This window comes from Paenibacillus sp. J31R109, assembly GCF_059692055.1.
This window is the reverse complement of the sequence record NZ_JCAUAR010000003.1, coordinates 461372-519042: the sequence shown is the minus strand read 5'-3', so window position 1 is coordinate 519042 and position 57671 is coordinate 461372. Positions and strand designations below refer to the sequence as shown.

Genomic DNA, 57671 nt, shown 5'->3' with positions numbered 1-57671 from the left:
TTCCTATATCCAACGGAAGTGTCTGATGATGATAATTATCAGGTGCGCAATGCGGTAAGAGCTATTGGATCTGGTGGCCTGGAAGGTGAAGGCTTCCTAAAGGGAACTTCAGTGCATAGTAACTTTATTCCCTTCGCCTATTCGGATTCGATTTTCGTCGTTGTTGGAGAAGAGTTCGGTTTCCGCGGTTCAGCGGTACTGTTGCTTATTTATTTCTTGCTTATCTACCGCATGATCTTGATTTCGATTCAAAGCTCTCAACTTGCTGGCGCCTATATTGTTGTTGGGGTCGTGTCCATGTTCGTCTTTCAAATATTTGAAAACGTCGGTATGATGATTGGAATCATGCCATTGACCGGTATTACACTTCCATTCGTGAGTTATGGCGGTACCTCATTATTGATCAACATGCTCTCACTAGGCCTTGTTATGAGTGTGAAGCTGCATCAAGAACGTGCGCCAGAATTGTTTTAATGGTTGAAATGACCCTTTGCTTGAGAAGTCCGTGACCCTGTGGGGGCTGCGGGCTTTTTTGTTTATGGCGCAAGACAAACGAAGTGCTGTACGGATCACATAATCTTGTCCCTCTGCTCATAGGCTGTACTAATGTATGTTTATAAGGAGGGGATTCTATGGTTATAAAAGATAAAGTCAAGCAGCGCCGATTAGAACGACTTCGCCATTTGCGAGAATCGTCGTCAGAAGTATCAAGTGGAAATGGCAGTTCGCTGAGATCCTCTCCGTCGGCTGATTTCCTGTTGCCTCCACAACCCCCACATCCCTCACATCAGAGGGGCGATGTACCGCTTTATGTGGATTCAGAATGGAAACGGAGGATGGAGGACCCCGAATACGCATGGAGACAGAAGCTAATGATGGATACGGCAAATGATGACGCTGAACGAAATTTGTTCACACCGCCATCAGCTCGGAGGATCGCAATGAAGCTGCTTATCAGCGGCGTGATATTTGTTTCAGTCTATGGTTTATTTCAGATAGACAAGCCTTGGGCGAATCAAGGAAAGCTATTTATAACGGCAGCTCTGACACAGTCCTATGACTTTACGGCATTTTCTGCTTGGTATTCGGATAAGTTCGGAGGAGCACCTTCCTTTATTCCGAGCTTTAACCGAGCAGGCAATGAAGCTGTTATCGTAAGTACATCGAATCGCACCTTATTTGCACCAGCCAAAGGTACGGTCATGATTAGATTCGACGGGACACTTCATAAAGGCGTGCATATAAATACCGCGGAGTTTGCGCCAGTCTATGCGATGGATACAGGACAGGTCATTTTCGCAGGGAATGCGGCGGATACAGGACTGACGATCATGATTCGTCATCCGGGAGGACTGGAGTCCTTATATGGGGGACTAAGTCAGACTTCAGTAACTGTAGGGGATTGGATGAAGGTCGGGGAACCGATAGGCAAGGCTTCTGCCAAAGATCCAGCTAAGGGAACCCTATATTTTTCTGTCATGAAAGAGGGCGTGACGATTAATCCGGCGGAAGTGATTACCTTTGATTAAATGGGCAGGGACGAAATATCGCTTTCATCCATTATTCACGTTAATTATGATTGGCTGTGCGCTTACAGGGTATTTTCTAGAAGCGATCACCTTATTCGGTATCGTACTCATTCATGAGCTCGGCCATTTAACCGCGGCAAAAGGTTTCGGATGGAGGGTTCAAGAAGTCCAGCTTCTTCCCTTCGGTGGTGTTTTGATCGTGGATGAGCTAGGAAGTACGTCTACACGCGAGGAATTAATCGTCGCTATTGCTGGACCTCTACAGCATGTGTGGATGATTTTAATCGCAATCGTGATGAAATCATTTGACATTGGAAGTAGTCATTGGTGGGACTACTTCATTGAAGCCAATCTCATGATCGGTCTATTCAATCTGATACCCGTGATGCCACTCGATGGCGGGAAAGTGATGCAAGGTTTGTTAGGCTATATCATGTCGTACCATAACACGATTGTCTATTCGGTGTGGATCAGTATGACGATTAGTTGCTCGATCATTGTTATAGCTATTGTTCAGCTCATACAGGGCCAGCTGCCGATTAACATCCTTGTCATTGGTTTATTCCTTCTCGTGTCCAATTGGTACGCTTATCGGCAAATACCGTATCATTTTGTGCGCTTTCTCATGGGGCGCGGATTGCGTGTAGGGCAGTTGCTTAGTCGAGGTACGAGAGCGCAGCCTATCGTGATAACGAAGCAGCTTACGATGGCAGAGACGTTGAAGCTTTTTATGCGAGAACGGTATCACTTAATTTATGTAATGAACGAAGCAGGACGCATTCAAGCCGTGTTACCCGAGCAGCAGATCGTCGGCGGTTATTTAGATGGAAAAAAACCGGGGAGTGCAGTTTCCGATCTTTTCATGTAAAATAACTGTTGAGGTGAACGTGTATGAAGCAACTGATAATTCACTGCGCACCCGAGCTTACACAAGCGGCATTGCTAGAAGATGGACGACTTGTGGAGTATGATACGCAGTATCCGCTTGAAACTCAACGGGCAGGCAGCATCTACATGGGCCGCATCGTGAACGTACTTCCTGGTATGCAAGCGGCATTCGTCGATATTGGACTTGCGAAGAATGCCTTTCTTTATATAGACGATCTCCTCCCCGTTCATTTGGACAAGCAGCCTAAGATTAAGCCATCCATAACGGATATTGCTGAAGTTGGGCAAATGTTGATGGTTCAAGTGAGCAAGGATCCACAAGGAACTAAAGGGGCAAGAGTGACTACACACGTTTCCATTCCGGGTCGTTGGATTGTTTATATGCCAGATGCTGATTATATTGCAATATCACGTAAAATTGACATTGAAGCCGAGCGGCAGCGTCTGAAGCAGCTTGCTGAAGGCAATCTCATGCCTGGTGAAGGTGTTATTATTCGTACAGGGGCAATTGGTCAAAGTGAAGAAGCCATTCGCGATGATCTACAAAACTTGCGCGATGTGTGGAGTACCATTCTAGCGAAGCGGGATGAGACAAATGTCCCTGCTCAGCTGTATCAAGATTTAGATCTCTTACCCAAACTTGCGCGAGATGTGATCTCTGATGAGGTTCAAGAAGTATGGATGAGCAACAACAAAGTCTTTGAAGAGATGAGAAACTTACTGCGTAAGCAGCAACCGAGCTGGCGAGGCCGCGTTGCTTTCTACGATCGCAGAACACCGATGTTCGATCATTTCGGTGTTACAGAAGAGTTAAATCAGAGCTTTCGTCGTAAAATTTGGCTGCCTAGCGGCGGGTATTTAATTATCGATCAAACTGAGGCGCTTACGGTCATTGATGTCAATACGGGACGATATACGGGATCTATTGATTTAGAACAAACCGTAACGGATATTAATCGGGAAGCAGCTGTTGAAATTCCTAGACTGTTACGTCTTCGTAATCTAAGAGGTATCATTATTGTTGATTTTATTGATATGCACGCAGAAGATAACCGGGCTAAGGTCATGTCCAACATGGCGGAAGCGGTGCGCAAGGACCGTTCTAAGACGACAATTGTCGGTTGGACGAAGTTAGGATTGCTCGAAATGACTCGCAAACGCAAATAAAAGGTTTGCATATGAAATTATATCTGTGATATAATACTCGGAGTGTGTTGTTTAGGCATGCTGTAACCGCACGAAACAGGTCGAAGTACGAGACAAGATCTATTCTTTTCCGTCACCTGCACAAGGCGAGTCTGAGACATGAGGAGGTAAGTGAAAATGTACGCAATTATTGAAACAGGTGGTAAACAGTACAAAGTTCAAGAGGGCGATGTTCTTTACATCGAAAAATTGAACGCTGCTGAAGGTGAGGTTGTTTCTTTTGATCGTGTGTTCTTGGTTTCCAAAGAGGATGGCCTAGTAGTAGGTGCTCCATTGGTTGCAGGTGCTTCAGTTTCCGCGAAAGTGGAAAAACACGGCAAAGGCGCAAAAGTCATCGTTTATAAGTACAAACCGAAAAAGAACTATCACAAAAAGCAAGGTCATCGTCAACCGTACACAAGAGTAGTAGTTGAGAAAATCCAAGCGTAAGAGACAAGCCTATGATCTACGTGACCATAGAACGTCTTGCACCGGATTCACCTCACATTCTTTCTTTTGTAGTTGAAGGACATGCTGAATATGACGTGCCTGGCAAAGACTTGGTCTGCGCCGCGGTATCGGCGGTTTCCGTTGGTACTATTAATTCGATCGTATCGCTAACCGGTGTGATTCCCATTCACGAAATGGAACGAGGACTTGTGGATGTAACCATCCCAGAAAGTGCGCGTGACATGCCTGAAACGTGGAATCAAGTGCAGTTAATTATAGAATCGATGGTCGTTATGTTACAAACGATTGAACAAACTTACGGTGATTATATAACGATTGAAACAATCTATCACAAAGGAGGATAACACCATGTTTTTGAAATTGGATCTCCAATTATTCGCTTCCAAAAAAGGGGTAGGTTCCACAAAGAACGGTCGTGACTCACACTCTAAGCGTCTTGGCGCTAAACGTGCTGACGGTCAAACTGTTACTGCTGGAAGTATTCTTTACCGTCAACGCGGTACGAAAATTCACCCAGGAACGAACGTAGGCATCGGTTCGGATGATACACTTTTCGCTTTGGTACAAGGCGTAGTGAAATTCGAGCGTTTGGGCCGCGATCGCAAAAAAGTGAGCGTATACCCAGTTGATGTAGCTCCAGTAGCTGCAGCTCTAGAAGCGTAATTAGAATCCCTGGTGAGCGAGAGTTCATCCAGGGATTTTTTCTCAGGCATACAAGGAAAAACCTCTAACCGTGATCACTCATTTCGGATGGTCGAGGGCGGAGGTTTTCTCGTTTGTTTGGTGAAGTTTTCCAGCCATCATGATATACTGGATGAACGGTTACAAAGCGGGGAGAACGGGGCGGGCGGATAATGAAGCAATTGGGCAGCACACAAGTCTATTTATTAGCACTTGTGTTCATAGGCTTGACTGGCATGTTGGTTACAGAACCCTGGATTATCAGAGTGTCGTTTCTACTGATCATTCTCGTGAGTGGTTATACCGCTTGGAGACTAGAGGCGAGTAGAATGGAAGAAAAGTGGCGCTTGGCGCAGAGGCAGCAAGAGCATGACAACGATCTAAAGTTGATTGCCGTAGTCAATCGATTGCGTCATGATTGGATGAATGACACCCAGATTTTATTTGGCTATATTCAAATGAAGAAGTTTGATAATTTAAGGCCTTATATGGAAAAAATAAAAATGACTATGCAGCAGGAAAGCAATCTCTCCAAGCTGGGGATCCCATCTTTCATTGCTTACTTGCTCCAATTCCGCGTGCAGTCGAAGACACTAGAGCTGCAAGTGGAAGTCGAACAAGAAATAAATCTTGGACAACTCCAGATTCAGCACGGACTGATCGAGCGTTTGGTTCGGCAAATGGTGACGTGCATCCAAGAACATACAGCATTTGAAGACGGGGAAAGTGGCACACTCAGCTTGGAGTTTGATGTTCAAGACGATTGCCTACTGCTTGATTTTGTATATCAAGGCCCCTATAGACGGGAGCAACTTGAGCAATCTGTTTTACAACGTTTTTCATCGAGGGGTTCCCAGTATTCGCTTGAGAATGAGGATTGGCATGAAGAAGAAGCAGGTGTCACACTACGATTGCCGTTTCATATATAAAGTTGAGGTGTAGAAATGTTTGTTGATAAGGCGAAGATTTTTGTAAAAGGTGGCGACGGTGGTGACGGTTTAGTTGCTTTTCGTCGTGAGAAGTACGTACCCGATGGCGGCCCTGCCGGTGGTGACGGAGGCAATGGCGGAGATGTTGTTTTTCGAGTAGATGAAGGTTTGCGGACGTTAATGGATTTCCGTTATCAAAAGCACTTTAAAGCAGATCGCGGCGAGAAAGGCCGCAACAAAACGATGCATGGTGCTAATTCGGAACATATGATCGTTCGTATCCCTCCGGGGACGACAATCATTGATGATGATACGCAAGAAGTGATTGCTGACTTGACACGTCATGGGCAAGAGGTTGTCGTTGCCAAAGGTGGTCGAGGCGGAAGAGGAAATGCACGCTTTGCAACGGCGCGCCTAACAGCTCCTGAGATTGCCGAGAATGGTGAAGAAGGCGTCGAGCGTTGGGTCATCTTAGAAATGAAGGTTATGGCGGACGTAGGACTTGTCGGATTCCCGAGCGTGGGCAAATCCACGTTATTGTCGGTCGTTTCAGCCGCGAAGCCTAAGATTGCTGCTTATCATTTCACAACGTTAACACCGAATTTAGGTGTCGTGGATGTTGGGGATGGCAGAAGCTTCGTTATGGCGGATTTGCCAGGATTGATCGAAGGGGCTCATGAAGGCGTAGGCCTTGGCCACGAGTTCTTGCGTCACGTAGAACGTACGCGTGTTATTGTACATGTCGTGGACATGTCGGCTGCGGACGGACGAGATCCTTATGAAGATTTCGTCAAAATCAATGAAGAAATCAAACTGTATAATGCAAAGTTGGAGCAACGTCCTCAAATTGTTGTTGCCAACAAAATGGACATGCCAGAATCGGAAGATAACTTGGTCTTGTTCAAAGAGCAACTGGCTGCTGATGGTAAAGATTACACGGTTTATCCAATTTCAGCGTTAACACGCGATGGCGTTCAAGATCTTCTGTACAAGATTTCTGACATCGTGGAAAGCATTCCGAACGCTCCTGAGGTTGAGGGAGTAGCTGGGACGGAAGAGCGTAAAGTATACCGCTTTGAGAAACGCGAAGAGAACGACTTCACGATTCGCCGTGATAATGATGTCTTTGTTATCGAGAGTCCGTCCATTGAGAAATTAATTAAGCGGACGAATTTCACGACCCAAGATGGGATCGCGCGCTTTGCACGTATTTTGCGTAACATGGGCATTGATGATGAGTTGCGTAGACGCGGTGCTGTCCATGGACAGACGATTCAAATTGGTGATTTTGACTTCGAGTTTGACGAAAATAATTTATAATACAAGAGCACTTATCCCTTCGGGATAGGTGCTTTTTTCATTTTGATATGACAAATGTCATAATACTTGACATGCACTATTAAAAGCATTACCATTTTAGATATATAAACAAATTAATGTAAGTAAATATAACATATGAGATGGGAGGAGGAGCGTGATGAAGCGATGGATTCAAGCAATGGGTTCCGATCAAACACGGATGCGGGATTTAACCTATGATGAGGCGTTGGATGCTGCCAGTGAAATGGCGAAGGGAGATTCAACAGACGCGCAATGTGCAGCATTCTTAATGGCGTTATGTATGAAAGGGGAAGCAGATGATGAGTTGATGGCCTTTATTGATGTCTTTCGCAGCTACGCTTTGAATTACCACGCTCAGCCGAACTCGCTTACTGCCATTGGTCCTACAGAGGGGAGAAAGCGATTCCCTATCACGCTGCCTGTTAGCCTTCTTCTTGCTTCAGTGGGCTTCACACAGGTGATACAAGGCGGTGATGCACTTCCTTCGCGGCAAGGGACAGCACTGAAGGAAATTGTTGAGAGCTTTGGTGTAGCTGTTCAACTTTCTGTGAAGGCGTGGCAATCTATGCTATTTCATTTGCACATTGGATTCCTGCCTACCGAACAGCTGTGTCCGCCAATAGGGCGACTGAAGCAGGTGAGAGAACAATTAGGCATACGAACGGTCATTGATACCATTGAGCGAGTATTGAATCCTGTGCTGTCTACAAATTTAATTATTGGTGTGCAGCAGCGTAAAGCCATGGAGTCCCTAATTCCTATTTCGATGCGATCGGGCTTTCAACAAGCGTATATTATTAGTGGGATTGATGGTTCTGAGGATTTACCCCTCTATGAGAACAGCACGATGCGCATTGTGACTCCTTGGGGAGATGAGTCCCGCAGTGTTGAGCCGTCGAAGTTTGGCTTCACGAGTACAGCCTTACCCTTACTTGCTAAGGAAGATCAGATATCCATGGTGAAGCGAATTATTTCAGGTGAGGATGGCGTGGAAGTCAAACGGGAACGGGATCATGTCATTTTTAATACGGGGCTGCGATTGAAATGGTTTGATAGAGTGGATAGTTATGAGGAGGGCTTTCAGCTTGCGGAAGCCTTACTACAGCGGAAAGAAGCACAAAAAACCATGCAGCGCTGGATTGATCAGAGTCAGTATTTGAAGCTGCAGGATGTATCAGATAACGACGATTCCTCATCGAGAATAGGTTGAAGACCTTACCAAGAAGCTGGTTCTTAGACAGCGAATGGGGGGTCTTTTTTTGTGGGGGTAGCAAAATTGGTAGATGTTACAGCTAAACCTTAATCAATGGATATGTTACCATTTACTAGTGTCATTGTCATTCGTAAGTACAAATCGCTAGGAGGCCTACAACATGAAGAAACAATTACTTGCATTTGCCCTTATTCCATCTCTTATATTTGGGGCTATTACCGTCCCATTACCTAAAGCAGCGTCTGCTGCAACCACTGGTGAAGTTGTTAGCAGTGTGAGCTTTCGACAAAGTCCAGATGAAAATTCACCTCGAATCCGCTATTTAAAAGCTGGTGAGCCTGTCTCCATTATTGAAAAAGTAAATGCTTACTGGTATCGCGTTCAAGTTACGGATGGTACACTCGGATATGTCTCAACGAGTTCGAAGTACATAAAAGCAAACGGTCAAACGACAACACCAGCAACTGGAACTGGACGCATCGTCGCAAGCGTGAGTTTCCGTACAGCTGCCGATCAGAATGCAACTCGCATACGGTATCTGAAGGTGGGAGAAACGGTGCAGATCCTGCAAAAAGTAAATGCCTATTGGTATAAAGTTAAAGCTTCAGATGGTCGTGAAGGATACATAAGCACAAGCCCTACATACGTTACAACTTCTGGTGGTGCAACATCCCCTGGGAACGGCAGTGGAGGATCAACGAGTGAAAAGATTCAAAAGGTGATTGCTGCCGGAAAGAAATACTTAGGAAGACCTTATGAATATGGTTCTAGTCGCGATAATACAGCGACGTTTGATTGTTCAGATTTTGTACGTCAGGCTTACTTAGATGGCATTGGATTGAAATTACCGTCAGACTCTAGAGGTCAAGGCGCGTTTGTAAAGTCACTTGGACACAATGTTACGGATTGGCATAACCTCAAGGTTGGCGACCTGATGTTCTTCATGTCCTACAAAGGCACAGCAAAGTCCAATTATGCAGGCATAAATAAGTCGAACCAGACGATTACGCATGTTGCTATCTACCTAGGCAATGGCCAGATTTTATCCACGTATTCCAAAGAAAGCGGCGGTGTGCGAATCGATTCCATCGCCAATCGCCACTGGGAGTATCGCTTCTTATTCGGAGGCAGTGCGCTATAGGCACTACAAACAAAGAGCAGATAACGAGAAATCGTTGTCTGCTCTTTGTGCAATCTCTTTGTGTAATCCTAGATTTGCATCGGATCCAGTAAAGGATTCCAATGAATAGTTGGAGCGTCGGTCTCCGAATGAATCCCCGCTGAGCCAATCCAGGGATGAGATGTTGGGCCTACGCTGAAATAATGTTCGAGCAAACAGCGAAAAATATATGGCATCGGACGGTCTAAAACAGATGCTTTGGGAATCCAATGCAGGTCACCTTCAGACGTAATGATACGTGGATCTACATCGGTATTGCCAATGTAGAAGAACTGTTGGCGTATTTCTTGGCCATTGAGCCGAAGTAGGACATATTGAAGGCGTAAGTCATGAATTTCGTCCTGCTCAATGCCTGTTTCTTCCCATATTTCACGAAAGCAAGCTGTTCTTGGTTGGTTGATTTCATGCGGTTCGAGGTGACCGCCAATCGCTGCCCATAAGCCAGGGGAGAGCGTGCGCGTGAGTGCGCGCTTCATCATAAGGAGCTCGTTATTTTTGTTCCATAAAAGTGCAGTAGACATCATGCGTAATGTAATCATCGAGAGTTCCCCTCACGTTGTTGGTTCCATTTCAGCTTATCATAGAAAGGGAAGGGGCTGCAAAGGCGAATGCTTGGATGCATTTTGCCTATTGCTTCACGGGGCATGTTTCGATATAATGTCCTCTATAGGGAAACATTAGTCTTTTTGGAGAGGACGGTAGTTAGGTGCCGGAGAGCAAAGAGTTCCTTCCAACCATGAAGCACATCGGACCTGAGCGGTACTACTTAGTCCGCGAGGATATTCTTCCAGAAGGTGTTCTTAAGACAGCACAGGCCAAAGAGTTACTTGCTAGGGGAGAAGTGAAGACAATTCACGACGCCGTTGAGCAAGTTGGGCTGAGCAGAAGCGCCTTCTATAAGTATAAAGATGGTATTCATCCGCTCAGTAAGCTAGAACGCGAGCGAATTATTACGATTTCAATGGATTTAGAGCATAGGTCCGGGATATTATCCCGTGTACTCGCACTTATCGCTAATCTGGATGGCAATGTATTAACCATTCACCAAACGATTCCATTACAAGGCATGGCGAACGTCGTTATATCACTTGAAATTTCATCCATGGGTGAAGAGATCCGAGAAATTGTGGATCGCCTAGGAGCACAAGATGGAGTTAAGCGTGCCATGGTCATCGGTCAAGGCAGTTAAAGATAGCATACAATTCAGGAGGTAATGAAATGAAGCCCATCAAGGTTGGTTTACTAGGTTTAGGTACTGTAGGAACAGGTGTAGTACGTATTGTTGAAGGACATCAAGAGGATTTGCAACGTCAAACAGGTTCAGTGATTGAAATTGCCAAAATCCTTGTACAAGATAAATCCAAGCATCGGAACATCTCTGTGGATGCAGATAAGCTAACAGAGAATGTATGGGATGTAATTGGCGATAGTGACATTGATATCGTTGTTGAAGTCATGGGTGGCGTTGAAGCAACGAAAGCACACATTCTAACAGCACTTGGAAATGGTAAGCACATCATTACAGCCAATAAGGATCTTATGGCGATGCATGGTGCTGAGATTTTGGCGAAAGCGGCTGAGAATAATTGCGACGTGTTTTATGAAGCGAGCGTAGCAGGCGGTATTCCAATTATTCGTGCGCTTGTAGAAGGCTTTTCTTCTGATCGTATCACGAAAATTATGGGTATTGTGAACGGCACAACGAACTATATTTTGACGAAAATGAGTCAAGAAGGCGCGGCGTATGCGGATGTGCTGAAGGAAGCACAGGAATTGGGCTACGCGGAAGCGGACCCGACATCCGATGTTGAAGGCTTGGATGCTGCTCGTAAAATGACGATCCTATCGACACTTGGTTTTCACGCGAACGTTGCATTGAGTGATGTTGAAGCGAAGGGGATTTCCAAGGTAACGAAGGAAGATATCCTATACGGGAAGAAATTAGGCTACGAAGTGAAGCTGTTGGGTATCGCTGAGAATCATGATGGCCATATTTCGGTTAGCGTTCAACCGACAATGGTTAAAAATTCACATCCACTAGCATCCGTAAATGGTGTCTTCAATGCCGTATACGTAACTGGTGAAGCCGTTGGTGAAACGATGTTCTATGGCGCAGGTGCTGGCGAACTTCCAACTGCAACATCCGTAGTAGCGGATCTAGTAGCCGTTGTACGTAATTTGAAATTAGGTATTAATGGTCGTACGGTACAAGCACCTTACAAAGAGAAGAAGCTCAAAACAGACGAACAAATCGCGTCCAAAAACTTCATCTTGCTTCATGTTGAGGATAAAGCAGGGGTACTTGCGCAAATTACACAAATTTTTGCTGAGCATGAAGTTAGTTTGGAGTCCGTCTTCCAACATCCGAATACATCCAATCCAAAGGCTGAAATCATCATTATTACTCATGATGCGAACCAAGCTAGCATGAAGAATGTATTGAATCAATTCAAATCGATGGATGTCATTCATGCGATTAAGAGTGTGTATCGAGTAGAAGGATAAGCTGTTGGACGGCGTATCCGTATATTTTGAGTGAAAAGAGGCGCAATTTCGAAATGAGCTACAAGACAGAACAAAAGGTACGGGTGAAAGTACCGGCAAGCACGGCGAATCTGGGTCCCGGCTTTGACTCTCTGGGGATGGCCTTGAACTTATATGCTTGGATTGATATGGCGATCTCTGATCAGACGAGAATACAATTAATTGGCGATCAGATGAGTGGCATTCCTACGGATAAATCGAATTTAATCTATAAGGTTGCTCAAATGGTTTTTGATAAAGCAGGCGTTTCACATCCTGAGCTTGAGATTACCATGTATAGTGAGATTCCACTTACGCGTGGGTTAGGAAGCAGTGCTTCGGCAATTGTAGGCGCACTTGCAGGAGCGAATGCGCTTATAGGGAATAAGTTCTCAACCTATGAGCTCTTTCAAATCGCATCGCGTCTGGAGAAGCACCCTGATAACGTGGGCGCAAGCATTTACGGCGGGATCGTCGTTGCGTTCTGGGACGAAGTAAAGGCAGAATCGATCCGCATTGAGCCCGATCACAATCTGGAGGTGCTGGTAGCGATACCAGCCTTCCAGCTATCGACTGAAAAGGCGAGAGGTGTGATGCCGCAGCATGTATCGATGAAGGATGCGGTGTTCAACCTTAGCCACTCCTCGTTGCTGGTTGCTGCGCTCAGCACAGGCAACCTCGGCATGATCCGTCATGCGATGAAAGATCGCTTGCATCAGCCCTACCGCGCGGCACTCATCCCTGGCATGAAGACATTATTGGATGAATGCGAAGATCATGGCGCGCTTGGTGTTGCTTTGAGCGGAGCGGGACCGACGATGCTAGCGCTGGTTGATGGGCGCAGTGAGAAGAAAACGGAGCTAGAAGCGTTCCTTCAGGGCACATTGGCTAAGGAAGGCATTGAAGCCCAACTGCTATGGCTAAAGCCAAGCCAAGAAGGTGTGACGACAACCGAACTTCAAAGCGGTGACGAGGGGCTTCTTTCTCTAGTGGAAAAGGAAGTGCTTGCATGAAACGAGTGGCTATACTTGGACCAAGTACCTTCTCAGAGGAGGCTACGCGTCATTTTCTAGGCGAGAATTTTACGTATGTATCGTATAAGTTGATTTCAGAGGTATTTAATGCAACAGCTTCTGGAGAAACGGATCTGAGTGTGATTCCTATTGAGAATACATTGGAGGGTTCTGTACACTTACACGTAGATTGGCTTGTTCATGAAGTTGACCTGCCGATCCGAGCGGAATGGGTATTCCCGATTGATATGAATTTAATTGGGTATCCGAATCCGGATATGGACGTTGATCCTTCGAATCCTTACCGACACATTCGCAAAGTGTTGTCTCATCAAGTTGTTCCTGCCCAGTGCAATCAATTTATGAAGCAATATTTGCGTGAGGCCGAGTTTGAACAAGTGAGCTCTACGGCTGAGGGAGTTCGTATTGTATCTACGCTTCAGGATCCAACCGTAGCTGCAATTGGGACGGCTATCGCCTCGGAGAATTATAACGTGCCCATGCTGCAGCGTGAAATTCAAGATCATAAGGATAATATGACGCGCTTCTTACTCGTTGGTAAAGAGGCATCGGAGTTGAAGTCCTCCGAGATCATTAAGACGACAATCCTTGTCACCTTACCAGACGATTATCCTGGTGGTTTACATCAGGTGTTGTCTGCATTTGCTTGGCGGAGAATCAACCTTTCGAAGATTGAATCGAAGCCGACGAAAAAGAAGCTTGGCATATACTATTTCTATATCGATATTGTTGGTACGATGGACTCTGTTCTTTTACCTTCAGCTATTCAAGAGATCGAAGCGATTGGATGTCAGGTCCGAATTCTGGGTTGTTATCCAAGCTATTCGTATATAAGTTCTTAAGACAAATCCCTTGCGTTTAGGACGCCAGGGATTTTTTTTGTGCGACAGGGGCAAAAGCCTAGGAACGTGCATAAACTGTAATATCATGAGTGTGAATAAGCGAATGCTGACGCGGCCAAGTTACTGTGATTGGAAGAGAGACGCGAAGGAGATGCTTACGAAACCAGTTTTTCTTAAGGAGGTAGGGTTTTGAAAATCCATATTGTCAAAAAAGGCGATACCCTGTACGAGCTAGCAAAAAAATACCACACCACCCTAGACCAGATCATTGCGCTTAATCCGCAAATCGCTGATCCAAATCAGATTGATGTTGGGATGAAAGTGAAGATTCCATCATCCGTTAAACCAGCTGATCCACCTGCATCTGATTTTGTTTATAAACATGTTGTCCAGCAGGGTGACAGTCTATGGAAGCTTGGGAAAGCTTGGGATGTGCCATTGCAAGCGATGATTAAAGCGAATGCGCACCTGAAGAATCCAAATGTACTTATGACGGGAGATATTGTTTTTGTTCCTAAAATGCAGCATGGACATACGCATAGTAACCAGCATGGCATGCATCATCATACTTCCAAGCTATCTACGGAGCCATTTACACCGACACCGATGCCTGTGATGCCGCCAACAGATGCCTATGTCCAGCCTGTGATCCCGAGCCCGCAAGAGCCTGTTGTTGAAGCTCCACCGTTGTCTCTGGGTGAAACGGTACCCGCTGTGCCGCAAATGCCTCAGCAAGTACCGATGACGTCTCCGATTATTCCAGCCCCTGTCATGGAAGAACATGGGCTACATGAGCCTTATGGGCAAGCGGTACATCCGTTTCAACAATTTCACATCACGGCTACAGAGGTTTTCGCTTATCCTGAACAGCAGCAACATGAGGCAATGACGTACCCGTCGGCCTATTCGCCTTTTCAGGAAGAGCCTTGTGAGCCGCTTCCAACGATGGTAGCCCCCGTGACCGTCGTCGATGAAGGCTGTGGGTGCGGTGGCCCGGCAATGAATGAGCAACAGTGGATGAATTATCCAGCCCATCTCGGCAATGTACCTATGGGTAATCCTTGGGACACGATGCCACAAGAGATGCAAGCTATACCAGCTTTCTATCCGCCGCCGATGCCGTATGATCACCCTATGGCACAGCACTATGCCCATCAGCACAACCCGTATGGTATTCCTTATGCAGGAGCAGGACAGCACGCACCTTTTGAAGAGTCATCCTTGTTGCCCCAAGTTCATACCCATGAACTGAAGAAGGTAACTGATACTTTATCAGAAGTGGATATTACGATTCGCGATAAGCAAAAAGCGGATAAACCTAAGTCGAGCGGACATCGCTCAGCACGAAAAGTAAGGCTATCAGGAGCATCGGCTTTGAGCGCATTCTTGCAGCAACAACAAGGGGCTACAGAGAAGCGTGAAGTGAGCAAACCGAATAGTCCATGGATTAACTTCTAAATTGAAATAACAAAAAGCCTCAAATCGCGATGTTCATCGTGATTTGAGGCTTTTTGTATGGGGAAGGGCTCTTAAGCGATCATGCCCAATGTGAAAAACGTCATTAGACCAATTACGAAATTCATTCCCCACTTTTTGCGAAGAAGTTCACGCCCCCGATGTAACCGAGTTTTCACTGTCGTAATCGGCAAGTTCATTCGTTCACTAATTTCTTGAAGGGAAAGCTCCTCGAGATAATACAGGGTGATGATACCTTTATATTTGTCCGCCAATTTATTAATGGATGCGTGCATATGCTCTTGAATTTCAGTTTGAAGCACAGCGTGTTCCGGCGATTGATCTTGGCTGGCCAGTTTACTGTAGTAACTGTAATCATCATCAAAATCATTTAGTTCCGCATCAAGGGATTGTACGGGCCTTTTTTTGCGAAGTAAATCAATGGCAACATTTTTTCCGATCCGATAAATCCAAGTTGAGAAATTCTGGCTTTCATCAAAGTGGTTTAGATTCAAGTAGACCCGGATAAAGGTTTCTTGGACAATATCCTCGGAATCAGGACGGTTATGCAGCATCCGAAACGCTAGCTTTTGTATTTTACTACGGTAGAGCTCGACTAACTCCACGAAAGCGTTGCGATCGCCCCGTCTGGATAATTGAATTAATTGAAGTTCTGCCACATTCATGATGTTTCCCTCCTTAGAGTTGTCGTTTAGAGAAAAGGTGAAGACCAGTCTCATTTGCTTATTTCATATATATCGTCATTCGTGTATGCCTATGAGAGTTTTTCATCTATCTTTGACTATATCATTTCTGTGGCTACAGTCAAATTCAAATGAGAGGAATAGTCCGATTATAACCATTTGTTACCGAATTCATGTAAGTTTCGTGACACTTCATAGGAATCTTTGACGAAGTCAAAGTCTCTCTGCTAGGAGTGGGGACTCGGATTGGACTGCGAGATCGAAGTGGTATTTGTACCAGAAGGAGCTGGTCCGATCTTATTAATTTCGTTCCATAACGCTACGCTTCCCCAGAATAGGACGACACCTATAATCAGGAGAGTTGTTCGTTTAATTGGTTTTCTTTCGTTCATGGTAAGTTCACCATCCGTCTTGATTGGTTTCATTCTCTTCTATGGTAAATGATGTATAGGGCTTCTTGCAAATGGAAACAATACGAAAAAACAAGAAGAAGGGGATAACGTGAACGTATACCGGTTCTTGAAGCAATTAAAGAAGAGACTACGCTGGAAGCGCAGTTGGTTGACCTTAGGGATGTTCGTTCTGGTTGTTGCGATTAGCTGGATTGTAGCAGGTCATCTAGAGCAGTCAAACTCGCGTGTAGCCACCCGAGCAACCATTGCTGGTCTAGCGCCGGAGGATGATGCACGTCTTCAGGAAGCGACCAAATTGTTGCAAGCCATTTCGGATCGCAGGGAAAGCTATTTGCTCAAGTCCTACGTCTGCGGAGAAGAACGCAGTCCATTGGGTTCGCATACGTCACAAGAATTACTCGCGCTTCAGAAACAACATCCTAGTTGGCTGCTAAGCATCAAGGACTCTGGCGAGGTTGTCTTTACAGATAACATTGATGATCTGTCTCCAACCTGCAAAGAAAAAGCCGTATTTGGAATTGATGGCAGCAGTAACTTGTCGTTATTCAACGGTACACCTGCAAATAATCAAATTATTCGAACCTTTTTCCAGCTCAATATTCAGCAGTTAGAAAGCAGTTTGCCAACCGATACGGTTGCTCAGCTGCATGAGGGAATCCGAGTCACTGATATAGAGGAGTATAATAGCGTATTATCTACATTCAGCGATTATGCCATGGAAGTTACAGAAGGTGCCATGTCGCGTCCCTAGTTTCAACAATACCATAGATAAAATCGAAGAGATAGCTTCGGGAAATCCCGAGCCTATCTCTTTTTTTGTTAAAATGTAGAACTCCAATCTGGCCGTTGTAGCTGTTTATTATGTCTGCTATAATGAAATGACTACATATGTTCGCTTTTTTTTAGATGGGAGAGAAATGTTTTGCGTATTCTAGGAATTGATCCAGGGATCGCGATCGTAGGTTTTGGCTTTATTGATAAAATCGGCAGTAAGCTTATTCCGGTACAATATGGTTCGATTCAAACGGAAGCACACACGGATCCTGGTATCCGATTGAAAGATGTCTATGATGCTACAGTGCAATTGATAGAGAAATATAAACCTGATGTGATGTCTATTGAAAAATTATTTTTTAATAGAAACGTAACGACGGCATTCACCGTTGGCCAGGCGCGAGGTGTGATGATACTTGCTGGTGTCCAGGCCGGGTTGCCGATTGCTGAATATACACCGCTTCAAGTAAAGCAAGCCGTTGTAGGATATGGGAATGCAGAGAAGAAGCAAGTGCAGGAGATGGTCAAGATTCTGCTGAAGCTGTCACAAGTGCCGAAACCAGATGATGTCGCTGATGCGCTCGCTATCGCTATTTGTCATGCCCATTCCTCTTCACTTCAATCTATGATAAATGAGGTCAGGAAACGATGATAGATTTCTTACGAGGCAAGGTTGCAGCGCGTGAAAGTGATTATGCGGTTCTCGATGTTAACGGGGTTGGATATCGTGTGTTCTGTCCGAATCCTTATGCACTTTCCCACATGGACAATGAGGATCTCACCATGTTCATTCATTACCATGTAAGGGAAGACGCGCATCTCCTATTCGGTTTCATGACACGTGATGAGCAGTCCTTATTCCGCTTATTGCTGGATGTGAGCGGTATTGGTCCCAAAGTAGCACTGGGTATTCTAGCTGCTGGTGGCAGGCCTGAAGCGGTCATTCTGGCGATCAGCCAAGAAAATCTGGCGTTTCTAACGAAGCTTCCTGGCATTGGGAAGAAAACGGCTCAACGGATTATTTTAGACTTGAAAGATAAGCTGGGATCTGTAAGCTTCTCAAGTCCAGAAGCAGCTGTCGCTCTGAGTGTTGTCGGATCCGCACAATTAACGGAAGGCGGGCTGCCATGGAGCGAAGCCAAGGAAGCCTTAATGACACTTGGCTATACAGAAGCAGAAGTCGATCGAGCTTGGTTGCAGGTGAAGCCAAAAGCTGGACCATCGGATTCCGTTGATGTGCTAGTGAAGCTTGCTTTGCAAGCCTTATTTACCATGTAAGCAACTGATCGTGTGAAAGAAGGAGGGACACCATGGACAATGACCGAATCATATCGGCTAATTTTATGATGGAAGACAATGTGGTCGAGTATAGTCTACGTCCGCGTTTTTTGGCTGAATACATCGGACAGAAGCAGGCCAAGGAGAACCTCAAGATCTACATTGAAGCTGCGAAGCTGCGGAAAGAAGCTTTAGATCATGTACTTCTCTATGGGCCGCCTGGACTTGGCAAAACCACACTATCCAACATTATCGCCAATGAACTTGGCGTGAATATCCGTACAACCTCCGGGCCAGCCATTGAGCGGCCTGGAGATCTTGCTGCCATCCTGACGAATCTGCAGGAGGGAGATGTGCTCTTCATCGATGAGATTCACCGTCTCCACCGAACGGTGGAAGAGGTGCTGTACCCTGCGATGGAGGACTTTGCCCTTGATATTATTATCGGCAAGGGGCCAAGCGCACGCTCTGTGCGTCTCGACCTGCCGCCATTTACCTTGATCGGCGCCACGACACGCGTGGGGCTGCTCTCTGCGCCGCTGCGCGACCGTTTCGGTGTCGTCAGTCGCTTGGAGTTTTATACCGTCGATGAGCTCAGCTACATCGTCAGTCGGACAGCCGACATTCTGCAGGTCGGCATCGTGGGTGAGGCTGCCCGCGAGATCGGCATGCGGTCGCGTGGAACTCCGCGTATTGCCAACCGTTTGCTGAAGCGGGTTCGCGATTTTGCACAGGTAAGAGGCGATGGCGTGATTACGATGGCGCTCGCGCAAGAATCATTGCGCCTGCTGCAGGTTGATGATCTGGGTCTTGATGAAATCGATCATAAAATGCTGCGCGCGATTATTCAGAGCTTCCAGGGGGGCCCTGTAGGGCTTGAAACGATCGCCGCAACGATTGGTGAGGAAAGCCAAACAATTGAGGATGTATACGAGCCTTACTTGCTCCAAATCGGCTTTATGCAGCGCACCCCAAGAGGTCGGATCGTGACGCCGCAAGCCTATCACCATCTTGGTTTACCCGTTCCGGAGCAACGGTAAATCGTACGCAATTCCTCTATAGGTGTATGGACAATTGTAAGCTTTTGCCGCTGCTGGAAGGGCGGGCATTAGCTTTTTTTGTCATTTTTTCTGCGAACGAACAAAACTTCTGTCTCTTGCTAGAGTCTACATTACTAGATGAACGGAGAAAGAAAGGATACGATACCTGTATGTTTGGAAGACGAAAGATGATTTATGCAAAGCATATTGCCCTCATAACTACAGCAGCAGTAACGTTTTCAGCCATCTCTTACGGAGAATCTGAAGCCAATGCGGCGGGAGCTAAGCATCTGGATCAGATTCGTGTTGCCCTTGTCATTAATGCTAGCAACTATAAAAAGATAGAGCCGCTAGTTTCACTTTCCTCTCCTGGTGGATTTGATATTGGTGTTCGTAATTCAGCGAGTGCAGAGGCAAAGCCATGGGCTTCAATCTCGGATACGTCCATTCGGATATCATTGGATCAGTACAGTACGATCATGCTGGAAACGTCTGATTTCAATGCTGCCAAAGCACTGAATGCTAAACTGAACGTTATGCCAGAAGAAAGCTATGTGTTAAGTCGTACCAAGTTGGGTAAAACGGTATACCAAGTTTTCTACGGAAACTTGCCTACGAAAGCTGAAGCCGATGCTGCTGCGACTCAAGCATTAAAGGATACCACGGTAGCCGCCTTGACGAAAAATGCGGTTCCTGCCGTCAGTGGTCCTCTCCACTTGAGTGCGGGGACATTTGCTACAGAGGCTGCAGCACAGCAGCAAATCGCGTTGTACACCCAGGCAGGCCTAGCGGCAGATCTGGTCTTACAAGCGGATAGCGCTGGCACGGTTGGCTATAGTGTTTGGTTAGGCAACGAAGCGACAGATGCCAATTTGGAGGCTGTGAAGCAAGCGGCGCTCAAAGCTGTCCCTAGCGTGCCTCTCCAAAAGGCGAACACGAATGCCCCTTACTTAATTCGCAGGTCGGATGTAACGGTCACAACCTCTCCGACATCTTCCGTAGCTCATTATGTGACAGGAGCAGGTGAACAGAAAACAATCCTGCATCCGAAGAAGTTGGGGATCGCAGTGAAAGAGCGTATGGATCGCAACTTTCGAGGTGATATGGAGTTAAGCATGTATCATGATCGATTAGCTTTAATCAATGTAGTTCCGATGGAACAGTACTTATATGGGGTTATGGGTGCTGAACTTAACTCACAATGGCCAACAGAAGCGTTGAAGGCTCAAGCTGTGGCAGCCCGTACCTTTGCCATTTATCAAGGAAATAAATATGAGATTGCACAGGTGACGGATACCACACAAGACCAGGCCTATTATGGATTGGATAAAGAATTTACGGCAGGCAACCAAGCTGTCGATGCTACGAAGGATGAAGTGATTTCTGATAAGCGAGGCTTGATTTCACCTGTATTCGCGTCCAATGCGGGAGGGGTAACCGCAGATCCTACGGAAGCATGGGGCAATGCAGTGGACTACCTTCGAAGTGTACCTAGCCCGGATGAAGGAGCCGAACAGGGGAAGGCCATCTGGTATCAAATTCAACTGACAGACGGCAGCATAGGCTTTGTACATAGCATGTATCTCAAGGACACTGGACAGAAGGACAAATCTGGTAAGGCGATTTTTGAATCTACGGAGAAGGACGTCAATGTGCGACAATCGCCTTATGTAGATAATAGTGCGAACCCTGCCATTGCGAAATTGGCTCTTAAAGAGAAAGTGTCTATTCTTGGGCAGGAGAAAGAATCGAACGCGTATTCCTGGATACGAGGTCCTTATACATTAAGTGAAATGAAGAGTAAACTTGAAGCGGCAAAGATATCGATTAAAGGCGAATTAACTTCTCTGGAAGTGTCTAAAAGGGGTCCATCTGGCCGAGCTATCGAGATAAAAGCGAATGGTGTTGTCGTCAATGTGAAGAATCCAGATGCAATTCGAACGGTACTTGGCGGATTGCCTAGTACGCTGTTTGAAATAGAAGGTGCAGGCAGTTATACTGGTACTAGCCCGAATGTTCCAAGCATTTCGATTCTGAGCGGCTCGGGGGTAGTCTCGCATACAGCGGACAGCTTTTATGCGCTAGCTGGCAATCAGTCTGGGCCAACTGCGGTGAAGAAACAGGATGCTATGACGATTAGCAGCTCAGGCGTTAGCAAGCTCGCACCGACAGGGCCGGCGACTCCGGGAATTCCATCCAAGGGATCGATTACCTTGCAAGGCAACCAAATACTTTTCCGAGGAACCGGGTTTGGTCATGGTGTAGGTATGTCGCAATGGGGCGCAAAAGGTTTTGCGGAAAAGGGCTACGATTACAAAAAAATACTTCAGACTTACTTTACTGGGGTCAACATAACGAAGGAATGAATCTATCTGATGGAAGTACAAGATTTCGATTTTGAATTACCCGAATCATTAATTGCCCAGACGCCGCTGCTACAACGCACGGCGTCTAGGCTGCTTACGCTGAACAAAGAAACAGGAGAAACCGCTCATCGCTCATTCGAAGATCTAATTGATTACTTAGAAGCCGGGGATTTACTCGTGATGAATGATACACGAGTCATTCCAGCGCGGCTTTTTGGTATGAAGAAAGATACGGGCGCGAAAGTGGAGTTATTACTGTTGAAGCCGCTTGGCGAAGATCGTTGGGAGGCATTAGTCAAGCCTGGCAAACGTATGCAGCTTGGTGCTGTTGCCATTTTTGGCACAACGGCTGACGAGAGCAGTGAACCTCTTTTGACGGCAGAAGTCGTAGAGGTTGGCGACATGGGAGCCCGTATACTGCAATTCCGTTACACTGGAATTTTCAATGAGATCCTTGATCGGTTAGGCGAGATGCCGCTCCCACCCTATATCAAGGAGCAGTTATCTGAACGGGAACGCTATCAAACCGTCTATGCGAAGCATGAAGGGTCATCCGCCGCGCCAACGGCTGGCTTGCATTTTACAGAGGACTATTTGGAGAGACTCAAGGATAAAGGTATTCGTCTAGCTTTTGTGACGCTACATGTAGGCCTGGGTACTTTTCGCCCCGTATCTGTGGACAAGATTGAAGAACATCAAATGCATGCCGAGTATTATATTTTGTCCGAAGAAACAGCCTCACTGATTAATGAAACCAAATTAGCGGGCAAACGCGTCATTGCTGTCGGAACAACATCGGCACGGACGTTGGAGACCGCGGCTGGTTTAGCACGTGAGCAGCTTGGCCACCAAGCAGGCGAGCCATTACTCATTCAACCTTCACAAGGATGGACGTCGATTTTCATCTATCCTGGCTACTCATTTGGTGTCGTTGATGTGTTGTTGACGAATTTTCACCTCCCGAAATCTACGCTGCTCATGCTAATTAGTGCGCTAGCTGGGAAGTCAAATGTGATGCGTGCATATGAAGAAGCTGTGAAAGCGGAGTATCGTTTTTTCAGTTTTGGCGATGCAATGTTAATTTATTAAGAAGTTCAAATGAACGATAGAGCAAGCTTAGAATAGGAAGTGGATATCATGACAGCAGCAGTAACCTATGAACCGATTAAAACTTGTAAACAATCAGGCGCCCGCTTAGGCCGCGTTCATACGCCACATGGCGTTGTTGAAACGCCAGCGTTTATGCCAGTAGGCACGCAAGCCACTGTGAAAACGATGAGCCCGGAAGAATTGAAAACGATGGACGCTCAAATCATTTTAAGTAATACGTACCACCTGTTCATTCGTCCTGGACATGAGATTGTGAAAGAAGCAGGCGGACTGCATAAGTTCATGAACTGGGATCGTCCCATTTTGACGGACAGTGGGGGCTTTCAAGTATTTAGCCTTAGCAATATGCGTAAAATTACGGAGGAAGGCGTCACATTCAAATCGCATTTGAATGGGGATAAGTTATTCCTTTCTCCTGAGAAAGCGATGGAAATTCAGAATGCACTTGGTTCTGACATTATGATGGCCTTCGACGAATGTCCACCGTTCCCTGCGGAATACGAATACGTGAAAAAATCACTAGAGCGTACGACGCGGTGGGCAGAACGCTGTCTGCAAAGCCATGCTAGACCTCAGGATCAAGGCTTGTTTGCTATCATTCAAGGCGGCATGCATGAGGATCTTCGTAAGCTAAGCGCGGAGCAGTTGACTTCCATGGATTTCCCGGGGTATGCTATTGGTGGACTGAGTGTTGGAGAACCTAAGCATTTGATGTATGAAGTGCTTGATTACACAACACCGCTTATGCCTGCGAACAAGCCGCGTTATTTGATGGGTGTTGGCTCGCCAGACGCATTAATTGAAGGCGCTATCCGAGGCATTGATATGTTTGATTGCGTGTTACCTACGCGGATTGCTAGAAATGGGACTTGTATGACAAGTTCAGGACGTCTTGTTATTCGTAATGCGAAATACGCAACAGATTTCGGCCCGCTAGATGCCAAATGTTCCTGTTATACGTGCACGAACTATAGTCGTGCCTATATTCGCCATCTGATCAAAGCAGATGAAACGTTCGGTATTCGCTTGACGACGATTCATAACCTTCACTTTCTACTACAGCTCATGCGTGAAGTAAGAGAAGCCATTAAGGAAGATCGATTACTCGATTTCCGCGATACTTTCTTTGCCGCTTACGGGCTGAATGATAATGAAAGAGGATTTTAAGAGAGGAGGAGACCTATGTTTCTATTGGCTGACGATGCTGCAAGCACTGGTGCAGTAGGATATTTGTATACATACGGGCCTTTAGTGCTCATGTTCGTAGTACTGTACTTCTTACTTATTCGTCCACAGCAAAAAAGACAGAAAACACGTAGTCAAATGCTCGGAGGATTGAAAAAAGGGGATAAAGTAGTAACCATTGGCGGACTTCATGGCACAATTGTAGAAATTACAGATGACATTTGCGTACTTCGTGTCAACGATGCAACGAAGATGACATTTGATCGCTCCGCAGTTAATGCGGTTTCACAAACGCCTGCTGCTAAGGAATAAGAAAATTAAAAAAGCGAGGTCCTATAATAGGCTCTCGCTTTTTGTTTTCTTATACAGTTTTAATATTCGTTATTCTTAACACGGCGCTTGAGGAGTGCGCGCTCACCAAGGATGAGACGACCTTCGGCAATACGAAGACCCATTCTAGCAGCTACGACACCAAGTACAACGCCGGCACACATATCCGATAACCAGTGGATACCTAGATAGAAGATTGTGAAAATAATAAAGGCTGCGGAGCAAGGAACGAAAATCTTCCAAAACTTGTTTTGGCTTTTTACAGCGATGACGGCCATGGAAACAGAAATGGAAGTGTGTAAGCTTGGGAAGCAATTGTCGAGACCTGATAACGGTCTGTAGTCTTGCTCAAACGTTGGGAAAACATCTAGAATAAGAAGATCTACTTTGGGATGGAAAAACCATACTTCGTTCACTGGGAAAAAGAGATAAAACGGAATGGCAATCATATAATTGAACATGAGAGCATAGCAGACCGCATAGAAAAGCTTATGATTCTTCTGGTACGTATAAAGAGCGATGGAAGTAATCATGATGGAGGGGAAAATGATTACATAGAAGTAACTGCTGATCACGGTTAGAACATCATTGTGGAAGAAGTTCTGAATCGATGCTACAAAGTCGCCTTCAATGCCGTAGATAGACTTTGTAAAATCAGCTTTGTATTGCATGCCTTTTTCAATCGCCATTTCCATCTTGTTAAACATTAATATCATAAGCAACGCGATGAAATGAAGAAGGTATTTGCGTGAAGTGAATATCTCTTGAACAAAGGAGCTCGCAATGGTGTATGGACTCTTTCGCGTTGCGATAATTACAAAAGCGAAGATTGTTAGTACAATATAAACTGTCGCATGCGTCATAGATTGAAAAGGGCTCATGTTGTATCCCCCCTATATTTTGGAAGTTTTGTGCGGCAATAACTATGACATTATACCACATTCAACAGGGGGGAAGTGCAATCTTCACGGAAAAGACTTATTTCTGAGTATTTACACCAAGTATGCCACCGAGCGCCCCAGCTGCGAATAAAATGCCAAGTAATTGAAGGGATTGAAGATTCAACCCTGCGTCAAAAGCCAGAAAACCGACCAAGAAAATAAGAATGAAATAAAAGATGCCGACCATGCCCCCGTGGTACCAGCCGCGGTTTCCTGCTCGCTTCCCTGAAACCCATCCTCCAATAAATAAGGAGACCGCATGGATGATTGTTGTGAGTGTGTGCAAGGAGCTTTCTTGCGTGCTTGTTAATAGCAAAAACAGGGAGGTCACAATGGTTCCGATGGTCATCATCGTGAAAGAATAGACAAGTCCTGAAAATAATGGCGATGTTATTCGAATGGGACTGACCGTTTTCATAGGGTTCACAGGCATCATTCCTTTCCTATATTCGAACGCTTCATTACCACATAGGAAAGTATAAGTTTTCGGATGCCGAAAAACTATGCTCCTATTGGCGATAAATCTTACCTCTAAACGCGGTCGCTCATCATTGAACTGCCTCGATAAAGGATTTCTCATCATCATTGTATGGGCAAGTACATAGAATTAGTACAAACTATCGTTCAAAGGAGTGTGATTATTTATGACTGAATTCTCTCAAGGTCCGGCTATGTGGCAAGCCCTAGCGGCATTGCTTATTTTTGCAGCTGCATACGTTTGTATATTGATTGAAAAGTGGGATCGCATGTATACCGCGTTAGGTGGAGCCTGTTTGATGCTGATTTTGGGTATTGTCCCCCTAGATCAAGCACTATCTAACTATGCGAACTGGTCCATCATTATTTATCTCGTGAGCCTATTTATACTATCGACTCTTTTTCAGAAAACGGGGATTCCTTCTTATATCGTGAGTTCGATCGTGCGGAAATACCGTATGCGTGCGTTAACACTTATTATCTGCCTATCCCTTCTAGCAGCACTCATCTCGGCACTTTTGGACAGTCTAATGGCTGTCGTGGTCATCGTTCCCTTTATCATTATCGCGTCTAGAAAAATGAGATTAGTTCCGGCTCCATTTCTAATCGCCATGCTCTTATCCGTACATATCGGCGGCGCGGCAACGATCATGGGCAATCTTCCTAGCCGAATGCTAGGAGCCTCAGGACATGTCTCAGCAGGGCAGATGTTCCTCAAGCTATTTCCGCTAATCTCCTTGCTGTTAGCTGTTGTTTATCTCATTATGTGGATCATCTATCGCAAGCGCTTGGTTGCTGCTGAAGCTCATATGCGAGAACTGCTCAGTTTGAAGCCAAGTTCGTATGTATCAACAAATCGCATCTTTGTATGGGGAAGCAGTCTAATAACGGGAGTGACTTTGCTTGTCTTGTGCCTCCATGGTGTACTAGCTTGGAGCCCAGCTTATATTGCAGCTTGTGGAGCGATTGCAGCGCTCGCATTCAATTACAAAGATATCGTTGAAACGATGAAAAACAAAGACTTTGTGGCGGTCTGGCATCATGTAAAAGAAACGCAATGGCTCTTTTTCTTAGGCTTGTTCATCATGGTTGGTGGCTTAACGTATGCAGGTTTTGCGGGCTTTATTGCCAGCAGGGGACTTGAGTTAAGTCAAGGAAGTATCCCTTTTTTGACGGTATTGTTGCTCTGGTTAAATAGCTTCGGAGCGGCGATGATGGATAACATCCCGTTCATTGCAGCAATGATTCCAATCGTTGATGGGATGGAGAAGCTCGTAGAGGTTTCCACGCAGCCTATTTGGTGGGCACTGATCGTAGGCAGTGGAATCGGAAGTGGCGTAACGCTAATCAGCTCAATCGCAAGTTTATACGCAGCATCATTTACCTATCATGACGGTGTTAAGTTAAAACAAAGTGAATATGTCATCGTAGCGGCACCGATTTGTTTCATTCTACTGTTGATTTCTACGGTATATTTCAAATTATTCTTGTTGTAATTGCCAACAATTGAATACGTAATATCTGCATGATGAAGTGCATGGGCGGTCAGAATACCAGTGAACTCCGAGAACGAGCTAGAGCTTAGATCAGGGAGGTTGCGATGGATATTCTGACCATTTTTTTGCGTACGGTGCTTATCTATTTTGTCGTTTTTCTCATGCTCCGAATTATGGGGAAACGTGAAATTGGTAAGCTTTCGCTTTTCGATCTTGTCATTTCGATCATGATTGCGGAAATTGCTGTGTTTGTGCTGGAGGATGCGAAGAAGCCCCTTATGTCAGGTCTTTTACCTATGGGGACTTTGGTGCTCATTCAAGTTGTCATTGCCTTTATTACGTTAAAAAGTCGCACGATTCGTGTGCTTTTCGACGGAAAGCCGAGTGTTCTAATCAATAAGGGAATGATCAATCGGGATGAAATGAAGAAGCATCGTTATAATCTAGATGATCTGATGCTGCAATTAAGACAGAATAAAATTATGAATGTGGCAGATGTGGAATTTGCGATTTTGGAGCCTTCGGGGAAGTTAAGCGTCGTTGAAAAAGACAAAAATGACAAAGAGACAGAGACGGTAGTAACGAAATCAAATCATGCGATACGTTACGAGGGTTTGCCGCTGCCTCTTATTATGGATGGTAAAGTGCAAGACGATAACTTAGAGAAAATCGGTCAAACGAGGTTTTGGTTGAAAAACCAACTCCAAGAAAAAGGAGCGCGAGACTTTAAAGAAATATTCTACTGTTCCATTGATCATCGCGGTAGAATGTTCCTTGATCGAAAGCGGTAAGCCGCCGCGATTCAACGGATAATTTTTTTACCCATATTCATCACACGCCCAATATCCTTAAGACTAATGAGTCGGAAAAGTGTGATGAAACAGATATAAGAGATGATCCCCAGAAGTAAAGAGGTGACGAAACGAATCCAAGTTAGGGAAACCCAAGGTGTGTACATGATGAGATAGCAGACAGCTCCTGAAAGCAGCATCGCTACACCGATTTTCCCAAAGCTGCTGCCCTCCATTTTGAACTTAAGTAGTCGAACGACACTATTCCAATGAAGTAAAGTAACCAGTACAATATTCACATTAATAGCGAATACGGCCCCATTAATCCCCATTTCAGGCTTGCTGGCTAACCAGTAAATCAAGATTAACTTCACAGTAGAACCGATGAGGGTGTTCACTAGTGCTGCACCAGGCTTGTTTAATGCTTGTAGGGCAGATTGCAACGGGGCTTGAAAATAAATGAAAATGGCGATCGGCGCCATCATTTTCAGCATGACGCTGACATCAGGTTGATTGTACATATACGTACAAATCGGTTCAGCAAGTACAAACATCAAGACTGCGAATGGGGCACCTGTCACTAAAGCGAGCTTCAGCGATTGATGCAAACGCATATGGATAGTTTTGAGGTCTTTTTGTGCAGCAGCCTCACTTAAGGAGGGAACGAGAGAGACGGACAAGGACATGGTGAGTGCACTCGGCAGAAGGATGATGGGAATAATCATACCTTGTAGAGCTCCATACTGAGCCGTTGCTAGCGAAGTCGTTATACCTGCGATAGCTAAGCTCTGAGCGATTAAGATCGACTCCAGTAAATAGGAGCTGGCGCCAATGAGTTTACTCCCTGTAATCGGAATGGAAATGCGTAAAATTCTACGTAAATTGGAGAAACGACCTACTGTTTTTTTTGATCCAATTGTGGCTAAAGGAGACTTAGGTGCCTCTTTCTTATCCCATCGGAAATGAATGGCCAATACAGCTAGTCCGCCTATTTCACCTGCCAATACGCCGATCATCGCACCTGCCGCCGCATATTCAATTCCATAAGGGATCATCATATAAGAACAGACGAGCACCATGACAATCCGAATCAACGTTTCCATAATTTGCGAGGTTGCCGTAGGAATCATATTCTGTCTGCCTTGGAAATAACCGCGATACACGGCGGAGACGCCAATAATAGGGATCATGGGACTCATACATAAGAAGGTGTAATACACACGGGAGTCTGTTAGTAAATGTGACGTAATCCATGATGCCCCTAGAATACAGATAAGTGTAAAAATGAAGCTTAGGGATATCGTGATGGCTAGCGATATGCGCAAAATACTGCGAATCCGGCTCTCATTCTTCTCTGCCTCCGCTTCCGCAATTAGCTTGGCAATGGCAACAGGAATGCCTCCGGTAATAATGGTTAAAATCACTGACAGGAAGGGCCAGCCCATTTGATAAATGCCAATACCTTCCGCTCCGATTACGCGGGGTAATGTCATTCGGGGTATGAAGCCCAGTATGCGATTCAAAATGCCTGCGGCGAGCAGGATCATTGTACCTCTAATAAACGACTGCTTGGTCACTGCCATACCCTCTTCCGATAATGTCATACCTATGACTATGCGCGAGCTGGCCAAGCTCATGCTAAGATTTTATGGACGAGGGTGTATTTGGCAGGAAATCGCGAGGTGTATCTAGAATGATAAAGCATACAGGTAAAACCTTTAGGAGGATCCCTCATGAATGACGCACAGGATAACGGAAGTGAAGAAGAGCATTCAGGGCTTTCGGATAACGAACTGAATGAAATTATCGAAAGCCTATGTTTGAGTAAGGTAGAAGAGTTTATACTTCTTGGATATGAACATGTTACTGGTAAGGATATATGGGATTGTGTAAGCGATAAATATCGTAAAACAGGGATGCCCTCTCTTCATCAAATCGTAAATGACATTTTGTCCCTCAAATCTACAGCGTTTATGAACTGGATGACGATTAGTATGTATAGAGGAGCCCAATTCTAAGAATGGGCTTATTTTTCATGAAACGACTTAAATTGACTCGTTTTTCAGACCTGAGTATAATAGGCATATTGAGTATTGAAGGGAGACTAGCAACAGATGCTGGATTGGAAAAGAATTTCGTTCTTTTTTCTAACGGTTGTCATTGTTCTTGGCGCAGTTGGAATAACGAGCCCTGGGCTTGTAGATCGTATTAAGCTTGGATTGGATTTAAAAGGCGGTTTTGAAATGTTGTACACCGCAGAGCCGTTAACGGCAGGACAGCCCCTTACGAAGGAAACGCTTACGGAAGCTGCAAAAAGTCTTGCTAAACGTGCCGATTCCCTTGGCGTCGCTGAGCCTGAGGTGTATACGGAAGGATCAGATCGTATCCGTGTACGTCTTGCTGGTGTGGAGAATGAGGAAGAAGTTAGAACCTTATTATCCAAACCTGCTGTTCTTACATTCAGAGGTCCGGATGGAACGGTTTACATGAATGGAACTGATTTTGTTGAGAACGCAGCAAAAGTTAGCTACGATCCGAATACAAAGCAGCCGATCGTTGAAATCAAGATGAAGAGCAGAGAGAAGTTTAAAGAAGTTACGACCAAGCTTACCGGTAGTACGTTATCCATTTATTTGGATGAAAAATTAGAGTCTTCAGCTTCTGTTAATTTTCCAATCGACAGTGACTCTGCGATTATTACGCAAACAAGTGTTGCGGGAGCAACTAGTGTAGCAAAAATGATTAACTTAGGCGCAATGCCGCTCAAATTAACTGAAAAATACATACAACGTGTTGATGCTACTTTGGGTAAAGCTTCCTTGCATGAGACAGCAAGAGCGGGGCTAATCGCTTCCATCTTAATCTTCTTGTTCATGGTGCTTTACTACCGTATCCCTGGTTTGGTAGCAGCTTTCACTTTGATAACGTACGTTTGGGTTTTATTAGCCATCTTCGACTTTATGAATGCCACGCTGACATTGCCTGGTATTGCTGCCCTTGTCTTAGGTGCAGGGATGGCCGTTGATGCAAACATTATCACCTACGAACGAATTCGTGAAGAAATCCGTGCAGGTAAGAGTATTCTTTCATCCTTGAAAGCAGGGACGAAGCATTCCTTCCGGACGATTATGGATGCGAACGTAACGAATTTAATCGCAGGTATTGTGCTTTATTATGTAGGTAACGGTGCGATTCGCGGATTCGCAGTTATTACGATGATGAGTATTATTATCAGTATCTTAACGAACGTTTTGTTCTCCAGATGGCTGCTACATCTTATTATCCGGGGTAATTTGCTGAAAAAGCCAAGTTATTTCGGTGTGAAGGAGGCAGACATCCGTGGACTCTAAGAAAAAATATGATTTTGTAAAACATCGCAATCTCTATTTCATTATCTCGGCTGTCATTCTGATCGCTGGGTTAGTCGTTATCTTAACTTCGAGCATGAATTTTGGTGTCGATTTTAAAGCAGGGACGAATATCGACCTTGTTGTCGGCAAGCAATTGGATAGCGCTAAAGTTGAGGAAATCTTGCATGGTTTGAACACTAGCGGCGACGTGAAGTCCAAATATGCAGATCCTACAATCGGCGGTAACAATAGTGACCGCGTGTCGATCCGTTTCGATGACGTGCTAGACGATGCGACAGTCGATAAGATCCAAAAAGCTTTTGCAACAGCTTATAGTGCAGAAGTATCAAAGGAAATTAACACGGTTGATCCACAACTAGCTAAAGAATTGTTGAAGAAAGCCGTATACGCAATTGCTATTTCTAGCGTATTGATTTGCTTGTATGTCAGCATCCGATTTGAATGGCGTTTTGCTTTAGCAGCGATTATCGCCATTTTGCACGATGCGTTCATCGTTATTGCGATGTTTGCCATTTTCCGTTTCGAAGTAAACCTGCCGTTCCTAGCAGCTGTTCTTACAACGATCGGTTATTCCATTAATGACAAGATCGTTATTTTTGACCGAATTCGTGAGAATCTTCGATTCGCTAAGCTCAAAACAGATGCTGACCTTGTTGCTTTAGTCAACGACAGTATCTGGCAAACGATGGCACGTAACATCAATACCGTACTCGTCGTGTTAATTGCCGCAGGATGTATATATCTGTTCGGCAGCGAGTCGATTAAATTGTTCGCTTTGGCGAAGTTAATCGGTCTAACAAGTGGTGCTTACTCTTCCGTCTTCATTGCTTGTTCCTTGTGGTATCTCTTCAAAAGAAACTCCTTAACACGTTCTAAAAAGAAAGTTGCAGCGTAATAACCATAATAACCGGCCGCGTGATTGTTGCGCGGCCTTTGTATCCGTTCAGGGGGTATGTCCACATGAATGATGAGGGTTTTCAAAAGACAGAATACGGATTTTGGGGAGGTATGATCGTCCTTTCTGTGCTGGCTTGCCTATTGGGCATGATCGGTTTCAAGGCAAACAGTCTGTCACTGATCGCAGCAGCGGCACAGTCGGCGGCAGGAGCTTGCTTACTAGCAGACGCTGGCAACAGAATAAGGTCGATGAGCGTGCAGTTGGCAGGTACATCGATGCGAGGATTAGATAAGCAACTGTCAGTCGGTTCGATTTTACTCATCGTACTGCTCTTCGTAATTGGGGCTGAATTAGGGATCCTATCGATCAAATCCGTGTTCAATCCTACTGAGTTTCATTTGACGATTATGACATTGGCTAATCTTGTTTTCTTGCTGCTCGCTAAGGAAGCGATGTTCCAATTCTTGCGCAGGCTCGGCAAACAAGCTGGTACTGAGGAATTTATTGCCAATGCACGAAGACGCCGTTCCGATATATACTCATCTATTGTGGTCGTGGCAGGCGTTGTCCTGACGATGCTAGCACATGCCGCAGGATCTACCGCTTATTCCTATGTGGATGCCTTAACTGGACTTATCGTTGCTTTTTTGATAGGTAAAATAGCTTATTCTTTGATCGGCAAAAGTGTATCAACTACAGCTGTGAAAATACTTCACGAAGAGGAAACTGCTGATTTTGTACAAACCGTTCAAAAGATTCATGGTGTAATTACAGTGGATGATTTGAATGCGAGAGAACATGGTCATTATGTTGTCATCAACGTGACGATCAGTGTGAATCCTAGGCTTTCTGTTTGGGAGGGGCATGAGGTGTCGAAGAAAATAAAGCAACAGCTGATGAAACAGTATCATCATGTGACACATGTGTTTACTCATGTGAATCCTTATGATGCAGGTTATCCCTATAAGCAACAAGCAGATGTGGAAGCAAGTGAGCTGCCGTCTGTGTTACACTAATTCATTGTTTTCGAAGTTTACGTAACGTGATTTTCTGAGGAAAACGCAAGGAGGAACCACCAAGTGCTAGCACCGAAGGCAAGATGGAACATTGGAAATGCGGATGAAGCGCTTGTTGAAGAGTTTGTTCGAGAGCTGCAGTTGGATCCTTTAGTTGCCCGTATTCTAGTGTTGCGAGATATCCGCAATGTGTCTGAGGCTAAACAATTTATGCAAGGTGGCGTTGGCGATTACCACGATCCGTATTTATTGGACGGAATGTTGCCCGCTGTAGAGCGAATTCGCAAAGCGCTGCACAATAACGAATTAATTCGTGTTTACGGCGATTACGATGCAGATGGTGTCAGCAGTACGTCTTTAATGGCACATTTGTTGCAAGGATTAGGGGCCAATTTTGATACCTACATTCCTCATCGAATTCGCGAAGGGTATGGATTGAATCGTGCTGCAATGGACTTGGCGAAGGAGCAAGGTGTGCAGCTGCTAATCACCGTGGATACGGGAATTAGCGCTGTGCAAGAGATCGCCTATTGTCATGAAATCGGCTTGGATGTCATTGTGACGGATCATCATGAGCCGCCAGAAGTATTGCCTGATGCCTTAGCGGTCATCAATCCTAAGAAGCCTGGCTGTCCTTACCCTTACAAGCTGCTAGCAGGTGTAGGTGTTGCTTTTAAGCTTGCCCATGCGCTGCTAGAGCGGTTTCCAGAAGAGCTTCTAGAATTCGCTGCGCTTGGAACGGTAGCTGATCTTATGCCCCTCACGGGAGAGAATCGGCTGCTTGTGAAGATGGGCCTCGCTCGCATGCAAGATTCCAGCTATGTTGGATTTCGTTCCCTGATCGGTGTGTCTGGCATTGAAAGGAAAGAGATTACTGCCGGGCATATCGGCTTCTCGCTTGCTCCCAAAATTAATGCGAGTGGCCGGTTAGAAGCGGCTGATATTGCAGTAAAGCTCCTTACGACCACGGATGAAAAAGAAGCGGAGCAAATTGCCTTCGAATTGGATATGCTGAATAAGGAGCGTCAACAAATCGTCGAGGACATGGTCCAAGAAGCGTTCGCTATGGCTGAGGAACAGCGAGCGAAGGGTCTGGATAAAGTCATCGTCGTAGCGAAAGAAAACTGGAATGTAGGCGTCGTTGGGATTGTAGCTTCCAAGATTGTAGAGAAATTCTATCGACCAACGCTTGTGCTGAGCATTGATCCGCAGAAGGGCATGGCCAAAGGCTCTGCACGTTCGATAGCAGGCTTTGATCTGCACAAGGCGCTGACAGCTTGTAAGGATCTTCTTGACCACTATGGCGGGCATCAAGCTGCGGCTGGGATGAGCCTAGAGAGCGGTCATTTGGAAGCCTTCGCCATTCGATTAAATGAGCTGGCAGAAGCCACACTGACAGAGCAAGATTACATTCCCGTTTTAAAAGTAGATAATGCGTGCAGTCTTGTAGATGTCCCTATTACCAGCATTGAAGGGCTTGAATTGCTTGCCCCATTTGGGATGGGGAATCCTTCGCCGAAGTTCATGTTTACGGAATTAGGACTTGAGGATATTCGAACCATGGGGAAGGAAAAGCAGCATCTCAAGCTAGGGCTTTCACAAGCGAAGGATGAGGTCAGCTGTACGGTTGAAGCTGTAGGCTTTGGGAAAGGGAATTTAGCAGCGCTTATTGCACCATCAGCCAAAGTGGATGTCTTAGGTGAGCTGTCGATAAATGAGTGGAACGGTGTTCGAAAGCCGCAAATCATCATGCAGGATCTGCGTATCCCACATACGCAAGTATTCGATTGGCGAGGCACCGGGCAGTTGCATCTGAAGCTTGCAGCGCTTTCGGGCAACCTTTCTGGGGGACCTGCTGCGACACTGCGCTCACCAGGAGTTGTGCTCTTTGACGAGGCAGATGTAGTTCTGTATCAGCCTACAGCAGCTCAAGTCGGAGAACAGGTGCCTTATTGGATCGTGCAAGAAGACGGCCCTGTAAGGCCGGGGAATGAGGCAGCTGCTGCGATCGCGTTCGAGGAGCTGCAGGATGTCATTTTGTACACGTTGCCGCGTCGGATTGACAGCTTGATAGGGGTACTCCAACAGGCAAAGGGCATGATGCGATGCTATCCCGTTTTTGCAGAACTTGGGCAAGATAGTGGGAATACATTACCTTCCCGGGACATGTTCAAGATGCTCTATGCTACCCTGCAGAAGGAGAAATCGCTCCAACTGCAAGATACGAGAATGATGACGTCTTTTAGTAAACGTTCAGGTCTTTCCCTCGGCATGATTCATTTTATTATATCTGTCTTCGAAGAATTAGAATTTGTCGTAAAACATGATAATATGATTACATTGAGTGCCACTCCGGCCAAAAGAGATTTAACAACATCACGATTGTACCAGCATCGATTGCATCGTCAAGAAGTTGAAGCCATTGTCATGTACTCTTCAGCAAAAGAGCTGGAGCAATGGATCGCTGATCACATACTATAAAAAAGAGTTAACATTGGAGGAAATAATAATGAATTTCAAAGATTATATTCGCGTTATCCCGGACTTCCCACAGCCAGGTATTCGTTTCAAAGATATCACAACGCTGTTGCAGAATGGTCCTGTTTACAAAGAAGCGATCGAGCAAATGAAACAACTGATTCAAGACAAAGAAATCGACGTAATTGCTGGTCCAGAAGCACGTGGATTTGTGATTGGAGCTCCTCTAGCTACAGCATTAGGGGTAGGCTTTATTCCTATTCGTAAAAGCGGCAAATTGCCTGGTGAAACGATCGAAGCTGACTATGCGCTTGAATACGGCAAAGATAAGCTTGCGATGCACAAAGATGCCATTAAGCCTGGACAAAAAGTGCTGATTGCCGATGATTTGCTTGCAACAGGCGGCACGATTCAAACTTCCGTTGATTTGATCAAACAGCTTGGCGGAGAAATTGTTGGAGCTGCTTTCTTAATCGAGCTTACTTACTTAGATGGCCGCAGTAAATTTGATGGTTTTGATGTTGTATCTCTTGTTCAATATTAAGATAGGGTTGGAGAATCGAAGGTTCGTTATTCGATTCTCTTTTTCATAGCAATTTACGGAGTTTTCAGCATCAATGATGCATTTTGTCGAATGCTTGTACGCGAATAGTTGACGAGGGGCCTGACTAGCAGGCATAATGAATAAAAATCGACTAAAGGGAATGGGTAGATGCATGGGTATAGAGCAGCTGCTGGAAAAGGCCGCCACCTATCTGAAAGAGAATGATTTGCAGAGGATTCGGGAGGCCTATGAATTCGCGGACGAAGCCCATCATGGCCAAGTACGCAAATCAGGTGAGCCCTATATTCTGCATCCACTTGCTGTGGCAGATATATTGGTGAATATGCAGATGGATGTCACTTCGGTGATCGCTGCACTTCTGCATGATGTGGTTGAAGATACGACAGTTTCTTTGGAAACGGTTCTAGATAAATTCGGAAAAACGTGTGCAATGCTCGTTGATGGTTTGACGAAGCTGGAGCGCATTAAGTTCAAATCCAAAGAAGAGCAGCAGAATGAAAATTATCGCAAAATGTTCGTGGCTATGGCACAGGATATTCGCGTTATTTTGATTAAGCTGGCAGATCGTCTGCACAATATGCGGACATTAAAGTATCAATCAGAAGAAAGTCAACGCCGCATTGCGGAAGAAACGTTGGAAATTTTCTGTCCGATTGCTCATCGCCTGGGTATTTCCACGATCAAATGGGAGATGGAGGACATTGCCCTCCGTTATTTGAATCCGCAGCAATACTATCGGATCGTTAATCTCATGCAGAAGAAACGAACTGAGCGTGAGCAATATATTGAAGATGTCATTCACAGCATTAAAGAGAAATTGGATGAAATGGGGATTCAGGGAGATATTTCTGGAAGACCTAAGCATCTGTACAGTATTTACAAAAAAATGAGCTCCCGCGGCAAGCAATTCAACGAAATTTACGATCTTATGGCCCTGCGTGTCATTGTTGACGGCATTAAGGATTGCTATGCTTCTTTGGGAATCATTCATACATTATGGAAACCGATGCCTGGCCGCTTTAAGGATTATATTGCGATGCCAAAACCGAATATGTATCAATCGTTGCATACGACTGTGATTGGGCCGAAAGGTGAGCCGCTTGAGGTTCAGATTCGGACCTGGGAAATGCATCGGACATCCGAATTCGGGATCGCTGCACATTGGGCATACAAAGAAGGCGGTTCAGTTGTTCCATCCGGTACCTTCGAAGATAAGATGAGCTGGTTCCGCGAAATTCTGGAGCTTCAACATGAAACCAACGATGCGTCTGAATTCATGGAATCCATGAAGATGGATTTCTTCTCGGATCTTGTTTTCGTCTTTACGCCAAAAGGGGAAGTCATCGAGCTTCCGGCAGGGGCAGTTCCGTTGGATTTTGCTTATCGGATTCATACAGAGATTGGGAACCGTACCATTGGTGCCAAAGTCAATTCGCGGATTGTTCCGCTCGATCATAAGCTCAAAACCGGCGATATCATTGAAATTCTAACTTCCAAGCATTCCTATGGTCCAAGTCAGGATTGGATCAAGATCGCACAGTCCTCCCACGCACGCAGCAAGATTAAGCAATGGTTTAAGAAAGAGAAGCGTGAAGAGAACGTTGAAAAAGGGAAGGATATGATTGAACGTGAGCTTAAACGCTTAGCGATTGATCCTCCAACCTTAATGAGCGATGATAAAATGCTGGAAGCAGCGAAGAAGTTTAATTTTAGTGATATTGAAGACATGCTCTCAGCAGTGGGCTTTGGCGGCATTACAGCGGCTCAAATCTGTACGAAACTAACAGAGAAGCTGCGTAAGGAAGCAGAAGAAGCCCAAATGATTAAGTTGAGCAGCGAAGTGAAAGAAGTCAAAGCGCCAGCTTCTACGGAACGCAAGAGCCGTCCGACAAATGGCGTTCGCGTTAAAGGTGTAGATAACTTGCTTGTACGTTTTGCTCGATGCTGCAATCCAGTACCAGGGGATTTCATTATCGGTTATATTACACGTGGACGAGGCGTGTCTGTGCACCGTTCAGATTGTACCAACATTCCGACGAGCATGGGCGAAGAAGAACGGGTAATTGAAGTGGATTGGGCGGAAGCGGTTGAATCCAATTTCAATGTGGAGATTGAGATCACCGGTCATGATCGCCGCGGCTTCTTAAACGAAGTGCTCCAAGCTGTATCCGAGAGCAAGACGATGATTTCAGCTGTATCTGGACGTTCGGATAAGAACAAAATGGCTACGATCCATATGACGATTTTAATTAAAAATATCGATCATCTACAGTCTGTTGTAGAAAAAATAAAACGTGTCAAAGATATATATTCGGTTCAACGGATTATGCAGACCTAGCAAGAATAAGGGGATTTAAGAACGATGAGAGTAGTCGTACAGCGTTGCAAACGTGCCGAAGTAACCGTTGATGATCAAATCATCGGTCGAATTGGTCAGGGGCTAATGCTGCTAGTTGGCATTACGCATGAAGATACGGAACAAGATGCCAAGTATTTGGCAGATAAAGTGGCGGGTCTAAGAATTTTCGAAGATGAAACGGGGAAAATGAATCTTTCTGTCATCGAGACAGGAGGGGCCATTTTATCGGTGTCCCAATTCACACTGTACGGAGATTGTCGTAAAGGAAAGCGTCCGAATTTCATGTCAGCAGCACGACCTCAACAGGCGGAGCCGCTGTACCATCAATTCAATGCCATGCTCAGAGAGCAGGGTTTACAAGTTGAAACCGGCGCTTTCGGTGAAATGATGGATGTTTCCTTAACCAATTGGGGACCTGTTACGCTAATTATCGATAGCAAATAAGGGTTAATGCTTCGGATAGGGAGATAGACCGGTGGTTATACTACTAAAGTATAAACTAGCGGTTAGGAGCCTGCAGATGCGTCAATCCGTCAAAGAAAAAATGATGACTGCCCCCGTTCAGCAATTGTTCCATACCTCCATGGCAGAACGGATGAGTCAAGCTTCCGCACTCGCGGATGTTGAAATAAGTGCAGAATTCACTTCTGACCTTGAAAAAATGAAGAGTATACCCAAAAAATCTTATCGGTAATTCATAAAACCACGTGTGTGCTGTACGTCAGCCCTGCGTGGTTTTATTTGTGAAACGGGCATAATTTCTCTACCACTACAAAATGTGGTAAACTAGCCTATGGAATTATTGTATGACAAGCAGGAGATAAGGTGGGTGCTTACGTCGTAATGGCAAATTCAAATCGCAACAAATCCACATCCAAAGGATGGCTCTGGTTGATGGTGACCTTGATTGTACTTACGCTGCTGGCTGCAACGGCTGCTATGTATTATCAATATAATCACCACAAGGGCGCCAAAGGACATAGTGGGCAGCAAGAAGCCCTTGAAGAAGTGAAATCGGTAAAAAAGGCGAAAGACGCCTATGATGTCATTGTCGTTGGTACGGATCCAGAAGGCGTAGCGGCTGCGGTTTCCTCAGCACGGAATGGTTTGAGCACGTTGCTTGTTGACGGTCGAAATCGTGAGATTCTAGGCGGTTTAATGACGCTAGGCTGGATCAATTCTCTGGATATGAATTATTCCACAAGTAAAACCTTGCTGGGTAAGGATGATGTGTGGAACAAAGGTTATTTCTCGGAATGGTATGCCAAAACCGAAGGGGATTCCTTCGATGTTCATACAGCGGCGAATGCCTTCTATGACGCAGTAAAGAACGAAAAGAATATCGATGTTTTGATGAAAACGAAGAAGATTGAGCCGGTACTTTCGCAGAATAAAAATGCGGTGCAAGGCGCGACAATAACACTTGAAAATGGCAGTACCCAAGTTATTAAAGCGGCATCTGTTATCGATGCGACACAAGATGGTGATTTCGCAGCGGCAGCAGGGGTTCCTTTTACAATGGGGCATGAGGATATTGGGGATCCTAAGTCGAAGATGGCTGTTACACTTGCCTTTCGTTTGAAGAATGTTACGCCTGAGGTATGGAAGTTGATGGCTAATCGCTTGAACGGGGATGACAATCCAGGCACAGGTGTAACGGATGTCAGCGTGTTCGGATACAGTGAAATGAGCAATTATCCTGCCCTTAACAAGGATAGAGCCAAAATGAGAGGCCTCAACATGGGGCGGCAAAATGACAATACAGTGCTCATTAATGCTTTGCAAATTTTTGGTGTAGATACCTTTGATCCGAAATCGGTTCAAGAGGCATTTGATATTGGGAAAAAGGAGTTGCCTAATATCGTCGCTTATATGCAGAAAACGTTCCCTGAATTTTCTTCCATTGAGCTAGATGGCTCCGCACCTGAGTTGTATGTGAGGGAAACCCGTCACATGCAAGGGGAATACCGCTTGACGATCGTCGATGTTTGTACAAATGCGGATCAGTGGGATCGCATCGGCTTTGGATCTTATCCTGTCGATATTCAGCGTATCTCACCAACGGACTCCGGTAATGTGGTGTGTAAACCTAAGCAATACGCAGTTCCTTTCCGCAGCATCGTTCCACAGAAGATTGATGGTTTGCTCGTCGTTGGTAGAGCAGCTAGCTATGATACACTTCCGCATGGAAGCGCACGTGTTATGCCAACAGGCATGGCAGAAGGAGAGGCAGCAGGGGCGGCAGTGAGCTTGGCCAAAGCCGAGAAGATGACGTTCCGTCAACTTTCAGCGTCCAAAGATATGATCGCGAAGCTGCAAGCTCAGCTCAATAAACAAGGGATGGAAGTTCAGCCCATGACCATTAAGCCCCAATCTTTCATGGAGCATAAGGCCTACGAGGGTCTGAAATCAGCCATGATGCTTGGCTTGGCATCTGGTGCTTATGACAATAACTTCCGTCTAGATGACGCGGCTAATCCGAAGCGAATGGTCAACGTGGTTGGAGGGGCACGGAAGATGAAGCCGGAGGCATTTGCAGGCGATGTCAATCAAGCCATTGCGAAGCTGGATAACGCGGACAAAATTCCGCTTACCCTTGATCAAGCAAGCTATACGTTTGCGCAAGCACTTGGCATCAAAGCTACAGCGGTTGAAGCCCAAGCGAAGCTCATTGAGGCTAAACTGCTAACCGCAGCAACGGTTAACGGAATTGCTGATAAACAAAAATTAACCAATGGCGACACCTATATGTTGATTCGTGACGTTAAGCTCGGTTTAACAGGTAAGCCTTAAAGATGAACCAATAAAGAGCCTTATTGCCGCAATTGATGTGGCTGTAAGGCTCTTAGTTTGTAGTTGGCGCTGAGAAATAAGTTGAAGGCGGTTACAATTCTTAGTCTGCGTCAGCAGCTTCTTCGTCCGCTTCAGCTTCTGCGGATTCTTCAGCGTCTTCCTCATCCGCGGAATCTTCACTTTCAGCTTCCTCAGCTTCGACTTCTTCCTCATCAGCAGCTTCTTCTTCCTCTTCTTCTGACTCGTCAGAAGCATCCGTATCCGATTCTTCAATGGCCTCTTCTTCGGCTGCTTCTTCGTTAGCTACTTCATCGTCATCAGCTTCGGCTTCGGTTTCGGATTCCTCAGAGAAAAGCACCACGAGATCTTGTCGTTCCTCTTGAAACTCGTTTTGTAGTGTCATTGTTACAGCCTCCAGATGTAATATTCAAGGCCATCTGCCTTGTTGTACATGTATATGTGAAAATGGCGTGAATATACGAATGAAACGAAATGAAAATGCTTGAAATTAACCGAGATTTTGGCGTAATCAAACTGTAATACGAGCTTCATGTTCCTTTAATCTAAGATGGATATACTTATAGACGACCCCCTTTAAAATATAAACTTTTGAAAGCCTGCTGCCCCGTGCTGCAGGCTATTTTCTTTGAGTCGATGCGATCGACTTAATAGAGCGGAGCGCCGCCTTTTCTTGTGCTGTAACTCGAATTTTTCGAGTTACGGGAGCACCATCGCGATTTTCTAGTGCCGTAACTCGAATTTTTCGAGTTACGGGAGCACCATCGCGCATTTCTAGTGCCGTAACTCGAATTTTTCGAGTTACGGGAGCACCATCGCGATTTTCTAGTGCCGTAACTCGAATTTTTCGAGTTACGGGAGCACCATCGCGATTTTCTCGTGCTGTAACTCGAATTTCTCGAGTTACGGGAGCAGCATCGCGATTTTCTCGTGCCGTAACTCGAATTTTTCGAGTTACGGGAGCACCATCGCGATTTTCTTGTGCCGTAACTCGAATTTTTCGAGTTACGGGAGCACTTTCGCGCTCTTCTTGTGCCGTAACTCGAATTTTTCGAGTTACGGGAGCACCATCGCGTTTTTCTTGTGCTGTAACTCGAATTTTTCGAGTTACGGGAGCACCATCGCGATTTTCTAGTGCCGTAACTCGAATTTTTCGAGTTACAGGAGCACCATCGCGATTTTCTAGTGCTGTAACTCGAATTTTTCGAGTTACGGGAGCACCATCGCGCATTTCTTGTGCCGTAACTCGAATTTTTCGAGTTACGGGGATCAACTTCGCGATTTTCAGAAGAAAGCGCCGCCCTGCGGCCGTAAGTCATTTTTTCAACTAGCTAAAATGAATACCATGGCCCTTCCTTCGGCCAATTACATACAAAAAAACCGCCACAGCCTAAGCTGGACGGTTTGATAATTCAATTATTACAGAAGTGCATCTATAGAATAGTCGCCTGCACCGATTAATGCAACGCCAAGTGCAATGACAAGTAGGGCAAGATTATATTCATACCCATTGGAAGTTGCCCAATAACCGTTTTTGCCATGAACTTTAATAATCGCCATGATCATTGTAATAATAATAAGAGCCGCGCCAACTTCTGTCCATAAACCAGCGGCGAATAGTAGTCCACCACCTAATTCGATTAAACCAGCGACGACCGCCATCATGACGCCTGGTTTGATACCAATGGAATCGAAGAATCCGCCAGTTCCTTTTGGTCCATAACCACCGAACCAACCAAACAATTTCTGTGTACCATGTGCTGCCATCGTTAACCCAATCACTAAACGAATAATAAGAAGTCCTAAAGCCATCACTAACATCTCCCTTGTAAATATATTTTGTTTAACTACTTACTTTATGTTAGTATATTATTACGAAGCACTTACTTTTGTCAAGCGACTATGTTAAAATAGTTTTACAGAAGTGATTGCAGCAGTAACCTGCAAGAACTCGAAGGAGATGATTAAGATGGAAAACTATCAACTGTGTCCCAAATTCGAGCATGCATTCGAACTTCTGGGAAAACGTTGGACAGGACTTATTGTTAATGTGTTGCTATCTGGGCCTAAGCGGTTTAAAGATATCTCCGTATTAATCCCAAGTATGAGCGATCGGATGCTCTCCGAAAGATTCAAGGAATTAGAAGCTGCGGAGATTATTATTCGACATGTTTATCCAGAAACACCGGTAAGAATCGAATATGAGTTAACGCCAAAAGGTAAAGGACTTCGTCCTGTTATGGAAGAAGTGCAAAAATGGGCGGACTCTTTTAACTAATTATTAGGTGGTTGCACATTATAAGTATCCCATGTCTCTTGACTTTGCCCTTACCAATGTTTACAATAACCATAATGTAATTTGATATGATTGTGATCCATTGAAGGGACACAGTAATTCGCCCCCACATGTACAGAGAAGGAAGCCCAGGCTGCAAGCTTCCCATGATGAGTGAATGAACAGACCTCCCTGAGGACCAACTGGGAACAGAACATGGCAACATGAGCTAAGTAGCAGTTGTGCGAGTGGCGGGCGTTAACCGCAAAGAGCAGAATTGTTTTTGCTTGCGCAAGCGAGGAAGCAAGGGATGCTGAATGTGGGTGGTACCACGGGTGAATTTGATAAATCAAATCTCTCGTCCCTGACGTAAGTCGGGGGTGGGGGATTTTTTGCTTTTTCAATGAGCTTGTATTAGAGACAAAGGGAGGTTACTTAGATGAGTATTCAGAAGCCAAAAGGAACACAGGATCTACTTCCAGGCGAAGTGGAGAAATGGCAGTACCTTGAGTCAAAAGCGAGAGACTTGTGCCAGCGTTTTAATTACAAAGAGATCCGTTCGCCAATTTTCGAGAGCACTGAGCTTTTTTCGCGCGGAGTTGGTGAAACAACGGATATCGTCGAAAAAGAAATGTACACATTTCTGGATAAAGGCGATCGCAGCATGACGCTTCGTCCGGAAGGTACAGCTGGCGTCGTTAGAGCTTATGTAGAAAATAAACTTTACGGCATTCCTGATCTTACGAAGTTATTCTATGTGGGGCCAATGTTCCGCTACGAACAACCGCAAGCGGGGAGATACCGCCAGTTCCACCAGTTCGGTATTGAAGCTTTCGGATCGGTAGATCCAAGTATTGATGCTGAAGTGATTGCGCTGGGCTATACCTTCTACAAAGAAATTGGTCTCAAAGAAGTTACTGTGGAAGTTAACTCGGTGGGTACACCAGCAGTTAGAACAGCTTACCGCGAGCAGCTTCAGGCTTTCTTTGCTCCAGTGAAGGATCAGCTGTGTAAGGATTGTCAGTCGCGTTACGACCGTAATCCAATGCGTATTCTCGATTGCAAAATAGATCAAAAGCATGGCGTAGGCGCACCTGACATCCTTGAGTTCTTGGATGAAGAGTGCAGCACACACTTTGCGCAGGTGCAAGAGCACTTAACCGCGATGGAGATTCCATTCCGTATTAACCCTCGCTTGGTGCGTGGTCTGGATTACTACACACACACGGCGTTTGAATATAAAGCAGCTGGTATCGGTGCGATTGACACGATTGGTGGAGGCGGACGCTACAATGGTCTCGTCGAACAAATTGGTGGACATGGTACTGATCAGCCAGGTGTAGGCTTGGGTCTTGGCCTTGAGCGCATTCTGCTCGTACTACAAGCACAAGGTGTTGAAATTCCGAAGCCTGAGCCGCTCGATGTGTACCTGATTGGACTTGGAGAAGCAGCGGAGAAAGAAGTTACGAAGCTTCTACACCAACTGCGTGTACAAGGCTTGAAAGCAGAGAAGGACTATCAGGGCCGCAAGATGAAGGCTCAAATGAAGTCCGCTGATCGTTTCCAAGCAACGTATGTAGCCATTCTTGGTGATGATGAGTTAGCACGCGGCGAAATTACGCTGAAGAAGATGGAAACAGGGAACCAAATCACAGTAAGTTTAGTGGATCTTGCCTCACAAGCTGCAAAGACACTATTCGAATAGATAGCAACATCATTCATAAAACTTCGAGGAGGCAACAACAATTATGATGCTCAAAACACATCATTGCGGGCAGCTAACAAAAGCCCATGTAGGCGAAACAGTAATACTTAATGGGTGGGTACAAGTAAGACGCGATTTTGGCGGCCTTCTTTTCATCGACCTACGTGATCGCAGCGGTATCATCCAAACGGTATTTAATCCTGAGTTCTCAGGGGATGCTCTGGCTATTGCAGATCGTGCACGTAATGAGTACGTGCTTGCCGTGAAAGGGAAAGTTGTTGAGCGTGATGCTGAGACCGTCAACAAGAATATCCCAACAGGTGAAATCGAAGTTCAAGTAACCGAAATTGAAATCATGAATGCGGCGAAAACACCTCCGTTCTTCATCGAAGATGGCGTGGAAGTGGATGAAGCGGTTCGTTTGAAATATCGTTACCTTGACCTGCGTCGTCCAGAGATGCAACGTACGTTGATGCTGCGTTCCAAAGCGTCCAACATCTTCCGTAATTTCTTGGATTCCCAAGGCTTTATTGACGTGGAAACACCGATTTTGACGAAAAGTACACCAGAAGGCGCGCGTGATTACTTGGTACCGAGCCGCGTGCATCCAGGCGAGTTCTTTGCACTTCCGCAATCCCCGCAAATCTTTAAACAATTGTTGATGGTTAGTGGTCTTGAGCGTTACTACCAAATCGCTCGTTGTTTCCGCGACGAAGACCTTCGTGCAGACCGTCAACCTGAGTTCACGCAAGTCGACATCGAGACGTCTTTCTTGTCCCAGGATCAGCTTCTTGAGATTCTTGAAGAGCTTGTTGTGAAATTGATGAAAGAAACAGCGAATGTTGATATCCCTCGTCCGTTCCAACGCATTACGCATGCCGATGCGATGGCGAAATACGGTTCCGATAAGCCGGATCTTCGTTTTGGACTTGAGCTGCAAGATGTATCGGATATCGTGTCCACATCCGGCGTTCAAGTATTTGCTAACGTTGTAAAAGGCGGCGGCCAAGTAAAAGCTCTTAATGCTAAGGGCTGTGGCACTTGGAGCCGTAAAGAAATTGACGACTTGCTGCCATTCGCAGCGCGTTATGGGGCAAAAGGTCTTGCTTGGATTCAAGTGAAAGACGGCGAGTTCAAAGGACCAATCGTGAAGTTCTTCAACGAAGCTGAAATCGCATCATTGACAGAACGTTTAGGCGCTGAAGAGGGAGATCTTCTTCTATTCTCTGCTGATAAAAAGAAAGTCGTTGCTGATGTACTAGGTAACCTTCGTCTGAAAATCGGTCGTCAACTTGGCCTAATCGATGACTCCGTATTCAAATATGCATGGGTTGTAGACTTCCCACTTCTTGGGTATGACGAAGATGCGAAACGTTATGTAGCGGAACACCATCCGTTCACACGTCCAAATGAAGACGACATTCATTTCTTCGATACAGATCCAGGTCAAATTCGTGCGCAAGCTTACGACCTAGTCTTGAACGGCTATGAAGTAGGCGGTGGATCCATGCGGATTTACCAACGTGATGTGCAAGAGAAAATGTTCGCAGCGCTAGGCTTCTCCAAAGAAGAAGCGTATGAGCAATTCGGCTTCTTGCTGGAAGCATTTGAATACGGTACGCCTCCACACGGTGGCTTTGCCTTTGGATTTGACCGTTTGGTGATGTTAATCACAGGCCGTACGAACCTAAGAGAAACGATCGCATTCCCGAAAACAGCTAGTGCAACAGACTTGTTGATGGACGCTCCGGGAACAGTTGATGATAAACAACTAGAACAACTATCGATTCGCTTAGCGCTTAAGCAGCCTGCTGCGAAAGCCTAAGAACTTTGAAGAGGAAGTGTTCCCATGCTTCACCAATTTTCGCGAACTGAACTTGCGATAGGACCTGAGGGTCTAGATATTTTGAAAAATAGTACAGTCGTTGTACTCGGTATTGGCGGTGTCGGTGGCATTGCGGCTGAAGCTTTGGCGCGCTCAGGTGTTGGCCGTTTGATCCTTATCGACAAGGATGTCGTCGATATTACGAATGTCAACCGTCAGATCCATGCTCTTACGACGACAGTTGGTCAGCATAAAGCTGATCTGATGCGAGATCGTATCCTTTTGATAAACCCTGAGTGTGATGTCATCTCCCTTCGGATGTTCTATACAGAGGAAACGTATGAGCAAGTATTCGCGTATCCAATCGATTATGTACTGGATGCAAGTGATACGATCGAGTACAAGATCCATTTGATCAAACAATGTTTGGTACGTAAAATCCCGATGATTTCTTGTATGGGTGCTGCGAATAAAATGGATCCGACACAATTTAGAATTACGGATATTTCCAAAACGAGCATGGACCCGGTCGCACGCGTGATTCGTCAACGTTTGCGTAAGGAAGGCATCAAGAAGGGCGTGAAGGTCGTATTCTCGATGGAAGAACCAATGAAGCCGCGGGAAGACGTTACAGAACAAATCGTGCCTGCTAATGCACCAGATAGACGTAAGGCGAAACAACCGCCTGCGAGCAATTCTTTTGTACCTCCTGTAGCGGGGCTTATCATGGTGAGTGCGGCTGTGAAGGATTTGCTGGAGATTGGTGCGAAGAACAAAGCTTAGAATTGAGGGATGCCCATGAAAATGGGTGTCCCTTTTTTTTATCATTTTATATATATCAATAAAGTATATATTGACTCGATATATGTAAAGTGATAAATTGTAAGTAGATCAAGACAGTTATCACCAAAATGGAGGCTTCACAGCATGAATAGTCAAGATGTGATTTTGGGTTTATTAATGCACCATAGCTTATCTGGCTATGACATCAAGCACAAGATGGAGACGGTTCTTTCCTACTTTAACAACGCGAGCTTCGGCACGATTTATCCTATGCTTAGCAAAATGGAGAAGGAGGGCTTGATTACCAAGGAAAGTGTGATCCAAGAAGGCAAACCAAATAAAAACCTCTATTCCATCACGGAGGAAGGGCAGCACCAATTTAAGCAGTACATGTATAGTCCCATTGAAAACGATGAGTTCAAGTCGGATGCTATGACACGGTTGTTTTTTGGCGAGTTTGTAGAAGCACATATCATGATTGGTGTGTTAGAAGAGTTCCTTAACCGCACGAAGGTAAATTTGGAGAGACTACGTCAGTTGTACGTGGACTGCCAGCCAGAGATGTCGCCTACACAGGAAATTTGTATTCAGATTGGCATCCATAATTCAGAAAGTAAAATCCATACCCTGACACAAGGGATAACACGGTTAAAAAATGTAGAACAGAAGTGAGGTAGGTTTCGAAAATGGCGAATAAGAAAACAGGTTTGATTATTTTGGCGATGGCTCTCGGACTTCTCATGTCCGCACTGGACAACACCGTGACATCTGCGGCGATTTCACACATCATTAGCGACATTAATGGGTTTGATAAAATAAGCTGGGTATTCACCGCCTATATGCTTGCCTCCACAAGCACAATGCTTGTATTTGGAAAGCTGTCGGATATGTTCGGTAGAAAGTTGTTTTACATGATTGGGATTTCGATCTTCCTGATTGGTTCTGCTTTATGCGGTATGGCACAAGATATGAATCAACTTATTGTGTTCCGTGCCATTCAGGGTATTGGTTCTGGCGCGATCTTCCCGATTTCGTTTACGATCATTTACACGATATTTGCCGACCCCAAGCAGGCGGCGAAGCTGTCAGGTGTTTTTGCAGGGATATTTGGACTATCTTCCGTTGCTGGGCCGCAAATCGGTACGCTCTTAGCTGAGTCATGGGGGTGGCGCTGGTGTTTCTACGTGAATTTGCCGCTAGGCGTATTGTCGTTCCTTGTCTTGTTTTTTGCTCTAAAAGAATCTCGCTCTGATCGTCGTCCGAAAATCGATTATCTAGGTACGCTGTTTCTCATTATAACAACCGTTTCACTTATGCTGGCCCTTGAGTTCGGAGGGAAGGATTACGCATGGGGTTCATGGCAAATCATTAGCTTATTAGCCGTCGCAGTTGTCATTGGTTTCTTGTTTATTGGGGTGGAGCGCCGAGCGCATGAACCCATTCTACCGTTACCATTATTCAAAAATCGGATGGTCCTAGCCACGGTCTTAGCTTGTCTATGTCAAGGTGCGATTATGTTTTCGGCCATTGCGTATTTGCCTATTTTCTCAACAGCGGTTCTAGGTAATGCGAACTCGAATAGTTTGCTGACGCCTATGATGTTTTCCTTAATGGTTGGTGCTGTTGGCTTTGGGTTCCTGCAACGCTACTTCAGCTTCCGTGCTGTGTTCGCTTTCAGTATGACAGCGGGTATTGTTGTCAGTTATCTGCTCAGCGTAGTCAGTCATGATGCAAGTAAGTTCTATATGATTGTGCTTATGGTCTTACTTGGTGTTGGTGCGATCGGACCTTTAATGAGTGTGGCTCAAAATGCTGTTGCGCAAAGTGTAGACCGCAAGTATATCGGTGTCAGTTCCTCAATCGTTGGATTCTGGCGGAATATCGGCGGGGTTCTTGGCGCTTCAATTATGGCGACTATCGTGAACAATAACTACAGTAGCCTCATTCAGGAGGGGGCCGCTGCGCATCAAATGCCGCTTGATCAACTTGCTACGTTGGGGAACCCCGAGCAATTGATACGTGCAGGTTCGGCGCTGCCACCTGATACAATGAACTTCCTGCGGGACTCGCTAGGAACAGCGATCAATCATGGCTTTATTTTAGCAATAGCCTTTGGTGTTGTAGGGTTAGGTGCTGCTTTTATTGCGGGTCCTTTGCGGTTCGCAGCCCCAGCACCTCGTCAAGATGCTCAGCAGGAGCCTGTTATTTCTCACTAAATATGCCTCCTCCATGCGGAACTCAAGCGCTTTGGAGGAGTTTTTTTATTTGGATAGACATGACATGCCTAATCAGGCAAGGTATAATGGACAGACCAACTTTTAGCTCCAAGTAAAGGAAACTAATCATGGATTTGTTTACATATGCGTCATCCCAAGATCCTGTGGGCAAGCTGCTCGCTGATCGTATGCGGCCAACGACATTAGATGAATATATCGGACAAGAACAAATTGTGGGCAAAGGCAAGCTGCTCCGAAGGGCGATTGAGGCGGATCAAGTGACGTCGATTCTTCTCTATGGGCCTCCAGGGACAGGCAAGACGACGCTCGCAAACATCATTGCGAATCGGACCCAAGGCGAATTCATGAAGCTCAACGCGGTTGATGCTTCTGTGAAGGACGTCCGGGAGATTATCGAGCTGGCCAAAAGCACCAAAGCGATGTACGGGCGTAAAACGACGTTGTTTCTAGACGAAGTCCATCGCTTCAACACCTCGCGGCAGGATGCGCTGCTTCCTGCGGTAGAGCAGGGCATCCTCATCTTCATCGGGGCGACCACAGAGAACCCCTTACACCATGTGAACGGGGCCCTCTTGTCGCGCTCGACGCTGTTTCAGCTCGAGCCCCTCACGGCGGAGCATGCGCTCATCGCCATGCGCAGAGCCATCGCCGATCCCGTCAAGGGGCTAGGCTTCATGCGCCTCCACGTGGACGAGGAGGCGCTGCAACACATCGGGCAGATGGCCAATGGCGACATCCGCCGATCCCTGAACGCGCTGGAGCTCGCAGCGCTGACGACTTCACCTGAACCGGACGGCACGGTTCATATCACGCGCGAGGTGGCGGAAGAGTCAATCCGCCGCCCCATCGTGAAAGCGGACGAGTCGACGCAGTATGACGTCTTGTCCGCCTTTCACAAGAGCGTGCGCGGCTCTAGCGACGCCGCGCTGTTCTGGTTCCTCTATGCCGTCGAGAAGCTCGGCATGGATCCTATGACCTTCCTGCGGCGTCTGATCGTCGCTTGCAGCGAAGATATCGGACTCGCCAATCCGCAGGCGATGGTTCAGTCTGTCACGGCGATGGACGCCTACCATAAGATTGGCTGGCCGGAATCGAAGTACATCATTTCCCAGGCAATTTTATTCGCTGTGGAGAGTCCGAAGTCCAACTCGATCCCACTCGCGATTATGCGTGCACAGGAGTTGATGGAGCGGGTGAAATCAGCGGAAGTTCCGCTGCATCTCCGTGATACCCACTACAAAGGTGCGGAGAAACTCGGTCATAAAGGCTATATGTATCCGCATAACTATCCAGGTCATTATGTGCGTCAGCAGTACTTGCCGGATGAGATTCAGCATGAAGTAATCTTTGCGGCAACTAATCAAGGCACAGAAGAGAAGATGAAGCTCAATCAGCACAAAAGAAGAGGGACACCTACAGATTCATAGAATCCGTAGAGTCCCTCTATTTTCTTGCTCCATAAGAATCGTGAATACCTTTTCTGTAACGGGATCATAACGGATGGAGACGATGAGTGGAAATTCAGCGCCATTCTTTTTGACCCAGAAACGGAATTGCTGTTGTACGACACCTGGTGCCACGTTGGACTTTCCAATGTATTTGTAATCCAACAATGTATACACCTTACCAGCTTCGTGAAAAGCGAGTCGGCTCCACTTGGCATAAGAGGGGTCTTGTTTTGGCGCCCATACGGTATTGTCACTTTTGTCATGTTGGATGGTGTCTACTGCAAGTGCAGGAGAAGATCCAACCCAGTTCAAGCCAAACATGAGTAAAATAGCTATGATTTTGCTCAGGATCGCTCACACCTTTCGTTAGTAGCGTGTGCGTGATAGGGAGCTTGCATGCGCAAGAGGGAGCGGTAAATTACAGCATTTCGCCCCGTAAGCCGAGTTGGCTCTCTCGAGCAAGCAAATTTCGACGTCTCAGAGTAAGAACGGTGCTGAAGTTCTACTGAGCGAGCAAAAATCGACGTCTCAGCAGTCATTTCGCCCCTTAAGCCGAGTTGGCTCTCCCGAGCAAGCAAATTTCGACGTCTCAGAGTAAGAACGGTGCTGATCTTCTACTGAGCGAGCAATAATCGGCCTCTCAGAGTAAGAACGGTACCGATATTCTACTGTGCGAGCAATATTCAACCTCTCAAGCAGTCATCTCGACCTTTAAACGAGCTGGCTCCCCCTGAGCCAACATAAAAAGGAGCACCAAAGTGCTCCTCCCCCATTACAACTTAAAAATCTTCGTTAAGTACTTCCTAGCAGCTTCGCTATACTTGTCCTTCAGCAGTGTTCGCAACTGAGTTTTAGCTTCAGGAGTTGGCAATGTGTTCTTCTCCATCCGATGCAGTTCCATCCAATGGGAAGCGGTCATGTAACAGGTGCCGTTCCAGCCGTTTTTTGTACCATTGGCATTCAAACGCTCACTAATTCCCGCAATTACGATATCCGCTTTACTCTGCAAGTCGATCAGAGCACGGTCGAACTCGGCCTTCGATTCTTTCGATTTCAAATCGGTCGCAGCTCGCAAAGCTTTTACATCGATCCCTTCATTGCCAGCAATAGCGTGATAGACATCAACCGCCGCTTTGGACAGTTCACCGTCAGAGTAGCGCTCATCTACGGAATAGGGATCTTCAAGTAAATTTTTGATCAAAGGAAAAAGGTCGGAAGAAATCAACAAGGGTTTCTTGGCAAAAAATCGTCCATAAGCTGCAAGCCCATCACCTGGAAGGCGATCTCGCCATAGCCACGGATCTGTTTCTAGTCCCGTATGCCACTGTTCTGGAAGCGTCAAAGAGTCCAGAGAAGGATGCTCAGGGATGAACGAAGAGAGAGGAAGAATCCCAATCTCTTTAACGAGCCTCATTACATCTTCATACGTATCAGCTTTGATCGTTAACTCATTCATAGTCATACACATTCTCCTCTACACTAATCTGTGTACTCATTTCTTGCCCTTATGCTATCTGTCCTCTTACTTGTGAACCTTATCAATCACACCGCCGCCGAGACAAATCTCTCCATCGTAAAATACAACGGATTGGCCAGGCGTAACTGCTTTTTGCGGCTTATCGAAGACAACTTCACAGCTGCCATCTGGCTGCAAGGTGATGACAACCCCTTGATCCGCTTGACGATAACGGAATTTGGCTGTACACGTAAATGCACCCTCAGGCTTCTTAGTAGAAATCCAGTTTACGTCAGTAGCTGTTAAACCTTTGGAATAAAGACCTGGATGGCCCTCGCCTTGCACGACGAGCAATTCATTCTTCTCCAAGTTTTTGTCTACAACGAACCATGGTTCACCGGAACCAGATCCACCGATCCCAAGTCCCTGTCTTTGGCCCAGGGTATAATACATCAATCCGTCATGGCGCCCTTTGATTTCACCGTTGCGAACATCGACCATGTTGCCGGGACGTGCTGGGAGGTATTGGCTGAGGAACGTTTTGAAGTCGCGTTCGCCAATGAAACAAATCCCCGTACTATCTTTCTTCTTCGCTGTTGCAAGACCAGCAGCTTCAGCGATCTCACGTACCTTGGACTTGGGCAAGTGACCGATCGGGAACATCGCTTTGGCAAGCTGCCCTTGATTAAGGACGTTAAGGAAATAGGTTTGATCCTTATTGGAATCATTGCCACGCATCAATACGAATTCACCGTCTTGTTCCTTCACTTGCGCGTAATGTCCCGTTGCGATGTAGTCGCCGCCTAGATCGAGAACTTTTTGCAACAATTCTCCGAATTTGATTTCACGGTTACACATGACATCTGGGTTCGGCGTGCGACCCTTGGTGTACTCGTCCAAGAAGTAGGCAAAAACTTTGTCGTAATACTGCTTCTCGAAATTTACTGTATAGAAAGGGATGTCGAGTTGGTCACAAACCCGTCTGACATCCTCTGCGTCTTCTTCTGCGGTACAATGACCAAATTCGTCAGTATCATCCCAGTTTTTCATGAAAATGCCAATAACTTCATACCCTTGCTCCTTAAGCAGCAGCGCGGCAACCGAAGAATCGACACCTCCAGACATCCCTAGAATGACACGTTTTTTTGTTTCCATAGCGTGAACCTCTTTTCCATCTTGAAATAGTAGCAGGCATATGTTTCACATATACTTGGTTCTATTTTTGATAATCTCTCTCGTCCTTGGAGAACGGCGTAGTCGTTTATTTCACTTGACTTGGGTGGAGCTGTTCATTTTGAACACTACTATTATACATGCCAATTGCTCAAAATTAAAATATTTCATGAGAATGTCATTGTTTTTCCCCCACATTACTAGGGTTTTGTGATAACATAGATACGATATACGGATGTTTTGGAATGTTTTTGCGAAAAATGGAAACGCTGTTTACCTAGATAGGGACGACCCTGGTTGTTAAAACGTAGGGAGCGAGATTGGTAAGCATCTCAAGTTTTAGCGATATATACAGACTCCTTGATGGCATATCATGTTGAATGAGGTGTTAATTTTGAAAATTTCCACAAAAGGTCGTTATGGTCTAACGATCATGATGGAACTAGCTAACCGAGTGGGTGAAGGACCAACTTCACTAAAGAGTATTGCTGAGAGACATCAGCTTTCGGAACATTATCTTGAACAACTTGTAGCTCCTTTGCGTAATGCGGGTTTAGTTAAAAGTATTCGCGGAGCTTACGGTGGCTATATTCTCTCTAAATCTGCTGAGCAGGTAACTGCTGGTGAAGTTATTCGTGTACTTGAAGGGCCGATCTCCCCCGTAGATTTTACGGAAGAGGATGATCCTGCCAAACGGGATTTGTGGATTCGCATTCGCGATAGCATTGCGGAAGTGCTGGACTCCACAACATTGTCAAACCTGATCTCTTTTGAGGATAAAGGCAAAAACGATAATTACATGTTTTACATTTAAGGTGACTCATGGAACCTATTTATCTAGATCACGCTGCTACAACGCCCGTACATCCTGATGTGTGGGAGGCGATGTTGCCTTTCTTTACAGCAAATTATGGTAATCCTTCGAGTACGCATAGCTTTGGTCGTACAGCAAGAACAGCGCTGAATCGCTTCCGCGATGGTATGGCGAAATCACTAGGCTGCATGCCTAGTGAACTGATCTTCACAAGTGGTGGAACCGAAAGTAATAACATGGCGATCTTTGGGGTTATGCAGGGGGAGCAAGCTGGCAAGAAGCATATCGTGACAACTGCGATTGAGCATCATGCCGTGCTGCATCCCTGCGAACACTTAGAACGTCTTGGATTTGAAGTCACATACGTACCCGTAGGTTCAGACGGGCTTGTTCAACTAGAAGATGTGGAAGCATCCATTCGTCCCGATACAGCTCTTATCTCTATGATGTATGTGAATAATGAAGTAGGTACGATTCAGCCAATTGAGCAAGTTGGCTTGCTCGCTAGAACGCATGGCATTCCTTTTCATGTCGATGCGGTGCAAGCACTAGGAAAGATTCCCTTGAATCTTGCTGAGCTGCCGATTGATCTTATGAGTCTGTCCGCTCACAAAATTTATGGCCCCAAAGGTGCTGGAGCCCTGTACGTCTCCAAGCATACGAAGTTGCTTCCTCACGTATTCGGCGGCTCACAAGAACGAAAACGCCGTGCAGGTACTGAAAATGTCCCCGCCATCGCCGGCTTCGCCAAAGCAGTTGAAACCATTCTTCCGCTCCAAGAACGCAACTACACACAGGCAAGTGAGCTTCGTGAACACATGATTTCGATCCTAGAACAGCAATTGGGCTGTGATGCGTTTACAATTAACGGGCACAAGGAACAGTATGTTCCGCATATTCTAAACATTTCATTTCCAGGTATATCAACGGAAACACTTTTAATGAACCTTGATTTAAGTCAAGTAGCGGCTGCAAGCGGCTCCGCATGTACGTCTGGCTCTCTAGAAGTCTCGCATGTGCTACAAGCCATGAAACTTCCAGAAAATGTGACACACTCCGCGGTGCGATTTAGCTTTGGAATGGGGAATTCTAAAGAACAAATCGAAACGGCTGCCCATAAAGTTGCAACCATTATCCATCGGTTGCGTAATAAGTAGTACTGGGCGGTTCTAGGAGGCGTTGCGTTTGCGCAGAGCGCATGAATTGATAGGACTTCCCGTGTTAACCGTTGAGTCGGGTAAGCAAGTAGGCGAAGTAAAGGATTTATTGATCGACCCAACTTGGAACATAAGCGGCATTGTGCTCGAAGCGAAGACGTGGTTCTCGTCCTTACGATACATATCGTGGGAGGGAATTGTCGCAGCTGGAGAAGATGCTATAACCATACCGAACGAAAGTGTCATTTGCGAATTTGGGCAGAAGAACGAGTGCCATGCTTTTCTTGAGGGAAGTGACAAGATTAAGGGGCTCTCAGTCATCACAGTGGGAGGGCACGAATTAGGCGTGGTAGAAGATGTTTATTTAAACCAGAATTGGGGTAAACAAATAGTAGGTTATGAATTGTCCGAAGGGTTTATTTCTGATTTAAAAGAAGGGCGAAAGTGGCTTCCCATGCCAGAATCGGCAACGATGGGGGAAGATGCGATCATCGTGCCTGGACATTGCGCTCAGGAAGTAGAAGAACTCTTCGTATCCAAAGAAGAATAGGGTGAGCATGATGCGTTGTCCAAACTGTAATTCCAAAGATATTGGAAAGATCGGTTCCCACCAATTTTACTGTTGGGGTTGTTTTATCGAACTTAGCGTAAACGGAGACAAAATGTCCGTTTATCAAGTTGAAGAAGATGGTACGTTAAGTTCTCTGGATGATTTGTTTTTTGAGGAAGAAGTTTCTCATATCCATGAACACGTGAACTAAAGATAACATATGGAAACGTTAGCGTTCGAGCGAGAAATCGTTTGGGCTCTAACGTTTTTTTGTCATTCCGCGGCAACCAAGGGTTAATTTGGGTGAGTTGTACACATACTGTATGAACGCTGCGTTGAATTTCTAGTGACAGAGGTGGAGGTCGTATGGAACGATTTTTAAGTAATAAATGGTTTGTGGGTATGGTTTATGCCCTACTCATTCTGGTCGGATTATACTTGCTTGTACTGATAAAACCTATACTATTTCATCTTTTTACTTTCATCAAAGCCATCGTAATGCCGTTTTTCATTGCGGTCATCATATCGTACATACTTAATCCAGTGGTCACGATTCTGAATAAACGGAAAGTGC

60 protein-coding genes and 1 other annotated feature (2 of these 61 running past the window's edge) are annotated in these 57671 nt (G+C 45.6%); of the genes, 48 read left to right on the top strand and 12 right to left on the bottom strand.

Features of this window, described 5'->3' with window-relative positions; all coding sequences use genetic code 11:
- The 11 genes from AC58QT_RS12165 to AC58QT_RS12115 all read left to right on the top strand — a co-directional run.
- Window positions 1-474, top strand: the end of a protein-coding gene (locus AC58QT_RS12165) for an FtsW/RodA/SpoVE family cell cycle protein (RefSeq protein WP_497409198.1). Its footprint begins 675 nt before the window's first position; only the last 474 of its 1149 coding nucleotides appear in the window; the start codon falls outside the window, past its left edge; its stop codon occupies window positions 472-474.
- Window positions 475-632: 158 nt separating this feature from the next.
- Window positions 633-1529, top strand: coding sequence for a peptidoglycan DD-metalloendopeptidase family protein (locus AC58QT_RS12160; RefSeq protein WP_497409197.1), 897 nt, complete (start codon window positions 633-635; stop codon window positions 1527-1529).
- On the top strand, window positions 1522-2397 hold the full coding sequence (locus AC58QT_RS12155) for a M50 family metallopeptidase (protein ID WP_497409196.1): 876 nt from the start codon (window positions 1522-1524) through the stop codon (window positions 2395-2397). Before AC58QT_RS12160 ends, AC58QT_RS12155 begins: the two co-directional genes overlap by 8 nt.
- Window positions 2398-2420: 23 nt before the next feature.
- Entirely contained in the window at window positions 2421-3584 is a 1164-nt protein-coding gene (locus tag AC58QT_RS12150; protein WP_497409195.1) for an Rne/Rng family ribonuclease, read from the top strand.
- Between the two features lie 54 nt (window positions 3585-3638).
- Window positions 3639-3727: a sequence feature (ribosomal protein L21 leader region), on the top strand.
- A 13-nt stretch (window positions 3728-3740) separates the two neighbouring features.
- Window positions 3741-4052: a 50S ribosomal protein L21 gene (gene rplU, locus AC58QT_RS12145; protein WP_028555793.1), complete on the top strand. Its 312-nt coding sequence runs from the start codon at window positions 3741-3743 to the stop codon at window positions 4050-4052.
- 11 nt (window positions 4053-4063) lie between these two features.
- Window positions 4064-4417, top strand: a complete 354-nt coding sequence (locus AC58QT_RS12140; protein WP_497409194.1) for a ribosomal-processing cysteine protease Prp — start codon at window positions 4064-4066, stop codon at window positions 4415-4417.
- A gap of 4 nt (window positions 4418-4421) precedes the next feature.
- The gene (rpmA, locus tag AC58QT_RS12135) at window positions 4422-4736 is read left to right on the top strand and encodes a 50S ribosomal protein L27 (RefSeq protein ID WP_036742986.1); all 315 of its coding nucleotides are present in this window, start codon (window positions 4422-4424) and stop codon (window positions 4734-4736) included.
- A 191-nt stretch (window positions 4737-4927) separates the two neighbouring features.
- A complete protein-coding gene (locus AC58QT_RS12130; protein ID WP_497409193.1) occupies window positions 4928-5683 on the top strand; it encodes a Spo0B domain-containing protein in 756 nt (251 codons plus the stop codon).
- 15 nt (window positions 5684-5698) lie between these two features.
- A complete protein-coding gene (obgE, locus tag AC58QT_RS12125; protein ID WP_497409192.1) occupies window positions 5699-7003 on the top strand; it encodes a GTPase ObgE in 1305 nt (434 codons plus the stop codon).
- Window positions 7004-7160: 157 nt separating this feature from the next.
- Complete coding sequence (locus AC58QT_RS12120; RefSeq protein WP_497409191.1) at window positions 7161-8234, top strand: anthranilate phosphoribosyltransferase; 1074 nt, start codon at window positions 7161-7163, stop codon at window positions 8232-8234.
- Between the two features lie 163 nt (window positions 8235-8397).
- The gene (locus AC58QT_RS12115) at window positions 8398-9378 is read left to right on the top strand and encodes a C40 family peptidase (RefSeq protein ID WP_497409190.1); all 981 of its coding nucleotides are present in this window, start codon (window positions 8398-8400) and stop codon (window positions 9376-9378) included.
- 68 nt (window positions 9379-9446) lie between these two features.
- On the opposite strand, the gene AC58QT_RS12110 is transcribed toward AC58QT_RS12115, so the two are convergent.
- Window positions 9447-9956: an NUDIX domain-containing protein gene (locus AC58QT_RS12110; protein ID WP_497409189.1), complete on the bottom strand. Its 510-nt coding sequence runs from the start codon at window positions 9954-9956 to the stop codon at window positions 9447-9449.
- 197 nt (window positions 9957-10153) lie between these two features.
- Here AC58QT_RS12110 and AC58QT_RS12105 point away from each other — a divergent pair, with 197 nt between their 5' ends.
- The 5 genes from AC58QT_RS12105 to AC58QT_RS12085 all read left to right on the top strand — a co-directional run bounded on the left by AC58QT_RS12105 (window position 10154) and on the right by AC58QT_RS12085 (window position 15274).
- Window positions 10154-10606, top strand: coding sequence for an ACT domain-containing protein (locus AC58QT_RS12105; protein WP_056610603.1), 453 nt, complete (start codon window positions 10154-10156; stop codon window positions 10604-10606).
- Between the two features lie 29 nt (window positions 10607-10635).
- Entirely contained in the window at window positions 10636-11922 is a 1287-nt protein-coding gene (locus AC58QT_RS12100; RefSeq protein WP_310502877.1) for a homoserine dehydrogenase, read from the top strand.
- A gap of 53 nt (window positions 11923-11975) precedes the next feature.
- Window positions 11976-12953 carry a homoserine kinase gene (thrB, locus tag AC58QT_RS12095; protein WP_497409188.1) on the top strand — a complete coding sequence of 326 codons (978 nt, stop codon included), beginning with the start codon at window positions 11976-11978 and terminating at the stop codon, window positions 12951-12953.
- Window positions 12950-13816: a prephenate dehydratase gene (pheA, locus tag AC58QT_RS12090; protein WP_497409187.1), complete on the top strand. Its 867-nt coding sequence runs from the start codon at window positions 12950-12952 to the stop codon at window positions 13814-13816. The genes thrB and pheA overlap by 4 nt, the downstream gene beginning before the upstream one ends.
- A gap of 189 nt (window positions 13817-14005) precedes the next feature.
- Complete coding sequence (locus AC58QT_RS12085; RefSeq protein WP_497409186.1) at window positions 14006-15274, top strand: LysM peptidoglycan-binding domain-containing protein; 1269 nt, start codon at window positions 14006-14008, stop codon at window positions 15272-15274.
- 71 nt (window positions 15275-15345) lie between these two features.
- Here the strand turns inward: AC58QT_RS12085 and sigW are convergent, their stop codons facing one another.
- Both sigW and AC58QT_RS12075 read right to left on the bottom strand, forming a co-directional pair.
- Complete coding sequence (sigW, locus tag AC58QT_RS12080; protein ID WP_310502873.1) at window positions 15346-15957, bottom strand: RNA polymerase sigma factor SigW; 612 nt, start codon at window positions 15955-15957, stop codon at window positions 15346-15348.
- Between the two features lie 245 nt (window positions 15958-16202).
- Window positions 16203-16367, bottom strand: a complete 165-nt coding sequence (locus AC58QT_RS12075; protein WP_497409185.1) for a hypothetical protein — start codon at window positions 16365-16367, stop codon at window positions 16203-16205.
- A 109-nt stretch (window positions 16368-16476) separates the two neighbouring features.
- Here AC58QT_RS12075 and AC58QT_RS12070 point away from each other — a divergent pair, with 109 nt between their 5' ends.
- From AC58QT_RS12070 to yajC, 8 genes are all read left to right on the top strand, one after another.
- Window positions 16477-17139, top strand: a complete 663-nt coding sequence (locus tag AC58QT_RS12070) for a BofC C-terminal domain-containing protein (RefSeq protein WP_497409184.1) — start codon at window positions 16477-16479, stop codon at window positions 17137-17139.
- Window positions 17140-17310: 171 nt separating this feature from the next.
- Window positions 17311-17814: a crossover junction endodeoxyribonuclease RuvC gene (gene ruvC, locus AC58QT_RS12065; protein WP_310502870.1), complete on the top strand. Its 504-nt coding sequence runs from the start codon at window positions 17311-17313 to the stop codon at window positions 17812-17814.
- Window positions 17811-18440: a Holliday junction branch migration protein RuvA gene (gene ruvA, locus AC58QT_RS12060; protein ID WP_497409183.1), complete on the top strand. Its 630-nt coding sequence runs from the start codon at window positions 17811-17813 to the stop codon at window positions 18438-18440. The genes ruvC and ruvA overlap by 4 nt, the downstream gene beginning before the upstream one ends.
- Before the next feature lie 32 nt (window positions 18441-18472).
- Window positions 18473-19480: a Holliday junction branch migration DNA helicase RuvB gene (ruvB, locus tag AC58QT_RS12055; protein ID WP_310502868.1), complete on the top strand. Its 1008-nt coding sequence runs from the start codon at window positions 18473-18475 to the stop codon at window positions 19478-19480.
- Window positions 19481-19668: 188 nt separating this feature from the next.
- Window positions 19669-21846: a SpoIID/LytB domain-containing protein gene (locus tag AC58QT_RS12050; RefSeq protein WP_497409182.1), complete on the top strand. Its 2178-nt coding sequence runs from the start codon at window positions 19669-19671 to the stop codon at window positions 21844-21846.
- Between the two features lie 9 nt (window positions 21847-21855).
- A complete protein-coding gene (gene queA, locus AC58QT_RS12045) occupies window positions 21856-22935 on the top strand; it encodes a tRNA preQ1(34) S-adenosylmethionine ribosyltransferase-isomerase QueA (RefSeq protein WP_497409181.1) in 1080 nt (359 codons plus the stop codon).
- A gap of 48 nt (window positions 22936-22983) precedes the next feature.
- Entirely contained in the window at window positions 22984-24123 is a 1140-nt protein-coding gene (gene tgt, locus AC58QT_RS12040; RefSeq protein ID WP_497409180.1) for a tRNA guanosine(34) transglycosylase Tgt, read from the top strand.
- 15 nt (window positions 24124-24138) lie between these two features.
- Window positions 24139-24453 carry a preprotein translocase subunit YajC gene (gene yajC / locus AC58QT_RS12035; RefSeq protein ID WP_497285595.1) on the top strand — a complete coding sequence of 105 codons (315 nt, stop codon included), beginning with the start codon at window positions 24139-24141 and terminating at the stop codon, window positions 24451-24453.
- 59 nt (window positions 24454-24512) lie between these two features.
- Here the strand turns inward: yajC and AC58QT_RS12030 are convergent, their stop codons facing one another.
- Together AC58QT_RS12030 and AC58QT_RS12025 are read right to left on the bottom strand one after the other, a co-directional pair.
- Window positions 24513-25352, bottom strand: a complete 840-nt coding sequence (locus tag AC58QT_RS12030; RefSeq protein ID WP_497409179.1) for a phosphatase PAP2 family protein — start codon at window positions 25350-25352, stop codon at window positions 24513-24515.
- Window positions 25353-25449: 97 nt separating this feature from the next.
- A complete protein-coding gene (locus tag AC58QT_RS12025; RefSeq protein ID WP_310502863.1) occupies window positions 25450-25830 on the bottom strand; it encodes a TIGR04086 family membrane protein in 381 nt (126 codons plus the stop codon).
- A 226-nt stretch (window positions 25831-26056) separates the two neighbouring features.
- Here AC58QT_RS12025 and AC58QT_RS12020 point away from each other — a divergent pair, with 226 nt between their 5' ends.
- On the top strand, window positions 26057-27385 hold the full coding sequence (locus tag AC58QT_RS12020) for an ArsB/NhaD family transporter (RefSeq protein WP_497409178.1): 1329 nt from the start codon (window positions 26057-26059) through the stop codon (window positions 27383-27385).
- 104 nt (window positions 27386-27489) lie between these two features.
- Complete coding sequence (locus AC58QT_RS12015) at window positions 27490-28176, top strand: DUF421 domain-containing protein (RefSeq protein WP_497409177.1); 687 nt, start codon at window positions 27490-27492, stop codon at window positions 28174-28176.
- An 11-nt stretch (window positions 28177-28187) separates the two neighbouring features.
- Here AC58QT_RS12015 and spoVB read toward each other — a convergent pair whose 3' ends face one another.
- The gene (gene spoVB / locus AC58QT_RS12010; protein WP_497409176.1) at window positions 28188-29753 is read right to left on the bottom strand and encodes a stage V sporulation protein B; all 1566 of its coding nucleotides are present in this window, start codon (window positions 29751-29753) and stop codon (window positions 28188-28190) included.
- 156 nt (window positions 29754-29909) lie between these two features.
- On the opposite strand from spoVB, the gene AC58QT_RS12005 reads away from it, so the two are divergent.
- The 10 genes from AC58QT_RS12005 to AC58QT_RS11960 all read left to right on the top strand — a co-directional run bounded on the left by AC58QT_RS12005 (window position 29910) and on the right by AC58QT_RS11960 (window position 41656).
- A complete protein-coding gene (locus AC58QT_RS12005) occupies window positions 29910-30194 on the top strand; it encodes a post-transcriptional regulator (RefSeq protein ID WP_497409175.1) in 285 nt (94 codons plus the stop codon).
- Between the two features lie 99 nt (window positions 30195-30293).
- The gene (gene secD, locus AC58QT_RS12000) at window positions 30294-31526 is read left to right on the top strand and encodes a protein translocase subunit SecD (protein ID WP_497409321.1); all 1233 of its coding nucleotides are present in this window, start codon (window positions 30294-30296) and stop codon (window positions 31524-31526) included.
- The gene (gene secF, locus AC58QT_RS11995; protein ID WP_497409174.1) at window positions 31516-32442 is read left to right on the top strand and encodes a protein translocase subunit SecF; all 927 of its coding nucleotides are present in this window, start codon (window positions 31516-31518) and stop codon (window positions 32440-32442) included. The genes secD and secF overlap by 11 nt, the downstream gene beginning before the upstream one ends.
- A gap of 65 nt (window positions 32443-32507) precedes the next feature.
- Window positions 32508-33461, top strand: a complete 954-nt coding sequence (locus AC58QT_RS11990; RefSeq protein WP_497409173.1) for a cation diffusion facilitator family transporter — start codon at window positions 32508-32510, stop codon at window positions 33459-33461.
- 63 nt (window positions 33462-33524) lie between these two features.
- Window positions 33525-35942, top strand: a complete 2418-nt coding sequence (gene recJ / locus AC58QT_RS11985; RefSeq protein WP_497409172.1) for a single-stranded-DNA-specific exonuclease RecJ — start codon at window positions 33525-33527, stop codon at window positions 35940-35942.
- Between the two features lie 28 nt (window positions 35943-35970).
- A complete protein-coding gene (locus tag AC58QT_RS11980; RefSeq protein ID WP_497285610.1) occupies window positions 35971-36483 on the top strand; it encodes an adenine phosphoribosyltransferase in 513 nt (170 codons plus the stop codon).
- 172 nt (window positions 36484-36655) lie between these two features.
- Window positions 36656-38842, top strand: a complete 2187-nt coding sequence (locus AC58QT_RS11975; protein ID WP_310502880.1) for a RelA/SpoT family protein — start codon at window positions 36656-36658, stop codon at window positions 38840-38842.
- 24 nt (window positions 38843-38866) lie between these two features.
- Entirely contained in the window at window positions 38867-39307 is a 441-nt protein-coding gene (dtd, locus tag AC58QT_RS11970; protein ID WP_310502854.1) for a D-aminoacyl-tRNA deacylase, read from the top strand.
- A 31-nt stretch (window positions 39308-39338) separates the two neighbouring features.
- A complete protein-coding gene (locus AC58QT_RS11965; protein ID WP_497409171.1) occupies window positions 39339-39557 on the top strand; it encodes a hypothetical protein in 219 nt (72 codons plus the stop codon).
- Between the two features lie 149 nt (window positions 39558-39706).
- Window positions 39707-41656 (top strand): FAD-dependent oxidoreductase, encoded by a 1950-nt coding sequence (locus tag AC58QT_RS11960; protein ID WP_497409170.1) that lies wholly within the window; start codon window positions 39707-39709, stop codon window positions 41654-41656.
- A 100-nt stretch (window positions 41657-41756) separates the two neighbouring features.
- Here the strand turns inward: AC58QT_RS11960 and AC58QT_RS11955 are convergent, their stop codons facing one another.
- From AC58QT_RS11955 to AC58QT_RS11945, 3 genes are all read right to left on the bottom strand, one after another.
- Window positions 41757-42059 carry a hypothetical protein gene (locus AC58QT_RS11955; RefSeq protein ID WP_497409169.1) on the bottom strand — a complete coding sequence of 101 codons (303 nt, stop codon included), beginning with the start codon at window positions 42057-42059 and terminating at the stop codon, window positions 41757-41759.
- Between the two features lie 234 nt (window positions 42060-42293).
- Window positions 42294-42947 carry a hypothetical protein gene (locus AC58QT_RS11950; protein WP_497409168.1) on the bottom strand — a complete coding sequence of 218 codons (654 nt, stop codon included), beginning with the start codon at window positions 42945-42947 and terminating at the stop codon, window positions 42294-42296.
- 146 nt (window positions 42948-43093) lie between these two features.
- Window positions 43094-43495, bottom strand: coding sequence for a DoxX family protein (locus AC58QT_RS11945; protein WP_497409167.1), 402 nt, complete (start codon window positions 43493-43495; stop codon window positions 43094-43096).
- A 148-nt stretch (window positions 43496-43643) separates the two neighbouring features.
- Here AC58QT_RS11945 and AC58QT_RS11940 point away from each other — a divergent pair, with 148 nt between their 5' ends.
- From AC58QT_RS11940 to AC58QT_RS11910, 7 genes are all read left to right on the top strand, one after another.
- Window positions 43644-43952, top strand: coding sequence for a winged helix-turn-helix transcriptional regulator (locus tag AC58QT_RS11940; protein ID WP_310502749.1), 309 nt, complete (start codon window positions 43644-43646; stop codon window positions 43950-43952).
- Between the two features lie 436 nt (window positions 43953-44388).
- On the top strand, window positions 44389-45654 hold the full coding sequence (gene hisS, locus AC58QT_RS11935) for a histidine--tRNA ligase (protein ID WP_497409166.1): 1266 nt from the start codon (window positions 44389-44391) through the stop codon (window positions 45652-45654).
- Window positions 45655-45697: 43 nt separating this feature from the next.
- Window positions 45698-47479: an aspartate--tRNA ligase gene (aspS, locus tag AC58QT_RS11930; RefSeq protein WP_310502747.1), complete on the top strand. Its 1782-nt coding sequence runs from the start codon at window positions 45698-45700 to the stop codon at window positions 47477-47479.
- Between the two features lie 24 nt (window positions 47480-47503).
- Window positions 47504-48262, top strand: a complete 759-nt coding sequence (locus AC58QT_RS11925; RefSeq protein ID WP_497409165.1) for a tRNA threonylcarbamoyladenosine dehydratase — start codon at window positions 47504-47506, stop codon at window positions 48260-48262.
- A gap of 144 nt (window positions 48263-48406) precedes the next feature.
- Window positions 48407-48934, top strand: coding sequence for a PadR family transcriptional regulator (locus tag AC58QT_RS11920; RefSeq protein ID WP_497409164.1), 528 nt, complete (start codon window positions 48407-48409; stop codon window positions 48932-48934).
- Between the two features lie 14 nt (window positions 48935-48948).
- Window positions 48949-50478: an MFS transporter gene (locus AC58QT_RS11915; protein WP_497409163.1), complete on the top strand. Its 1530-nt coding sequence runs from the start codon at window positions 48949-48951 to the stop codon at window positions 50476-50478.
- A 128-nt stretch (window positions 50479-50606) separates the two neighbouring features.
- Entirely contained in the window at window positions 50607-51926 is a 1320-nt protein-coding gene (locus AC58QT_RS11910; RefSeq protein ID WP_497409162.1) for a replication-associated recombination protein A, read from the top strand.
- Here AC58QT_RS11910 and AC58QT_RS11905 read toward each other — a convergent pair.
- The 3 genes from AC58QT_RS11905 to mnmA all read right to left on the bottom strand — a co-directional run bounded on the left by AC58QT_RS11905 (window position 51921) and on the right by mnmA (window position 54558).
- Entirely contained in the window at window positions 51921-52268 is a 348-nt protein-coding gene (locus AC58QT_RS11905; protein ID WP_497409161.1) for a DUF3889 domain-containing protein, read from the bottom strand. The two genes, AC58QT_RS11910 and AC58QT_RS11905, sit on opposite strands and share 6 nt — an antisense overlap.
- A gap of 451 nt (window positions 52269-52719) precedes the next feature.
- Window positions 52720-53409, bottom strand: a complete 690-nt coding sequence (locus AC58QT_RS11900) for an AlkZ-related protein (RefSeq protein ID WP_497409160.1) — start codon at window positions 53407-53409, stop codon at window positions 52720-52722.
- A gap of 60 nt (window positions 53410-53469) precedes the next feature.
- On the bottom strand, window positions 53470-54558 hold the full coding sequence (mnmA, locus tag AC58QT_RS11895; RefSeq protein WP_497409159.1) for a tRNA 2-thiouridine(34) synthase MnmA: 1089 nt from the start codon (window positions 54556-54558) through the stop codon (window positions 53470-53472).
- A 412-nt stretch (window positions 54559-54970) separates the two neighbouring features.
- Here mnmA and cymR point away from each other — a divergent pair, with 412 nt between their 5' ends.
- The 5 genes from cymR to AC58QT_RS11870 all read left to right on the top strand — a co-directional run.
- Window positions 54971-55390 carry a cysteine metabolism transcriptional regulator CymR gene (cymR, locus tag AC58QT_RS11890; protein WP_497285638.1) on the top strand — a complete coding sequence of 140 codons (420 nt, stop codon included), beginning with the start codon at window positions 54971-54973 and terminating at the stop codon, window positions 55388-55390.
- An 8-nt stretch (window positions 55391-55398) separates the two neighbouring features.
- Window positions 55399-56547: a cysteine desulfurase family protein gene (locus AC58QT_RS11885; RefSeq protein WP_497409158.1), complete on the top strand. Its 1149-nt coding sequence runs from the start codon at window positions 55399-55401 to the stop codon at window positions 56545-56547.
- A 28-nt stretch (window positions 56548-56575) separates the two neighbouring features.
- Entirely contained in the window at window positions 56576-57097 is a 522-nt protein-coding gene (locus AC58QT_RS11880) for a PRC-barrel domain-containing protein (protein ID WP_497409157.1), read from the top strand.
- Window positions 57098-57104: 7 nt separating this feature from the next.
- A complete protein-coding gene (locus AC58QT_RS11875; RefSeq protein WP_028555750.1) occupies window positions 57105-57308 on the top strand; it encodes a YrzR-like zinc ribbon domain in 204 nt (67 codons plus the stop codon).
- 155 nt (window positions 57309-57463) lie between these two features.
- A protein-coding gene (locus AC58QT_RS11870; RefSeq protein ID WP_497409156.1) for an AI-2E family transporter crosses the window boundary here: on the top strand, window positions 57464-57671 show its start. It continues 863 nt past the right edge of the window; 208 of the gene's 1071 nt are visible here — the first part of the coding sequence; the start codon lies at window positions 57464-57466; its stop codon lies off the right edge, out of view.

Coding starts and splice junctions, on each gene's coding strand:
- AC58QT_RS11910 (WP_497409162.1), top strand. CDS start 50,607: ATGGATTTGTTTACATATGCGTCATCCCAAGATCCTGTGGGCAAGCTG.
- yajC (WP_497285595.1), top strand. CDS start 24,139: ATGTTTCTATTGGCTGACGATGCTGCAAGCACTGGTGCAGTAGGATAT.
- aspS (WP_310502747.1), top strand. CDS start 45,698: ATGATGCTCAAAACACATCATTGCGGGCAGCTAACAAAAGCCCATGTA.
- AC58QT_RS12115 (WP_497409190.1), top strand. CDS start 8,398: ATGAAGAAACAATTACTTGCATTTGCCCTTATTCCATCTCTTATATTT.
- obgE (WP_497409192.1), top strand. CDS start 5,699: ATGTTTGTTGATAAGGCGAAGATTTTTGTAAAAGGTGGCGACGGTGGT.
- AC58QT_RS12015 (WP_497409177.1), top strand. CDS start 27,490: ATGGATATTCTGACCATTTTTTTGCGTACGGTGCTTATCTATTTTGTC.
- rpmA (WP_036742986.1), top strand. CDS start 4,422: ATGTTTTTGAAATTGGATCTCCAATTATTCGCTTCCAAAAAAGGGGTA.
- AC58QT_RS11875 (WP_028555750.1), top strand. CDS start 57,105: ATGATGCGTTGTCCAAACTGTAATTCCAAAGATATTGGAAAGATCGGT.
- dtd (WP_310502854.1), top strand. CDS start 38,867: ATGAGAGTAGTCGTACAGCGTTGCAAACGTGCCGAAGTAACCGTTGAT.
- AC58QT_RS12020 (WP_497409178.1), top strand. CDS start 26,057: ATGACTGAATTCTCTCAAGGTCCGGCTATGTGGCAAGCCCTAGCGGCA.
- AC58QT_RS12120 (WP_497409191.1), top strand. CDS start 7,161: ATGAAGCGATGGATTCAAGCAATGGGTTCCGATCAAACACGGATGCGG.
- AC58QT_RS11940 (WP_310502749.1), top strand. CDS start 43,644: ATGGAAAACTATCAACTGTGTCCCAAATTCGAGCATGCATTCGAACTT.
- AC58QT_RS12025 (WP_310502863.1), bottom strand. CDS start 25,830: ATGAAAACGGTCAGTCCCATTCGAATAACATCGCCATTATTTTCAGGA.
- AC58QT_RS11960 (WP_497409170.1), top strand. CDS start 39,707: ATGGCAAATTCAAATCGCAACAAATCCACATCCAAAGGATGGCTCTGG.
- AC58QT_RS11980 (WP_497285610.1), top strand. CDS start 35,971: ATGAATTTCAAAGATTATATTCGCGTTATCCCGGACTTCCCACAGCCA.
- AC58QT_RS11945 (WP_497409167.1), bottom strand. CDS start 43,495: ATGTTAGTGATGGCTTTAGGACTTCTTATTATTCGTTTAGTGATTGGG.
- rplU (WP_028555793.1), top strand. CDS start 3,741: ATGTACGCAATTATTGAAACAGGTGGTAAACAGTACAAAGTTCAAGAG.
- AC58QT_RS12075 (WP_497409185.1), bottom strand. CDS start 16,367: ATGAACGAAAGAAAACCAATTAAACGAACAACTCTCCTGATTATAGGT.
- AC58QT_RS12030 (WP_497409179.1), bottom strand. CDS start 25,352: ATGAGCCCTTTTCAATCTATGACGCATGCGACAGTTTATATTGTACTA.
- AC58QT_RS11885 (WP_497409158.1), top strand. CDS start 55,399: ATGGAACCTATTTATCTAGATCACGCTGCTACAACGCCCGTACATCCT.
- thrB (WP_497409188.1), top strand. CDS start 11,976: ATGAGCTACAAGACAGAACAAAAGGTACGGGTGAAAGTACCGGCAAGC.
- AC58QT_RS11925 (WP_497409165.1), top strand. CDS start 47,504: ATGCTTCACCAATTTTCGCGAACTGAACTTGCGATAGGACCTGAGGGT.
- mnmA (WP_497409159.1), bottom strand. CDS start 54,558: ATGGAAACAAAAAAACGTGTCATTCTAGGGATGTCTGGAGGTGTCGAT.
- AC58QT_RS11990 (WP_497409173.1), top strand. CDS start 32,508: ATGAATGATGAGGGTTTTCAAAAGACAGAATACGGATTTTGGGGAGGT.
- AC58QT_RS12005 (WP_497409175.1), top strand. CDS start 29,910: ATGAATGACGCACAGGATAACGGAAGTGAAGAAGAGCATTCAGGGCTT.
- hisS (WP_497409166.1), top strand. CDS start 44,389: ATGAGTATTCAGAAGCCAAAAGGAACACAGGATCTACTTCCAGGCGAA.
- tgt (WP_497409180.1), top strand. CDS start 22,984: ATGACAGCAGCAGTAACCTATGAACCGATTAAAACTTGTAAACAATCA.
- AC58QT_RS12140 (WP_497409194.1), top strand. CDS start 4,064: ATGATCTACGTGACCATAGAACGTCTTGCACCGGATTCACCTCACATT.
- AC58QT_RS11955 (WP_497409169.1), bottom strand. CDS start 42,059: ATGACACTACAAAACGAGTTTCAAGAGGAACGACAAGATCTCGTGGTG.
- AC58QT_RS12110 (WP_497409189.1), bottom strand. CDS start 9,956: ATGATTACATTACGCATGATGTCTACTGCACTTTTATGGAACAAAAAT.
- AC58QT_RS12160 (WP_497409197.1), top strand. CDS start 633: ATGGTTATAAAAGATAAAGTCAAGCAGCGCCGATTAGAACGACTTCGC.
- pheA (WP_497409187.1), top strand. CDS start 12,950: ATGAAACGAGTGGCTATACTTGGACCAAGTACCTTCTCAGAGGAGGCT.
- ruvA (WP_497409183.1), top strand. CDS start 17,811: ATGATAGATTTCTTACGAGGCAAGGTTGCAGCGCGTGAAAGTGATTAT.
- sigW (WP_310502873.1), bottom strand. CDS start 15,957: ATGAATGTGGCAGAACTTCAATTAATTCAATTATCCAGACGGGGCGAT.
- AC58QT_RS12050 (WP_497409182.1), top strand. CDS start 19,669: ATGATTTATGCAAAGCATATTGCCCTCATAACTACAGCAGCAGTAACG.
- AC58QT_RS12130 (WP_497409193.1), top strand. CDS start 4,928: ATGAAGCAATTGGGCAGCACACAAGTCTATTTATTAGCACTTGTGTTC.
- AC58QT_RS12150 (WP_497409195.1), top strand. CDS start 2,421: ATGAAGCAACTGATAATTCACTGCGCACCCGAGCTTACACAAGCGGCA.
- queA (WP_497409181.1), top strand. CDS start 21,856: ATGGAAGTACAAGATTTCGATTTTGAATTACCCGAATCATTAATTGCC.
- AC58QT_RS11900 (WP_497409160.1), bottom strand. CDS start 53,409: ATGACTATGAATGAGTTAACGATCAAAGCTGATACGTATGAAGATGTA.
- AC58QT_RS11920 (WP_497409164.1), top strand. CDS start 48,407: ATGAATAGTCAAGATGTGATTTTGGGTTTATTAATGCACCATAGCTTA.
- ruvB (WP_310502868.1), top strand. CDS start 18,473: ATGGACAATGACCGAATCATATCGGCTAATTTTATGATGGAAGACAAT.
- AC58QT_RS12105 (WP_056610603.1), top strand. CDS start 10,154: ATGAAGCACATCGGACCTGAGCGGTACTACTTAGTCCGCGAGGATATT.
- AC58QT_RS12100 (WP_310502877.1), top strand. CDS start 10,636: ATGAAGCCCATCAAGGTTGGTTTACTAGGTTTAGGTACTGTAGGAACA.
- AC58QT_RS11975 (WP_310502880.1), top strand. CDS start 36,656: ATGGGTATAGAGCAGCTGCTGGAAAAGGCCGCCACCTATCTGAAAGAG.
- AC58QT_RS11915 (WP_497409163.1), top strand. CDS start 48,949: ATGGCGAATAAGAAAACAGGTTTGATTATTTTGGCGATGGCTCTCGGA.
- AC58QT_RS11905 (WP_497409161.1), bottom strand. CDS start 52,268: ATGTTTGGCTTGAACTGGGTTGGATCTTCTCCTGCACTTGCAGTAGAC.